Here is a 57,671-nt window from a genome sequence, read left to right as displayed (position 1 = left end):
CCGCCCGCTCGCCATCGGACTACCGCGGCGGCGGGGGCGGGGGCGTCAGGTCGTCCTGCGGCGGCGGCGGGGGTGGATACGGAGCGAGCGGCAAGCCGCGGGGCGGCTCCGGGGCGGGCGGCTCCGGGGCGGGCGGCTCCGGGGCGGGCGGCTCCGGGGCCGAGGGCGCGGGCGGTGCCGACGGGTACGGTGCCGGAGGGTACGGTGACGGAGGCGCGTATCCCTGTACTGGGGTGCCTGGCGCGCCAACGGTTCCTGAAAGCGGCTCTCGGCCAGAAAGCCGACGGTAGAAGATCGTCCACGCCGCCGAGGAGAACGCCGAGAACACAGCGGTTGGAAGCAAGAGCACCACGAAGAGCACGAATGAGATCACTCCGGCAATCACCCACGCCTGGCCAAGAGCCGCCATCGCGATGCCAAAACCGAACACGGTGGCGACCATCCCGACCACGACGCCGTACGCGATTCCCACGGCAAGCATGAGAAGCCACATAACCGCGACATCCTTGAAACGCGTGCGCAGGTCCGTCCACGCCTCGCCAATCGATCGGAACACCCCAGTTCCAGCGAGCACAGCGTGACGCGCGCCAAGCGTATCGAGCACGCCCGCTACGATGGAAACGATCACGAGCAGCAATCCGCCAAAGGCCAACCCGCCGCAGAGTCCGAACATCGCCTCAACGCGCGGCGTGCCCCCGCCGATCGCGGGCCCGATCACCGGAGCGAGCACCGCAATCAGCAGCACTATGCTCACCGCCACGATGGGCGCAAACAGCACGAACGATATCGCAAATACCCTGAGCCACGCGCTGAAACCCGCCGCCCACCCCTCCATGCCGCGCACCGGGCGCTCCTCGGCCGCCTCGTTGACCAGATGGATCAGCCCACCCTTGGCCGCGATGGAGATCATGAACAACGCGAATCCGATGAAGAGCAGAAACGCCGTCGCCGAGAGTATGAGCGGCAGGTTTTCCTGTGCCCAGGAGACCATCCGCTCCATGTCACGCTGCAGCGAGGGGCTGATCTCGCCTCCGCCTGCCGGGTAGTTGCCTCCACCACCGCCGCCCCACGACCCCGCCCCTCCCGCGAGAAGGCCAAAGAGCCACAAAATGCGGTAGCGCCACGTGATATTCCACGCACGTTTCAGAATGCCAATGTGGTCCACCGTGACTCCTGCCCCGCGCCCAAAGGCGCGTACGTCGGCTGAGCGCCAGTTGCCCGCGCCTCCGTCACTCTACCCGTTTGAGGTCGTACGTACGCACGCCGAGCCCCATTTTCTCGGCATACGCCATCGCGCGCGTGCCATCGATTCCGCTCAGCCGCGTAAAAGTGTCCTCGCCCGGCGCGTGGCCTTCGCCCCTGGTGCCGGGCAGCCCCGGTGCCGCGCGCACGAGATCGTATGCAGCCTGATCGATTGCGACAGGATCGATGCTGGCAAGCACCCCGATATCGGCGACGACCGGCGCATCCGAGAAGTGCCAGCAATCGCAGTCAGGGGTGACGTCTGTGATGAACGAGAGGTAGACGATCTTGCCTTCCTTGCCCGCTACGGCGCCGACGACGTGCTCGACGATCTTTTCCTGGATGGCCTGGGGCGTCGTCTTCCACTCGATCGCGATCGCGCCGAACGGGCACGCGGCCACGCACTCGCCGCACCCATAACACGCCTCGTGATCGACGAGAGCGACCCGGTCAGGCCCGATTACGATGGCGTCAACCGGGCACCACGTCACACATCGCCCGCACGCCGTGCACTTCTCGGCCGAGGGGTCAGGCGAGAAGTCCGCGTGCATACGCTGTTTCGCACTGCGGCACCCGAGCCCCATCCCCACGTTCTTGAGCGCGCCGCCAAAACCGGTGGCCTCGTGACCTTTGACGTGCGAGACGACAACCATCGCGTCAGCATGAACCGCCGCCGAACCGATCTTGACCGCCGAGAAGTGCGAACCCCCCTCAATAGGAACCTCGACCGCCTCCCGGCCATCGAGGCCGTCTGCGATGACGACCGGCGCCTCGACCGTCGCGAACGAGAATCCATTGTGGATGGCGCACGCAAGGTGGTCGACCGCGTTGGCCCGCTGACCGCGGTAGAGGGTGTTGGCGTCTGTGAGGAACGGTTTGCCGCCCGCAGCTTTCACCCGCGCGACAACCTCCCGGATGAAGATCGGCTGGACGAAGCCTGTATTTCCCGCCTCGCCGAAGTGAAGCTTGACCGCAACGAGATCATCTTGGGCGACCGCCTCACGCAGCCCCGCACGCTCGAGCAACGCTCCAGCTCGCGACACGAGGCTCTTCTTGGCGGTGGTGCGCACCGGCGTGAAGTACACGATCGCGCGCGCAGGCGCGCTCATCGATGCAGCCCTTCCCTCGAATCATGCTCGTCGAACGCGAGCGCGGCAGCACCCAAAATCCCAGCGTCCTTGCCCAGCTCGGCTTGAGCGAAGGTCACGTCGCGCCGTCCCGCCATGGCCTCGGCCGCCATGACCTCCTCGGCCCGGTTCATGACGAACGCGCACGTCTCCCCGATCGAGCCGCCAAAGACGATGAGTCTGGGATTGAGCACGTTCACGAGCCCGACAAGCGCCCTGCCGAGAACCTCGCCGACCTCGAGCATGATGGTGTGGGCGACGTCGTCACCGCTAAGCGCCGCCGCGATGACGTGCTCGGCCGTGACCGCAGACGCGTCACCGCCCGCTTCGCGCAAAATCGCGCCGCCGCTGAAGCGCTCGACCGCATCGCGGCCACGAGCCGCGATCGGGGCCCGTCCCACGTAGCTCTCGATGTGCCCGGACCCTCCGCACGGACACGGTGGCCCGTCCATTTGGACGACCATGTGCCCGACTTCGCCTCCCATCCCGCGCGATCCGCGGTACGGCGCTCCGTCCACGAAGAGTCCGCCACCCACACCGGTCCCGATAGTCAGCATGAGGAAGTCGCGCGCGCCCCTGGCCACGCCGTACCTGAACTCGCCAAACGCCGCGAGATTGCCATCGTTATCCAGCGTGACCTCGTGGCGGACTCGCGACATGACGAGCGAGCGGACGTCGACACCCGCAAGCGGCAGATTGGTGCAAAACTCGACCGACTGTCTAAGGAAGTCAATCTGCGCGGGCAGGCCTATACCGACACCGCAAATCTCACTGGGATGGATGCCCGCCGTCACCTCTTCGACAAGATCGATCACCGCATCGACAACAGCGAACGGGCCGCTGAGAGGCGTGAGCGCGCGGGCGTCTTTGATGACACGGCCCTTACGCTCGACCAGCCCAACCGCGATCTTGGTACCCCCAACATCAGCACCAACAGCGAACGACGCGCGCATGAACTTTGAGACCTCCTCGGCGTTGAACGTGACGGCGGCACGCGCAGTCTCCGGTGCCGCACCTCACCGATGATATCAGTAGTCCCACATGATGCCTTGCCGTTTGATGATGCCCAACGAGCGCATGCGCTCCATCATCGCGCCTTCGGTCACGCCGAACAGACGTGCAAGGTAACGGTAGTCGTTGAACCACTTGAACGCTTGGTCGCGTACCAAGTACTCGGGAAGTACGAGTTCCTCGGCCACGAGGTCGGCTTCCGCATGCTCGGCCTGCAGGTTGCGCGGGTATCTCGCATGCGGGTCAGCCAGCACGATCAGCACGTGCCCGAGCAGGTGCGCGAGCGTGCTGCGGCGATGCCCCTCCGGACGCGCCGTATTGAGCAGGATGACCGGCAGACCGTCTTCGTGGACTATGGCCCCCGAGAAAAACGCCGGCAGAGTGGCCGTGCGCAGGGGGATGCCTACGCTGTGGACGATCTCCTCGAGCGGCACCGGCGGCTCATCGATCTCCGCCCGCTGAAGGGCTTCAGCAGCGATCTGGCGGTAATATGAGTCGGAACGTAGGCCCACCCGGTCCTCCTGCGGCCATGCGTGCGCTACGCGGAGTATCGGCATCGTGCGGACACGCCCGTCCGCGGGTCGCGTGCATCTGCCGATACAGTAAGGGTAGCATTCGTGTGAGGACTCAACATCGGACGGAGCCGGCGTGACCGACAAAGAACGCCCACCGGCAGAAGAGATGGCCCGCGCACTCGCCGCCGCGGTCAACGCGGCACGCCTCTATCCACCCTCCAGCGACCTGCCCGGACAAGCGCTCGACCGCCTGCTCGAGGCAGGTCAGCGCGCGACTGCTGGTGGCGCCAATGTGCGCCTCATTGTCGATCCACACGCATTCCGTATTGGCGATACGCCTATTGCCGAGACGCACTCGCAATCCGTCACCGTCGCGGAGAGTTTGCATGCGCTCCAGGTCGGGCAGCTCATCATCGCTCCTGGCATGACGCGCGACGAAGCGGCCGCCCTCGTCGCGCTCATCTCGGCGGATCCCGCGTGGGTGCGCCAAGAAGGCGGGCCGCGCGCCGTGCTGACCGCGCGCGGCGCTGCCCGCGTGGCGGTGGTCGAAGTGAGCCTGAGAGTGTCGACCGAAGAAGGGCTGCCTGGAATTGACCTGACCAACGCGCCACTCGACGAAGTCGCCCGGGAGTCCCTGGGCGCGGCGAGGCGTTGGGCCGAGGCAGCCGCACGAGGGGACGCCACCGTCGACGAAGCCGCGCAAGCGGTGAGCGCGCTCGAGCACGCCACGCGCGAACTCGCCGTCAAGCGCATGACGCAGGCGCTGATGCGGCTCGACGACACCGAGCGAACCGAGTTGCTTCTTGCGGCGCTTCACCCCGGAAGCGGCGGGGCGCCGATGACCGGGATGCTCGACGTCATCGCGCGCATGAACCCTTCCGCGCTCGCACGACTGCTCAAACTCGCGTCGGGGTCCATGGGCGCGACGCCCGAACTGCTCGCCTCGCGAATCGACCTGCCTCCTGAGGTCATGCGCGAGCTCATGGCCTTACTCGCACCATCTCCTCGAACTGATGCCGAGTGTGGCGTGCCCTCAGTCATCGAGCCGGAGCGCATCGCCCGCGAGGCGTGCGTTACCGGAGACGAAGATCACGTCCAGCGCCTGATAGCGGAGGCCTCCGCGACCCGGGCCGGTCGCGGGCTGAGCGCCACAGTGGCTGTCCTGCGGTCGAGGCGCGAGATTGAGGGCGTACGCGCCGTGGGTGTGGCCTTGCCGCCCGCCGCGCGCGCCGGGTCGCTTACTACCGTCCGCGAAGCGCTCCGGCTACTCGACGAAGTCGCACATGACCCCGCGCTTGCGGACGCTGCGGCGCTCGCCCGCTCCGGGCTCGATGACGCCGAGCTGCTCGCGACAGTATGCGCCGCTGTCGACGACGACGCCGACGCCGCCATCGCGGGCGAGCTGCTGTCCGCCGCCGGCACAACCGGAGCCGGTGTCCTGCTCGTACACTTCGCGCGCGCTGATGAGCGTTCCCGCTCGCTGTTGCGACCGGTGTTGCGGCGAATGGAGGAACCTGTCCTTTCCGTAGCCGCACGCCGGCTCCGGTCCGACGATTCGCCGACCGCGATCGGGATCCTCTCAGCCCTGACGCTGTTGAACAGCCCTCAGGTCGTGACGGTGGTATCGAGCGCACTTGAGCACCTCGATGTCGCGGTGCGCCGGACGGCGGTCTCGGCCCTCGCGAGCAATCTGGCGCCGGACGCGCGCCGGGCACTCGCGCGTTCTCTCGGACACTGGGACCCGGAAACCAGGCGCTGGGCGATTCGTGAAGTGGGGCGCACGCACGCCGTCGAAGCGCTGCCCGCACTCATCCGCATCCTCGAAGACATCAACATCTTCGAGCGGAACCATGAGCTCAAGAAAGAGGTCATCAAGTGCTTGGAATCGCTCGGCTCGACCGACGCCTTGCCGATCCTCAAGCGCTGGTCCCGCAGACGATTCATACTCGGACGCAAAAGCAAGGAGTTGCGATTCCTCGCAACGCACGCAGTCGAACGCCTGTCCGCAACAACGCAGGAAATGGGGTCGATTACCGATGAGTGACGCTACAGACACCGGGGACGGCAAGCTCCAGAGCGCCTCCGAGATGGCGAACGAGATCGCATCCGCCGCCCGGGCCCCCTTCGCGGAACCCGCGCTTCTCGCAAAAGCCAAAGAGCTCGTGCGCGCGCTCGCCGTGTCACACACGAACGCAGGGCTCTATCCGACCACCCACCCGCTCGTAAGCCGATCACTCTCCGAGCTCGTTGGCGCGGTCCAGGCGCTTAGAGTCGCCGGCTTTGACAGCATCACCATCAACATCCACAAGCACACTCTGTTCGTCGAGAACCAGGTGTTTCCCGAGGAGAGCGTGACGTACCGCAAGACGATCACAGAGCTCCTCGCGTGCGGCATCTCAGCCGTGACCTTCGTGTCGACGTTTGCGCTGCGAGACGCGACCGCGCTCATCGACGCGCTCGCGGACGACTCGGTGGCCGACCTTGAAGCGGTCCAACGGTTATTCGAGCGTCGCGGGATCAGCGGTGTGGAGGTGGCGAAGACGACCATGCTCGAAGACGCCGGCCATGAGCGATCACGAGAGAACAAGATCGCGGCTCGGCAGACGTATGACGTCGGCGTCGAAACGATGCGTGATGTCGAGACTCAGACCAAGCTCGGGAAGGTCTTCGGCGTAGAGCCGCTGCAGCACCTCGTCAGCTCGATGCTCGACAAGCTATTCCGCGATCCAGCGGCGGTGCTCGGTCTCACAGCGATCAAAGGACATGACGACTACACGCTCAACCACTCGATCAACGTATGCATCCTCTCGCTCTCTCTCGGCGCCTCACTGGGCCTCGATAGCACTTCGCTGCGCTCACTCGGCCTCTCAGCGCTCCTGTACGATCTCGGCAAGGTGCGCATACCTGAGGACATCTTGAACAAGCAAGGCCCTCTCACGACGGACGAGTGGCACGTAGTGAAGAGCCACACCTCCGAAGGCGCCGACCTGCTCAAGCGGATTCAACTTGTTGACGAGATGCCGATGGTCGTCGCATACGAGCACCACCAGCGCCACGACCTCCAGGGGTATCCCGCGCCCCAGAATGGCCAGGAACAACACCTGTTCTCGAAGATCGTCGCTTTGTGCGACGCCTATGACGCCATGACCACGCGTCGGCCGTTCCGTCGCGAGATTCGTCCCGATAAGGCACTGGCGGTGCTCATGCAGGGTCGTGGCAAAGCATACGACGCCGCGCTCACCAAGTCCCTCGTCGCGATGCTCGGCATCTATCCGATGGGCGCGGTGGTGCAACTCGACGACGACTCCGTCGCAGTCGTATTCCGCGTCAACACCGATGATCTGCTACACCCGCGAGTGAAGGTACTCGCAGACCCGGCGGGACGTTGGAGCGAAGAACCTGAGGTGCTCGACTTGCGGCTCGTGGATCCGGAAACAGGAGGATTCGCGCGATCGATCGTCGATTGCGTCCCGGCTTCGGACGCGGGTATCGACGATGTCTGGCAGTACCTGTGACATCTACCCCGCAACCGGCGGCTCGACTGGAACCACGAACGTGAACGTAGATCCGCGCCCCACTTCGCTCTGTACGGTAAGCTCCCCGCCGAGCAGATGAGCGTACTCGCGCGAGATCTTGAGCCCAAGGCCTGTTCCCTGCGGTTTCCGTCCGTCTGGATGCTCCACCTGCGAGAACGCATCGAACACGCGCGGCAGGTCTCCTAACTTGATGCCCGGCCCCGTGTCCGTGATGATGAACGCGAGCATCGCGCCCCTGTGCTCGACCCGCACATCGATACGGCCGATCTCGGTGAACTTCACCGCGTTTCCTATGAGATTGAGCAGAACCTGACGCACCTTGCCGAGATCCGAGAAGAACGCGGGAAGCGTAGCGTCCAGATGGAGCTCCAGGTCTAGATTGCGCCCCTCGACCTGTGGCCTGAGGAGTTCGATGATCTCAGTCACGAGCGCACCTGGATCGATCTCCCCGGCATGGACATATTCTTTTCCAGCCTCCACCTTGGACAGGTCGAGGACGTCATTGATGAGCGCAAGCAAGTGACGGCCGGCCTTGTTGATCATCCCGATCTGGGTGTGCTGCTCGGCACTCAGTTCTCCGGCCATGCCCTGCAGCATCAAGCCCGAGAACCCGATGACGGAGTTCAACGGTGTTCGAAGCTCATGACTCATGTTAGCCAGGAAACGGCTTTTCGCCTGAGTCGCCTCCTCAAGACCGCTGTTGGCCGACGCCAGTTCACGGTTGAGCACACTGAGCGACCGCAGCGCGACTTTGAGCTCGTCGTTTGTTGCCGAGAGCTCCTCGTTTGACGCCGCTAGCTCCTCGTTCATCGCGTCGAGCTCTTCATTTACGGCCGCAAGTTCCCGTGTGCGCACCTCGATCACCTCTTCAAGGTGCGCCCTATACAGCTCCAGCTCTCTCTCAGCCGCCTTGCGCTCGGTGATGTCGATCGCGATTGCTAGGTACGACCGAATTCCCTCCGAGTCGACTAGCTGGAGATGTGTCTCGACGGGATACGTCGTGCCGTCCTTGCGCCGGTGTTCAGCCTCGAGCACGATCGTGTCTCGCCCGCTGATCACGTCCCGGCCAATCACCGTACTGCTGGACGGATCCTCGGCATCCCACACGATGAGGTCTGCGTGTGTCATCGACAGTAGCTCATCGCGCGTGTATCCGAGGTTCTCGACAGCACCGTCGTTGACAAAGGTGAACCGGAGGTCATCCGGACGAAACACGTATATCTCATTCACGCTGCGAGCAATCACCTCACGGAGCCATGCACGGTCCCGTTCGGCCTCGTAGCGCCCTTTGTACATGCGCGCGCTCCAGTGCCGCCATAGCAGCGCGGCGGTACCCGCGGAGCTTATCGCGAGAAAGCTCGTCACCACCACGATCAACAAGAGCCGGTCGTTGAGACGGGCGTACGCCTCTTCGATGTCCATCTTGACGATGAGGCGCCAGTCGGTGCCTTCTACCGGCCGAGCCGCTGCAAGCACCCGCTCACCCCGATAGTCGACACCCTCGAAGACTCCGTTGGGATCAGCGAGCGCCTGGACCGCCGGTGAGTTTTTCCGCTCTAGCGGGATACGCAGGTTGAGCGCAGCATCGGGGTCGAACCGAAGATCGTGCAAGATAACCATCTCGTCGCCATCCTGCATCGCCAGCTGTGTCTCGGCGCTCGCCCAGTGTGTGTCCCACTCGCCGAGGATTCCATCGAGATGAGTGCGCGTGCGAGAAGTCATCACGATATACGCGACAACGGTCCCCTGCATCCCGGATTCCGAACGCACCGCCTGAACCACGTGCATCTCCGGTTCACCTTGCGGATTCTCGCGATGGAAATCGGTCATCACGGATGAACCGGTCCGCTCCGCGCTGCCCGCCGCCACTGCCGCCATGTCATGGACCGCGTCGATTCGGTCGTCGGTGCTGATCAGCGCCTCCAGATCCGAACCGAGAAGCGTAACTGTATCGAACGATCCGTCCCTGCGATGCAGATCGAGCCGCTCTCGAACGGCGGCGGCGAGGGAAGGCTCGGGGCTGGCGAGGTACTTGCCGACGGCCGTGACGAACTGCGGGTCAGCCGCGAGAAGCGATGCGTCGGCGAGGCGCTCAGCGCGCCACTGATCGAGCTGGGCGGCCTTCAGCTCCGCTACCGACTCAAGCACGCGCGAAGCCTCAGCGCGATATGTGCGCGCCTGATCCTGGTAGAACAACAAGCCGCCGAGCAACGTGAGCAGCACGACGAACGAGAACAAAGCAAGAATCACCACGTGGCGGCGCGGCGTTTGTTGATTGCGGTAGGGGTGATGCCTCGTCACGATTCCATCCCTCTCGCAGATATGTTGGCACAAAAACCGAGGCAATATCCGCGATACCCTTCATGTACAGTGGCGCCGTCGATACCCGGCTGGGCGTAGTCGATGCTTCGTCACTCACAGACAAATGATTAAATATTTCCGATAGGCGGCACGCTAAACACCGCCCGATAGACGGCGAAGCCGCCATAAGGCGGCTTCGCGAAAGATCGCTGGTGGCCAGAGGCGGACTTGAACCGCCGACACGCGGATTTTCAGTCCGCTGCTCTACCATCTGAGCTACCTGGCCGGAAGCGTGCTGAAATATACTACCGAGGGCCACCTGGACGGTCAAGCGAACCGCTGACCGCCGTGGTGCTCTACCGTCCCTGCATCTGACGCAAATACGGGTACGGATTGACCGCGCCGCGCCCAGGCAGGTGGATCTCAAAGTGCAGGTGCGGAGCGCTCGCGCTCGCGTTGCCGCTGTAGCCTACGGTCCCGATAGTCTGCCCGGCGCTGACACGGCCCGAACTAATGATGATGCTGTCGAGATGCATGTAGTAAAACGTCCAACCGTTATCGGCCCGTAGCCGCAGGTACAGTCCGCTCTTCGACCCGTCACCCCTGCTCAGGGTTCCTGACAATGTCGCCACAACCGGTACACCCGTCGCCGCCATGATGTCGGTCCCCTTGTGCCGGCGACGTCCGCCGTCGCGCGAGGCGCCCCACGTGTCGCTGTAGTAGTTGGGGCCAGCCACCGGGAAGACCATTCCGTTGGGACCTGGCACTCCCGTGATGCCGCGCACTGGTAGCGGACGGGACACGCTCGCCGCAGCCCTCTGGCGGGCCGCTTCAGCCTTCCGCGCCTCTTCGCGCATCTCGGCCTGGAGACGATCGTACTCGGCCCGTTTGTCCTGCAGGCGCCGCTGCAAAGCATCACGTTCGCCCTTGAACTTCTCGGCTCTTTCGGATCGTTTGGCCTGCTCGGTCTCGAGGCGCTCGCGATCAACACGTAGCTGTGCGAGAAGCTCCTCAACACGCTGAATCGCTGTCGCGTCGTCATGCGCGATACGGCTCACATAATCGAAGCGATTCAGTAGATCACTGAAGTCGCGTGCGCCGAGCACGAATTCGATACCTCCGAGATCGTCGGCGCGGTACCACGCGGCGATACGGTTCTGCAGCACGTCCTGAGCATTGGCAAGTTCAGCCTCGTTCGCCGCGATCCTGCCAGTGGCTTCCTCGATTGCCTTCTCTGTCTCGTCGAGCGCCCAAAAGGCGTTATCGTACGCGGCGCCGGCCTTCTTGAACTCGTCGTTTATCTTGTTGAGTTCGCTGCGGAGCTGCTCAACTCGTTGCGCATCGGCGGCGGCGGAGGAAGGCGCAACAAAAACAACCGTCACGAGGAGCACTGCCGTGACGAACGTTGCCCATTTGATTTCTCGGAGTCCGGTCATTCTCACCCGGTTCAGTGTCGATCTCTCGGACGAAGTGGCCCCGTGCCGTCATCGGAACGTTTCACCTCGACCTGTAAGTTTAGCACGAGCGTACTCCAGCAACCTTACACGTCCTTCAAGCCGCCGCCAGAAGGAGTGCCCTGTGCGGGGAAGCTCTACCTACCGTAGCACCGATCTGACCTGGTCACATACTGAACCTGACACGGCCCCCGTGCCGCCAAAGACTAGAGCGGTCCGTACCGCGCTCGCGTTGGTGCTGAGCGCCTGGCTCGCGGGCGCCGAGAGCGCATCAGGCGCTGTAAGCAGGAGGACGCCTCCGCGGCGGCCCGCGGCGGCGGACCCGGAAAGCGCGTCAGGGAAGTTGCGGCCCGTCGCCACGCCCACGTACTCCCACGTCGCCCACGCGCGTTGGGAGACAGCGAACTGAGCAAGGTTGGCCGCCGTCTCGAAGCGGTTGTCGCCGCTTACCCGCGTGACGCCCGTCGCTCCCGCGTTGAGCGCATCGGCGGCGCTCGCTACGCTTGCGGACACCGCGCTTGTGCCTCCCACGACGGTGATGTCGAGCACGTCTTCGGTCTCGATGAACTGTGCCGCGAGCGGATGAAGCGCTCCCGGGGGAGTGAGCAAGACCGGCATCTTTTGCGAAAAGGCGTAAGGGCCCGCGGCAAGGGCGTCGGCAAACGCGTCGCCGCGCACGACAAACGCCGAGCTGACCGTGCCGCCGCGAGCCTCGACCACCCTGACCACCTCATCGGCGATCGCACGCCCGGTCTCATAGCGGTTCGCGCCGCCAAGGCGCGTGACGGTAAAGCCCCACCCGTTGCGGAGGTCATCTTCCGTGACTGCCGAGATCACGGACGTGCCACCTGCCAGATAGACCTTCGTCACGCCAAGCCGGTAAAGCTCATAGACGAGGTCCCAGTACTCTTGAGAATCGATGTCGTCACGCACGAGTAGCAGCGGAGCATCGAGCGCGCCTGCGAGCGCGGATGCGGCAAGCGCGTCGGGAAAACCAGCGCCTGTCGCGAGCACCGCGACATCAGATTCGACAAAAGTCGCCCGGCAGATCGCGAGCGATGTCGCGAACCGGCTCGACCCCGCGAGCCGATGGGCCGGAGGCGTCTTGACACTCCACTGAACCGTGTAGCCTCCTGCGCCTTCGTACGTTTCGACGACGAGATAGTACGTGCCGCCGCCTACGGGCGGGACTAAGAAATCGAATGAGATCGGCCAATCCCACGCCTCGGCGATCGGAGTCTTGCCGACGGTGTGCGTCACGCCAGGTCCGAAGAGGCGCGCATCGAAGAACACGGTGTCGCTGTGAATAAGGTCCACCGAGAAGAGCTGACCAGGGGTGAGATCTATCCGGTAGACGTCCCGCGTGTCGCCCGACGAGGTGAGTGAACCGGAAACGGGAGACGCGCCGAGAGCAACACCGGGTATGAAGTCGTCGACGGCACCGGCACCGATGGTGTACGCAAGCGAGTACGAACCCGTGCCGCCCCAGACCGCGATATAGTACCGGCCGGTCACCTCGGCATGAATGGTGAGGCGATACTTGTTCGTGTCCCACACCGGATTGAAATCGCCATAGTCATACACGGTTGTCGCGCCCGGCGCGAAACCCTCAAGGTAGCCGTCCTGGCCGCTTACCGCCGTGCCGGTCACCGTGCCCGCCCACACTTGACCTGCGGTAAGATCGACGTAGTACACGTCGACCCAGTTGGTATCGATGTTGAGTGTCCCCGATTGCGGAGACGCGCCGAGCGCGACACCAGGAATCTCGTCCGGGCCGAGAGCGACGAGGCCGGTCGCGAGTCCACTCTTGTGCGCGAGCACCCCGGCAGAAACCCTCCCTGCCAGCGCCTGCTTATCGACATCCGGCGACTTCGCCGACGCCCCCGCAGGAAGCATGGTCACGAACAGTGCGGTCGTCACAACCAGACGCGTTACACTCGCCACCGAGAATCCGCTTGCGTCGCGATAGCCCATCCCCAACTCCTCCTCTATCGGTCCAATCCTCACCCCGTGATGTACGCGTCTTAGTATCGACGCGTCTGCGCAAAGACACAAGACGCTCTCTCATTCACCGCACCAGTTGGATCCTCGCACCATCGCCGGTCAGCCGAGAGCGAGCCAGACAAGGTACGCCGAGCTGGCAATCAGCGAGACACCTCCAACACGCTGAAGCGTGACGGTCGCCTTACTGAATCCCTTGAGTCCTGCGAGCACCCCTGAGAACAACGCGATGAGCAGGAGCGGCGTCCCTCGTCCGAGCCCGTACAGGAAGAGCAACCCGGCACCCACACTCGGCTCCCCGCTGGCAGCCGCGAGCGTCGCGATGGCGATGAGCACCGGCGTCGTACACGGCGGGACCACGAGCCCGAACGCGAGCCCGAACACAGCCGCACCGAGCAGCCCTCGCCGCTCCGGCCGCTTAAGGAAGAGGCGGTTGACCCGGGTAAGATCGATGCGAATAACCCCGAGCATGTTAAGACCGAGCACCAGACAGACAACCGCGAGCACCCAGTACGCCCACGCTCCCACAAAGATCGCCCTGCCCAGAACAGCCGCCACGACTCCGATTCCCGCTGACGTCACCGCGACGCCCAAGATGAAGACGGATACGAGCGCCAACGAGCGAGCCGTGGTGGCCCGCGCACTTCCGCTCGTATCTTGCCCCGGGAGCGATCCGGTGATGTAGCCAAAGATTGCGGGGATCATCGGCAGGATGCACGGGCCAAACCCCGCTATCACGCCGCCGATAAGCGCCAACCCAAACGACAATGTCGTGACACCGGTCGCGTCAGCCCCGAGCTGCGAGGCAAGCTGATCAAGCATCGCCTCTACCCTTCGCCCCCGACGAGCGCATCAAGCTGCGAGCGCAACACATCCGGCGCTACTACACCCGAGTGCTGGCTAAGCACCTCTCCTCCAGGCGAGAGAAAAAACAGTGTGGGCACGAATTGGAAGGAGAAACGGGTGTACAGTGGGCTAGTCCGGGGGTCGTCGGTACGCGCTTCCACGTACGTAACCTCGGGATACTCGGGAAGAGCACCCGCGACCGCCTCCTGCGTCGCCACACACGATGGACACGCGCCAGAGTGGAACAGCACCACGACCGGGCCACCGGCCGCGATCGCCTCATCGAGTGCGGCCACGGGGTCGACGGTAGCGGATGCGCCGGCGGGTGCCTGTCCCCCGGCGAACGGAACATCAGCGGGCCGATCCATCAGACGCACGCCGATGATGACGGCGAACACGGCAAGGATCGCCACGCCAACAAACAACCGATTGCGGGCGAAAGGTGCAGGGGCGGGCGCACTCTCGGCCGCTTCTTCTGTCGCTGCGTCCCGTGTCTCTTCCGGCGCGTGGGGTGTCTCGAACTCGTCTTCCCGCTTCACATTCACTCCTTTACGGCGGCGAACCTGCCGCTATCTCGCTGCACTGCAATCCTGACAGATGCGACTGACAACCGCATCCTCACCGCCATGACCACGTATGGGTGTGCAAGCGCCGCGCCACTTCGCATAGAAGGCGAGCACGCCGACGTTCAGCCCGTGACAACCCCTCGTCCTGCTACGTTCGATTCACCGCCACGTGAGAACCGAGCGGTGGTCTCGCTCGTAGTCTTCGAAGGTGAGCGCGCGCGGGGCCGCGTGGTACGGAGTGTCCCACCGCTCCTCGGAAATATCCGGAAACGTGCCTGTGAGAAACGCGCGCGTAGTCGAATAATCCAGCATCGGATCTCGCATCGACATGCCAAACAAACACCGTGACGCAAACGGTCCAGCGAGCGATGCGGCTGGCGTGGTGAGCACCTCGTTTACCTGAGCGATAAGCACGTCGACGGAGGAGGCCGTGAACGAACGTAGCCGCGCGGTGAGATCGGCCGAGGTCTCGAACTTGCCAATCTCGTGCATGAACCATGCGAGGAGCTCCGAGCCTCGCCGCCCGCTCAGTCCGCCAAGAACTCCTCGGCGTGCGATCTCGGGTTTGAGCGCGGTGAGCAAGACGCGAAGCGCGAGTAGCTTAGCGCGCGAGTGGAGCAGGGCTTCTCGGCCGATGTAGGGCGAGAACAGCGCCACCCGCTCGATGCGATCCCCCGCGTGCTGCAGCGTGCGCAACGCGAGCAACCCGCCAAACGAGAAGCCAAAGAGCGAAAAGGTGTCGAAGCCGAGTTTGTCTGCCAGGTCGACGACGCTCTCGGCGATGAGCTCGCTTCGGTACGGGGAATCAAGCGGCGAGCTACCGCCGTGACCTGGAAGCTCGAAGAAGTGCGCCGAGTAGCTCTGACCGACGAATCGGATGAGCGCCTCCCAGTCCTCGATGAGCGAGATCGTGGCTGGCAACATGATGAGAGGCGGCCCGTCGCCCGCGATGCCTACTCGCAGTGTCGTGCGCGGGAGCTCGACGTGGCGGAGCTCTACTCCCCGCGCAACGGGGCGGGACGGGGCGCTGACGGGCACATGTGCTCCAAGGTAGCCATCGTGACGAGCGTGACACAAACGCCGCCGATTATGCCCGCGGTTGCCGTTCCACGCAAGGTGCGCCTTCTATCAAGCACGAAGACCGGCGCCTCTCGGCTACCGGTCTTCTCGAAATCGTGTGGCGGGAGTGACGGGGCTCGAACCCGCGACCTCTGGCTTGACAGGCCAGCGCTCTAACCGACTGAGCTACACCCCCGTAGGGCACGTCCGCCGGACGCGGACAGCAGACGAGATTCTACCGCGCGTGCCCACTGTTGTCCACACCTGGTAGCATCTCTGTTATGGGACACACCGCGACCTCCCCTGAAGGCCAGAGCACAACGTACGCTAGAGCGAATTCCCTGCGTGCGACGCTCGACGCGCACCTTGCCTCCCGCGATCGCACAGCGGTCATCACCGCCGCACTTCACGCGATCGACTCAGGCATCATCGGCGTGGCGGACACCTACACCCTCGTCCTCGCACCACTGCTCGCCGACACCGGCTCGGCTTGGCAACACGGCGCGACCCGCGTGTGGGAGGAGCACTACGCGAGCGCGGCGGTACGCACCATCATCGAAGCTCTCGCTCCCCGCGTTATCGAACTCGCAGCAAAGACGCCCGCGCGCGACATCACCGTGTTGCTCGCGTGCCCGCCAGGTGAGTACCACGACCTCGGCGTACGGATGCTCTTCGACCGCTTCCTGCTCGCCGGGTACCCTGCCCACTTCCTCGGCGCCGACACCCCGGTGCGCGAGATTAGCCACGCCGCCGAGACGCTCGGCGCCAACCTCGTCGTCCTCTCCGCATCGACGCACTACCACCGTGTTGCCCTACGCCAGGTCGTCGAAGATCTTGCCCGCGAGCTCGAGCCTGACGTACGCATCGCCGTGGGCGGCCCCGCGTTCGCCCGCGACACCGGCTGGACGACCTCGGATGCCGCCACGCTCCTCGACCCGGCGGCGTACGAGCTACCCGGACTGACTCCCGACAGGGGTGCGCCGTAGTGCTCTCGCTACGCATCGCCTTTCGCTTCCTTCGCTCAGCGCCTGTCCAGTCGCTGCTGATTGCGGCTGGTATCTCGGTGGGCATCGCCACACAGGTGTTCGTAGGCTCGCTCATCGTGAGCCTACAGGCAGGTCTTATCGAACAGACCGTCGGCTCGAGCGCGCACGTCACAATCAGGGCCGCCGAAAAGGGCGATCCCGTCCGCCTCACCGGCGACCTGCGAGCGTTGACCGCCGCCGATGCGCGTGTCGAACCGGGCGCCATCGCGGCGGTGCGCGAGGTCTCCGGCCTCTACTCCGACGGCGAGGACTCCGCGCCACTCACGCTCAAGGGCGGCGACCTCGCAGGCCTCGACGCGATCTACTCGCTTTCTGAGCGCGCCGTCGACGGCACGGTACGTCTCGGCGCTGGCGACATCGTGCTCGGTACCGACTTCGCCGAGAAGTACGGGCTCACCCCCGGCGACGCCGTCACGCTCACCTTCGCAGGCAACCGCTCGGCGCGCCTTACGCTTACCGCGATCGTCGATCTCGGCGCGGCGGCCGCCAACGAGCGCCAAGCGTTCGTGGGCGGTGAGCTTCCGCGCTCGCTGCTCGGCTGGCGTGCCGACGAGTACACAGCGATCGAGACGCAGATGCGCGAGCCATTCGCCTCGGCAGAGGTTGCCGCAGCATGGCGTAGCGTGTTGCGCAACGCCGAGATCATCGAGTGGCAAGCCGCGAACGCTGACCTGCTCACGGCGCTCCAGAGCCAGTCAGCTTCGTCGTACATGATCCAGGCGTTCGTACTTGTCGCAGTTGCGCTCGGCATCGCGTCCACTCTTGCGATCAGCGCCGTGCAGAAAACTCGGCAGATTGGCATCCTTAAAGCTATGGGCATGTCTGACGCGCGCGCTGGACGGATATTTCTGTGGCAAGCGACTCTACTTGGAGTGACCGGCACCGGTGGCGGACTCGCCCTTGGCTTCCTGCTCCTGTGGAGCTTCTCGTTCGTGCCGGTCGACTTCGCCATCGAGCCCGAGCCCGCCTTCATCGCGCTCTCGGCGGCCGTAGGCATCTCGGTGGCGCTCGCCTCGAGCATCATCCCCACACGCACGACCTCGCGCCTCGACCCGATCGAGGTGATCCAGGGTGGCTGAGTCCCCGCTGCTCGCCGTAGAAGGACTCGGCAAGATCTACGGCTCCGGCGATGCGGCTACTCACGCGCTCAAGGGCGTCTCCTTCGAGTTCGCCGAGGCGGAGTTCGCCGCGATCGTGGGACAATCCGGCTCGGGCAAGTCGACGCTCCTAAACCTCCTCGGCCTGCTCGACACGCCCACCTCAGGAAACGTGCGATACCGCGGACGCGACGCCGGGTCTCTCGGCAAGCCGGACCGTGCCGAGCTGCGCAACTCGCTCATCGGCTTCGTCTTCCAATTCCATCACCTGCTACCGGAGTTCAGCGTCTACGAGAACGTCGCGATGCCCGCACTGATCGCGGGCACGGTCGACGACACCACGCTGCGGAGCCGCGCCGAAGATACGCTCGGACTGCTCGGCCTGGAAGGCGTAGCCAACAAGAACGCCAACGCACTCTCTGGCGGACAGAAGCAGCGGGTGGCGATCGCGCGTGCACTCATGAACCGGCCTGCGCTCCTGCTTGCCGATGAGCCCACGGGCAACCTCGACACCGCAAACACCGACCTCGTCTACGACCTCTTCCGCGAGGTCAACAAGCAAACCGGCACCGCGTTTCTCATCGTCACCCACGACCGCAACGTCGCCCAGCGAACCGACCGCATCTTGGAGGTACGCGACGGCGAGCTTGTCGCCGACGAGTGCAACAGGTACCTCGGCTAGAGGGGCACGACCGATGGGATCGCGGGAGAGCCCGCTCCGAGCAACATCGGCACCGGGACCACGACGATCCTGTCGTCGACCACACGCACCTCGGTCCCGAGGTTGGCAATGATGCCCAACTTGAATCGGCCGTCGAGGTCGGTGCGAAGCGAGCGTAGCGCAGCGGTGTCCGCATAGCGGATCGTCGCGCGCGACTTCACCTCGATGCCTACGACGGCCTCGCCCCGTTCCAGCACGAGGTCGATCTCTGCACCTCCCGACGTGCGCCAGTAGTGTGGCGCGGCCGGTCGTGCGGCAAGAGAGTCGAGTGCAAGCACCTCGGCGATCACCCACGTCTCGAGCAGCGCGCCCTCCCTGCCGGAACCGACGGCTTCCAACCAGGAACGCACACCCATGATGTAGGCGGCCAGGCCGACATCGCACGCGAAGATCTTGGGTGAACGGACGAGCCGTTTCCCCACATTGGCGAAGTAGGGCGGGAGAAACCGGAGCTGGTACCCGGTTTCAAGCAGACCAAGGTAGCGTTTGATCGTCTTGTGTGTAACACCGACATCACTACCGAGTGAACTCATGTTGAGCACGTTGCCGGTTCGATGCATGACAAGCGCAAGCGCCCTATTGAAGTCGGGAAGGTTGTCGACTGAGCCGAGCTGCCGGAGATCCCGTTCGAGGAACGTGGTCCGGTACGCCTCGTACCAGGCGTAGCGCATCTCTCCGTCGAGCGGGATCACCCCGGGCATCGAACCGCTCACCGTCAAGCGCCTCACCGCGTCGAGCGCGCTATTGTCCGCTGGTCCGGCCTGCGCACTCACGGTCGCGGCGTACTCCTCGGCGGAACGCGCGTCAAACGCCGCCTTCACGGTCCGGGGTCGCTCAAGGCCGCCGAGCTCCGACCAGAGGAGCGGCCCGAGCTCAAGCCACGCCGAGCGGCCCGCGAGCGACTCGGTCACGTGTTTCATCTTGAGCAGATTTGCCGAACCTGTCAGGAGGAAGCGTCGACCCGGTTCCTCGTCCACGGCGAGCTTGACCTCGCGCAAGAGGTCGGGAACGAGCTGGACCTCATCGATCACAAGCAGTCCCTCGGTCAAGCCACGCACGAGGCCACGCGGGTCACGCGCCGCACGGTCCGCGACCGCGAGTTCATCAAGGGTGACGTATAGACCGTCAGCACCCTCCATGACCAGCCGGGCGAGCGTAGTCTTGCCCACCTGTCGCGCCCCGGTGATGACAACCACCGGGAACACGTCGAGCAGACGCGTGATTCGCTCCATAGCGTGTCGCGGATAGAAACTCATACCTTGCATTTTGGTACCTTGGCTCCCAAAATACAAGGTCTATGACGGCGAAGTCCAGATACCGTCGCTCGACCATCGTCGGGTCAGCGTGCCGATGACTACATCGCCCATGCTCGGTACGTATCCGGTCGGCCCCGCCCCGCCCAGTCCGCCGACCTACTCGCCTTCGAGCGGCGTGATGTAGGTGATGGAGTTCACGGCCACGGCGACGAAATCCTGCTTGTCGCCCACGCGGTAGTGCTGGCCGCGCTCGGTTACCTCTACATCAGAGAGCCGCAGGAACATGTCCGAGTAGGAGTTGATGTAGTCCGACAACCGCTGCCCGTCGCCGTTGAGCGGCTTGTGAACCCATCCCTTGAAGCTTCGCTGGTCTGTCTCGACGAGTACGCGGATCTTCTGAAATTGATGGTCCATCGAACTCCCCCATGTCTGTTGGCCGCTGTAGATACTTGAGTATCGGTATACCCACGCCGCTATGATACAGCGCTGGGGTATCATCCGTATACACGATGCGCGTTGGGCCGTGCTCTTGCGCCGAGCGGAGAACGCATGGCGACGCGACGAGAGGAGGCATCCGATGAGAGTGCTCGTGGATCACGACCTGTGCATAGGGTGCGGCGTGTGTGAGGAGACATGTCCCGAGGTGTTCCAGCTTCGTGATGACGGCCTGTCGCACGTGATCGAGGCGAATCCAGGCCACGAACTCTACGGTGCGATCAGGGATGCCGAGGACATGTGTCCTGTCGACGCAATCTCGATCACCGAAGGATGAGACGCGCGTGATCACGCCAGGACACCCTGAGGTGCTGACGCGGTCATGACGCCGACAGGTTTTCGCTTGCCGGAGGGGTACCGCATCCCCGAAGGCGACGACGAACTCCTCGCGGAGTGCACGGTCCACGTCTTTCGCTCGAGCGGTCCAGGCGGGCAATCGGTAAACACGACGGACTCGGCGGTCAGGCTCGTCCACCACCCTACCGGGATGCGGGTACAGTGCCAGCGGGAGCGCAGTCAACTACGCAACAAGATCGCCTGTCTCGGCAGACTGCGGGAGCGCCTGACCGAGGCCCAGGCGCTCGCTAACGCCCCACAACGAGTAGCTACCCGTCCGAGCGTGGCGGCAAAGACGCGGCGGCTCGCGTCGAAGACTCACCGGTCAAGCGTCAAGCGCATGCGGCGCGCCCCCGAAGAGGAGTGAGGCCGATGCCGGATCTCCAGGCCATCGGAAAGGCGCTCGCGTTGGCGGGGCTCGTGCTCGCCGTGATCGGCGTGGCCCTGTGGCTAGGTGGCCGCCTGGGGCTCGGAGCGCTTCCGGGAGATCTCCGGCTTTCCGGAGAGCGCTGGGGCTGCTTCGTGCCGATAGGCTCGATGATCGTGCTCAGTCTTGTACTGACCGTGGTAATCAACGTCATTCTCAGGATCCTCAACCGCTGATCATCGTGCGCGAGTACTCGCGGACTGCCCTCCCTGATGGCCGAGGCACCGAGACCGCCAAGATTTTGTTTGTACTTCTCTCAAGTCTTAGTATATGCTAACTCCTAATCGACCGAGCCGTTTTGGGAGAGTGCATCATGTCCCTCGCAGATGTGCCTATCGCCGCACCGTGTGTCCTGTCATCGACAGGGAGCCCTAGCCGTGTAAGCCGCTACACCGCGCTCGGCGTACAGCCGGGTGCCACAGCTCGAGTTCTCGCGAGATACCCCTGCTCGGCTCCGGCATTCGCCGAGGTGGAGCTTGAGGGCGTGCGGATCGTCACGTTGCCGCTTTCGGCCGCCGGCTCAGTTGAAGTGGAGCTGCTCAGCGAGAAGGAGGGCTCCCGATGACGGTCGCACTCATTGGCGGATTGGATCGTCTCGCGCCTCACTACACCGCGATTGCTGACGAACACGAGGGCCTCACCATCAAGGTGTTCAGCCGCTTCCGGCCCGGGCTAAGCGACCGCATCGCCTCCGCCGACGGAGTCATACTCTGCACGGACCTCGTTTCACACAAGGCCGCCCGCGAAGTTTACCGCCTCGCTCGCGCCAACGACGTCGAGCTCGTCTGCACCCACCGCTCGAGCGTCTCGGCAGTACGGAGATCAGTCGCTGAACTCGCTCGTGTGTGCAGGTGTGATCGGCCTTGCCCCGGGTGCCCCGGCGCATGCGGATGCGAAGGTGCGAGGAAGCGCCGCTAGTTTGCGGCGGGCGTCGTGTGCGACAACGCACTCATACGCGAGGCCCGTGGCTGCTGCTCCACGGGCCTCGCTGAGTTTCATGGTGGGCGATAGTTGATGCGCTTCGAACGGGCTAGCCGCTGTACCGGCTAGTGGACATGTAGCGGCCTACTGCCTGGGGTAGCCCATCAGCCCCTTGGTGGTCGGTCCTGATCCGCGCCAAGCAGCTTGGCCTCCTTCAGGTCAATCCGCGCGACGTGCCCGTGCTTCGCAAGCAGGTGTAGAAGATTGCCCCCATTGAGGAGGACCAGTGGTTTACCCGTAGCGAAGTCGTACGCATCAGGTCCGTACTCGGCGGTGGTTACCAAGATACCCTTGTTGGCTCCCTCATTCATCATGGTCCCGTACAGATCGCGGACGGCGCTAACGCTCACCGTGTTGGTGTACCTCTTGGCCTGTACAACGGTCTTGCCACCGTGCAGCGGGTCTGGGTCGAAAATGACTGCGTCGACTCCACCGTCTCTGCTGGCCTGCGTAACTCGCACTTCAGCGCCTCGTACAGCGAATTCTTTTTCAAATAGCTCCCGAATCAGGTGCTCAAAGTCCTCCCAATCCATCGCCGCGATGTTCTCCCCCTCCGAGAGCCGCGCCGCGACTTCGTAGGATGTTGTGAATCGTTTGTCTTCACGAGACATCGTTAGGAGAGGCGCCACCGGCGTGAGTGAGTGTATTCGCGACGCACTCACGCCGCGCAGCTTCTTGAAGCAGGCTTTTGGATCAACGTGCGCCAGGTCCATCTGCAGGAACTCAGTCCTCATCGCTCGGACGGACAGGACGCAGGAGTCCTCGGACTTCCCTGTGGAGGGGTCAACCGATTGGACCCATCCATTTATGTTGACAGCTTCTATTGCCTGTATCGTGTCGGACTCGAATAGCTCGTGAAGAGTCCTCAATACCGTCTGGTAAAGGACGCTCTCGTATATCTGTGATAGCTGACGCTCGGAAACGGTCTTCTCTCGAAACTCATCGCGCGAAGCAATGTAGGAGACCTCAACAACGGTCGGCAAGTCTTGAGGCGATGGCAGTTGGTAGTCGATAACGAGCATTCTGCTTGATGGTAGATACTCAAGCTCGTACTCCTGAGGAAAACAATCGGGGTATTCCGACGTGTCAAGGACCCGGCAGCAATAGCTTTCAATCGCGCGAGGGATGCCCGTCCGATAACGCTCCGCCCGCTCGTCAATCGCAATGTGCTCAGCGTGCTGCTGCGCACAGTACTGCTGCTTCTGTCGCTCCCATTCCTCTATTTCACGCGCATGCTGCTCGGCGTTAGCTCGTTCAGCCGCTGCACGAGCTTCGACTGCAGCTGCGTATGCGGCCTCCTGATCGCGGATGCTCTGCTCCCACTCGGCGTGTGCCGCTGCGAATGCAGCTGCCGCTGCGCCTTGTCGGGTCTGTCGTCTTGTGGCACTGAAGTAGTCAAGCACCCCGAACTTGGGGTTGAAAGCCTCTTGGGTCGGCTCAGGATGGGGCTGCGGCTTCACGGGTTCGGCCGGCGGTTTGGGGGATTCGGGCCGTGGGACGGGAAACGAAGAACGGTCCTTGAGAGCTTCCCAGTCGACGGTGCAATTGGCCTCGAGCGCCGTTTGCAGTATAGAGCCGAGTGCGTCGATCTCGGCCCTGGCCTCTGCAGTCCGTTCGAAGGCCGTCTGTCTGTTGTCCGCGACCTCTTGCGCCGCTAGTGCCCGCAGCAGTTTGCGCTCTTCGGCGTCAATCCGCCGCTGCCACATGCTGTCCCACTCAGCAGCCTTGGCGAGAGCCCGCGTCCACACAACCTGTTGGCTGTCGCCTTTGATTACCTGGTACTTGTGCAACTCACCATGCGCCACCTCAACAGCAAATCGCGGCAGGCCAGACTTGGTGTAGGTCTGTGTGAGTTGCCCGATTTCACTCATGTAACTCTCCGACTAGTTGTGAGAGCTCTCACGTTCCAAGTGCTTCAGCCATAGCGGGCGATAGTGGATGCGCGTCGATCTACAGATATGCGAAGGGCCTAGCGTGCAACACCTGTGTCCACGGGGACGACTGACGACGGCGATGTATCAACCACGGCTTCCTATCGTCGTGGGATTGAAGGGCTTGGCCGCAGCCTGAGCAGTACGAGTCTGAGTCCAACAACTGATGACCACACCCAGGACAGTAGTCGCGGGACTTAGTAGCAGTGCCCCTCGGCGGACCGTACGCAATGACTTCCACAGCTCTCGGCTTGGCAACCGCCTCGTAGACACCAGCCGTTCCTGCGACGAATACGATTACGTAAGTCCACCAGCCAAATGTCAGTCCAAAAGCCTCGAATAGGGGCACCAGCAGAAAGCGCGGGAGAGCCCAGGTACCCAGTGTCCCCAGAACGAGAGCAAGAACTGCGTCGCGCCGCTGCGGGTCGGATTCTTCGTGGTTCATGGTGTTCTCTCCGCTGGCCTTTCAACGATCAGCCCGCGGAACGCTCGGCTTCATTCCGTACATCGGCCTGATGGCGCGCGATTGAGATTATGAGCGCGAGACCTTCCCGGACCTCCTTCGGCATTTCGTACTCGAGCAGTCTCAGTGCCTCCTCATGAATTGCGCTTAGGGCACCAGACATAGGCAACTCTCTCACGTTGTCCCCCTCACTCGCCATCATCGTAGACCTCGCTAAACAGCTTACCTCAAGCTCTACGTGGCATGCATCCTGTCAGGGGCACATCTTGTCAGGCCCATCATGTAATGTCTGTGCCATGGCCATGCCAAAGTACAAGATACGAAAACCGCCCAAAGAGCGAGTCCTGATCGAGAGCCTCGCGCACGGAAACCTGCTCGCTGCCGCGCCAGGGTTCCGGGACTACGCTAAGTGGGCCCGAAAGCAACTAGAAGCGGGACTCACCGAAGAGCAGGTCCGCCAGCGCATCCGTTCCCGGCTGGAGTCTGACGGGCTCACCCTCAAGCGTCAGCTCTTCCCCGGCCTCTCGCGTAAGGTCCAGCGAGTGCGCCTCCGCCGCCTCCTGCTCGCTCTTGCCGACTACATCGCCAGCCGCGCTCCGGCGAACCGCCTCGGGCCGACCCTCGATCATTTCCTCGACAAGATCGGCTTCGACCAGTGGCTCGAAGACGCGATCTGGACGTACGCCTCGACAGGCGAGGCCGCACCGATGCTCGCCTCCTACGGCGGAACCGTCTACCGGGCCGACATCGGACCTGAAGGCGAGAAGAGCCCGCTCGTGCTCCTGATCGCCACGCCTGCCTCTGACGTGTCCGCGCTCATGGAATGGTTTGAAGAAGAGGCGCAGGCCGCGTTCCCCGATGCCGCCTTTGCCAAGCGAAGCGGCAAGGCGGCAGAAGGTGCGCGCTACTACCGCCTCAATCAGGAGGGTCAGACCTTCGAGCAGATCGCACACGACAACATCACTGAGCTCTATCCCGATCTGCTCGCATCCGACGATGACGAGGAGTTCGAGCACTACACCTGGCTTGCGACCAAAGAGACCGAACGGATCAAGAAGCTCGCGATCCGCACAGCACGACGCGGGGACATAATCTTCGACTACAAGTCCCCGAAGGGCTGACGCTGACTCTCTAACCTCGCTTCCAAGACCGAACGCAACCGTCTTGGAGGTGAGATCACATGGGCAGACACGAGGTGGGCGCGGAGCTTCGCGCCGAGCTCCAAGGGCGCGGATGCGCCCTGAGCGCACGCGAAGCACGCGCACTCTCGATCCTGCTCATCGATCTGATCGCTGACGGTCTGCTCGCGCCTGGCACAGAGGGTCTCGAATCCCCCGCCGCTTATAACATGGGGGATTCTGTTTACAGACCAGAGGATGAGAAGACGTGACGATCTCTCTCCTCTACTGCGGTGTGGACACGTTGGAAGCCACCTTTGCCGGTGAGCTCGAAGACAGATTCGTCGCCACACTCCAGGAGGCGAAGGACCGCGCGCAGCTTACCGACGAGGCGCAAAGCTACCGGATCGCAGATCACGAGCTCTTCGTCTCCCCCAAAGGGCTCGGGAAGTACCGCTTCGTGCTCTCAGATGCCGATATGCAGCTGCGCGTCTCGATTGCCCAGAAGGGCATCCCGCCTGTCTCGGTGCGCCTGTTCGCCGCATCACTTGCCACCTGCGGCCACGAGCCCCTCTACGAACGCGCAACGCGCCTGGCCGCCGCTCTCGGTGCGGACAAGCCCTACACGCTCTCCCGGATCGATCTGTGCCTCGATGTGCACGGCTGGGAGCCGGGTTGTGGCGATATCGAACGGATCGTCTGCCCGGCAAGCTTTCGCCAGAAGACCGAAGAGGGCGAAGGTATCTCCTACCAGATCGGCAAGGGTGATGTGGTGCTTCGCATCTACCGCAAAGACGCTGAGCTTGCGGCCAAGAAGAAGACCGCATATGCAAAAGTCTGGGAGCGCGTGGCGCACTACGATCCGTCGCGTGCTGTCTGGCGTTTCGAAGTGCAGCTTCGCGGAGATGTGCTCAACGAGCTCAATGCGCGCGCGGTCGCCACCGCCTTTGCCAAGCTTCCGCGGCTGTTTGCCTTCGGCATGACGTGGGCCGAGCTTCGCATCCCGACCGATGGCAACAAGACGCGCTGGCCGGTCGATCCGGTCTGGGCAACGCTGCGCGAGCTCTGGGGCGCGTCTGCTCCGGAACCCCGCGTGCGCTACGCCTCTCGCGCAGAACACGAAGAGCGGGTCATCGCCCGGCTCTATGGTGCGCTCGCCGCTCTCGGGGCATACTGCGATCAAGACGATCTGCTCTCTGTGATGGAGTACGCCTTGCCCCTCGCAGAGCTGCAACTCGCAGATCGCGGAATCGAGTTCGCCGAGCTCGTCGCTAAGGCCCGAGCTCGCCAGATCGCAGAGCAGGGGGTGCCGTTCTGATGGCTGCATGCGTCATCTACGCCCGCGTGAGCACGAAGGAGCAGCAGGCGGAGGGCTATTCCATTCCGGCGCAGACAAAGGCCATACGCGCCTTCTGTGAGGCCCAGGGGATTAGTCCTGTCGCCGAGTTCATCGAAGCCGAAAGCGCTGGCAAGGCGGGGCGCACCCGCTTCGCCGAAATGGTCTCCTACCTCAAAGCGCACCCGGACGTGCGTATCGTTGTCGCCCACAAGCTCGATCGGCTCTACCGCAACTTCCGCGATCAGATCACGCTCGAAGACCTCGGGGTCAAAGCGCGCTATGTCGTCGGTGACATTCCCGATACTCCGCAAGGCGAGCTCCTGCGTGACGTGAACCTCTCGGTCGCGAAGTTTTACCTCGGGAACCTGCGCGAAGAGGTCAAGAAGGGCATGGACGAAAAGGTGGCGCAAGGCGGCTGGCCTCACCGCGCGCCGACCGGCTACGTGAACGACCGCGAGACCCGTTCGATCATCCCCGATCCCGCGACCGCTCCGATGGTGCGCGCTGCCTTCGAGCGCTATGCGGCTGGCAACATCTCCCTTGCCGATCTCGCGCGCGATCTCAACGGACACGGCTACCGCTCACGATCAGGCAGACCGTTTACCGCCTCCATGCTCCATGTGCTTCTGAGAAACCCGATCTATTGCGGGGACGTCCGCTACAAAGGCCAGACCTATCCCGGAGCTCACGAGCCCTTGATAGCTCGTGAGCTCTTCGAGCGCGTGCAGCAGGTCTTCTCCCCTCGCCAGACCGGCCCCAAGCGCACCAAGCACACCTTTGCGCTTCGCGACTACCTCGTGTGCGGTGAGTGCGGCTGCAAGATCACCGCAGAGCGCCAGAAGGGCTACGTCTACTACCGCTGCACCAAGGGCAAGGGCAAGGAGGCATGCTCTCAGCGCAGCTACACACGCGAAGAGCTCCTGCTCGATCAGCTCGAAACGGTGCTTGCCGAGATCGAGATCACGCCTGAGATCGTAGACATGCTCGTGCGGGACTCCCGCGCCCTCGATGAGCACGAGATCGAGACGCACGACCAGCAGCGCTCAGAGCTCACGCGCAAGATCGCAGAGCTCGACTCCAAAGCTTCAAAGCTCCTGGACTCCTACCTCGACGGGATCGTTCTTGTCGATGCGTACCGTGTGAAGGCTGGCGAGATCGCAGAGACCCGGCGCACTCTCGAACGCCGCCTCTCGGCTCTCAAGTGCGGCACGACTGACAAGACCGCACAGGTAGAAGCGGTAGCCAGGGCTGCGATGGGCGCTCGCTCGCAGTTCGCGACCGCTGACACCGAGGGCAAGCGCCGCCTTCTTGCTGCCGTGGTTTTGAACGCAGAGCTCACCGACTGCGCCATCGGCTCCTACCAGCTAAAACGCCCCTTCGAGTATCTCCGCAGAGATCCCGAAGGGGCGTTTTGTCATCCATGGTGGGCGATGAGGGATTTGAACCCCCGGCTTCCTCCTTGTAAGGGAGGCACTCTCCCGCTGAGTTAATCGCCCGTTTTGCGGTGCGGGAGACATTCTAACACCGGGGTTGCGTGGAGTCGTTCACCCAGTCACTACGGCCGACGTCCGAGCCCTTCGCTCGCGTCATCGGGCAGCTCTGGGGTTTCCGGCCGCTCGGGGATGCCCGGCACTCCCGGCCTGTTGGGGATCTCAGGGCTCCCTGGTGTGGCCGGCTCCGAAGGCCGATCCGGGATCACGGGAGAATCGGGTGCCGACGGCGTCTCCGGGACTCCGTTCACAGCGCCACCAGAGGCAGTCCGGGCAACGGCTTGACCGAAGTCGCGCCCTTCAGCAGGGTCGCCACCAAATACCGTGCCGATGACCGCCTTTGCCGTATCCGAGGCTTCCTCCGGAAGCACCGGGGGGGTCGTCTCGCGACTGCCCGCAACCGTGCCGTCGTCCTGATAATCGGTTCCGTCGCCGATGCCTTCCTCAGGAGCGCGGTCCGGAGCGGGAACTTCGATACCGATTCCTCCGAAAGCGTCTGCGGCCCGCTGCTGAGCGGCGTCAGGCAGAGTACCGGTGGCTGCGGCACCCGTGGCCGCAACCGCAACGGCGAGACCACCAGCCACGATCTTGCCGAGCAACGTCGAAAGAAATGTGCTGATCATGGCGCGTCGCCTCCATCTCATCGTGAGGGGTCGCACTGTTCGGCGCCTCACCGTACGGGTACGGTCTGGAACGTCCTCGGCAAAGCGCAGCACCTCCGCTGCGAGAGTCGCGGGCAACTGCGAATCGGCCGGCTCGTCAGCCAGACCGGACCGCAGCAAAGTGACGAACGCCGATACCGCGTCCTCATCGCCAGGGTCACGGTTACCGGCAGCTAGCCGTTCCGCCCACTCGTCGTAGTATCGCTTCGAACGTTTCATCTCACTCCCGTTACCGACACGCTACGGCGAAAACGTACCGCCTTCGCCAAGAATTTTCTCAAGGCGCCTCAACGCCCGGCGCTGAAGAGCCCTGACCGCTCCCGGTGATTTACCGACGATACGCGCGATTTCGGTGACGCCGAAACAAGCGACGAATCGCAGGACGATAACCTCACGCTGGTCCTGCGGGAGCATGTCTAGCATCCGCAGGAGTTCCTCGTCGGCCATGCGCTCGATGGCTTCTGACTCCGCCGAGCGTACCTCCGTCGCGGCCTCATCGAGAACGATCGCTTCAACGCTATCGACGCGCTTGCGCCTGATGCGTCGCCGTTCGTCGACGATACGATGGTGAGCGATCATGAACACCCAGGAACGAAACGCCGCCTCGTCACCAGAGAAACGCGTTAGTCCTCTGGCTACTTGAAGCCATGTCTCACCCAACAGATCGTCGACATCCACACCGCCCTGTCGACGCACGTATCCACGCAGCGAGCCGTCAAGATCGCCAACGAGGCGCTCCCATGCCCACTCGGCACCATGCCTGGCAGCGATGAGGACCGACTCGAATGGACCACTTGTAGGCATGAACAGCTCCCGAAGCCCAACACACGTGATTGAATCATCGCATTCTCGAGCTGACGATCGCATAATAAGCATGAGGACGGCGGCACTCACGTGATCGCCGCCGCACCACGAGTCCGCAAGGAGCCGCCATGCACGCCGCGTACCGGTGCGTCCGTCCCGTTGTGTTACTGTGCGCCATTCTTGCCATCATGATGCTAGCGGGCGCGAGAGGAGCCGCCTCCGCAGCCGCCACCGAGGCCACTAGCTCGGCGAATCTCTCGGCTCCCAACGTTCCCGCGACGGTTTACGCAGATCGTCTCATTGGCGTGACCGGCAGCGTGGATAGGAAAGCGGCCATAGGCCCAATACGGCTGCTGTTCTACCAGAGGATTCACGGCGAGTGGGTGCTCCAGAAAACGGTAAGCGCGCGTTGGAGCGGATGGACAACGACCAGGACACGGTACGTGGCCGATGTGACGGTGCCATACGCGGGGGTGTGGCGCATCGGCGCGTCGTACAGCGGGAACGCCGAGTACCCCGCCGCGTACGAGTATCGGGACTTTGGCGTGGCCCCCGATCCAGGGGCGAACCTCTCGGCCCCAAATGTACCTGTGCCTGTGACGCGCAACTCGGTGTTTGGCGTGACCGGCAGCGTGGATAGGAAAGCGGCCATAGGCCCCATACGGCTGCTGTTCTACCAGAGGATTCACGGCGAGTGGGTGCTCCAGAAAACGGTAAGCGCACGATGGAGCGGATGGACGCCGACCAGGACACGGTACGTGGCCGATGTGACGGTGCCATACGCGGGGGTGTGGCGCATCGGCGCGTCATACAGCGGGAACGCCGAGTATCCCGCCGCGTACGAGTACCGGGATTTTTCAGTTGGCACACCGTGGCCGTGGCCTACGTGCATCGTAATCGACAAGTCCGACTTTCGTCTGTACTGGATCGTCGGTGGCAACCTTGTGAAGTCGTATCCGGTAGCGATCGGCAAGCCAAGCACCCAGACGCCGGTGGCGGTCTGGCGAATCGACTCTAAGTACTACACCGACCCAAACGGCATCTACGGCCCACGCAAGCTACGTATGTATCGGCGCACAGCAAACGGATTCACCTACACCGCCTACAACATCCACGGCACCAACAACCCCGCGAGCATCGGCACGATGGCTTCGAACGGGTGTGTCCGGATGTACAACCGTGACGTACTCGAACTCTTTCCGCAGGTCCCGCTCGGTACGATGGTGCTCACTCGCGAGTAACACACCGCGTGCGTCTCGCTCCCCGACATGCGTCTGGCACGTGGATGCATACTGGTGCCCCCAGGAGAATTCGAATCTCCGTCTCCGTCCCGAGAAGGACGGCGTCCTTGGCCGCTAGACGATGGGGGCGCCTCGCAGTGTATCAAAGTAGGCGCGGACCTCCTTATCGGCGCCGTCTTGGTGGGACGCGCGCCACTTCTCGACAAGCATGAGGATGTAGTCCACGTTGATCTCGACTGGCTTGAGGCAAACGTACTTCCGAAAACGCTATCACTCGCGGCTACTTGATACTGTTAATGGCTCACTGGTCCAGCCGCTCCCACGTCGCGTCACGCCCGCCCTTCGCACAGCGGACCCCACCCGCTTCTCGCAGAGCGCCCAGCACCCGCACAATTGTCGGACGGCTCGCGCCGGGACAGGCACGTTCGACGTCAGCGTAGCACGTAGCTCTTAACGTCCCGCCCATCCACGGAACTGCGGAGATCGTTCGCGATCCGCCAGATCGTCTTGTGGAACTCCGCGCGCTGCGCTTCGTTAGTGGTTGGGGCCATGCGGCGTCGATACGCATGAACGCATGACGCGACGAGCCGAAATGACAACTTGGGTATATTCGGAGGGCTGAGCTGGAACCTGGCAGGTGACCCGAGTGTCGTCACCTGAGAGTCACGTGCACCTGAACTACGGGGGGAGCTGCGAAGATGCCTCACGGCCGCAGGCGCCAATGTTCCAATGGGATAGCCACCGACGGGCCGCACCTCCGCATGGAGCGTCAGATGCGACGCGTCGCTCACGACCTGCACGATGGGCCTGTGCAGACCCTCACCGCCGCCCTTCTCGAACTACGCCGCGGCTCACGTCGGCTCGCCGACGACCCGGCGTGCGAGGAGTTCATGACCCACTCGATCGGCCTCATCCAGGCCGCCCTTGACGAGATACGTGGGATCATCGCGTATCATCGCCCGGCGGCATTGGACGAACCGGTGGTTGGCGACATGCTTCGCGTGTTTCTCGACGACGTTCGAACGCAACATCCCGAACCTCGGATCGAGTGCGTTTTCGAGGGCGACGAAAACGGCCGCTACCTCACCGATTCAGTGCGCATCGCCTTGTTCCGCATCGTCCAGGAAGCGGTGACAAACGCTCTCGTGCATGCTCATGCGTCAACGATCAGAGTCGTCGTGAGCTTTAGCGACGATGGGATACTCTGCTCGGTTGAGGATGACGGGTGCGGAATTCCGGATATCGATGGGCCAACGGAAGTCCCCCGGGGTCACGGGTTGGTGAGCATGCGCGATCGCGCCGAGCTGCTTGATGCCGAGTTCGCCATGAGGTCGACGCCAAACGAGGGCACGATCGTCTCGGTCAGGTTCCCCGCGTGACGGCTACCCCTACGACATCCGAAGCGATCCGCGTCTGCCTCGTCGAGGACCACCCCCTCATGCGGGAGGGACTGCGCAGGATTCTCGACGACCACGACGACATCAGGGTAGCCGTCGAGGCCGCGAACGGATCGGAAGCTTTGGAGCGCCTACGTGACGTGCGGGTCGATGTCGTGCTGCTCGACCTGCGGCTCCCTGACATTGACGGGCTTACGATCCTGCGAGCGCTCAACGAACGCGGGTGCCCGGCACGCGTGATAGTACTCACCAGCATGAACGACCCGTCGAAGGTGCGGACGGCGCTTCAGAACGGAGCTTCGGGCTACCTCACGAAGGACCGCGTCGACTCCGACGCTCTCGCGGAGGCGATCCGCAGCGTGCACGGAGGTCTTACCGCGGTCCACGCGGAGATGCTGTGCGAGGTGATGCAGCCCGCGTCGTGCGAAGCGAGCACCGCCTACCGCGTGACCCCGAGGGAGCGCGAGGTCTGGGTGTATGTGGCTCATGGCAGGTCGAACGCCGAAATCGCCGAGACCCTGTTCATTTCGGAGCGCACCGTCAAGTACCACGTAGGCAACCTCCTCAGCAAGACCGCCGCACGCACTCGCTCAGAACTCGCGACGGCTGCCTACCGGCTGCACCTCGTGCACCCGGACGACTAACCGCCGAGCCGGACCGCCTGGGCCTCGTCGGCACGTCCCGTATCCGTGCCGCACCCGCAGTCAGGTACCCCTGTACCCACGGCCAGGTAGTGGTCCGAAACGCGGGTACACATTCAGTCCCTAGAGACGATGTTGACACTCTTTCTCCCGCGTACGCTTGCCTTCCGGGCGATCCTGCGAGAGGGGCGTCGTGTCCATCCGAGTGTTGATTGCCGACGACAACGGGCACTATCTCGCCGCGCTCTCCCGCTTCCTGCATGAGGAAGGCGACATGGACATCGTGGGTGCTGTCTCAGATGGAGAGCGCGCCGTGAGCGCGTATGAGGAGTTGCGCCCTGACGTGGTCGTCATGGATGTATTCATGCCTAAGACCAACGGAATCCAGGCGACGCGGCAGATCCACCGCCGCCATCCGGCGTCGCGAGTGGTGGTGCTCACGGGCCATGAGTACCCATGGCTGCGCGGGGCCGCCTTTGAGGCGGGTGCGGCCGCGTTCGTCACGAAGCACACAGCCCCTGGCACCCTGCCCGCCGCGATCAGGGACGCCGCCAGCATGGACACGCCCCCCGGCAAGCACGGGACCAACAATGGGATAGAGCCGCGGTGATCGAGAAAGGAGGCGGGAGCGAGCGCCGACGGTGAAACGCCTTGAAACGGACAAGGCGATGGATGTATCGAAAGTCAAGAACGAAAGGAAGTGTCGCGCTATGAAACGCATAGGTGTGGTAAGCACCCTGCTGCTAGTGGCACTGTTGACGGTGGGCCTCGGTCTGGCCCGGTGGACCGACAGCGTGAACATCGACGGTACGGTCCACACGGGAAGCCTCAGTGCCGGGATAGACGACGTCATGTGCTCCGACAGCGAGATCACTGGCAAGAACTACAGCGAAATCACGGCTGTGGTCGATCCGGACGACCCTAAGACGCTCTGGGTCACGGTGCGTAACGGGTATCCGAGCATCACCTACACGTGCGAGTTCGCCCTGCTCAACACCGGAACGATCCCGCTTCATGTCGACGCGGTCACGGTCTCACAGCTTCCCGCGTACATGGATGTCGACGTTACGGGGCTCCCCGCGGAGACACAGGTACACCCCGGCGGGTCTGCGCCTGGGACGCTCACGGTCCACTTCGACAACGAAGCGGAAGAGCTCGCCACCTACACGTTCTCGGTCGAGGTGGATGTCGGCCAGTGGAACCTCCCGCCGGAGTAGTGGCAGCGTCAGACCTCGACCTGAGAGGACGGTGAGCCCGTGAAACGACTCTCGTCCGTCGTGATCGTACTGTTTGCCGGGTTGTCACTGCTCGGCGTCGGGCACGCCCGCTGGACCGATTCCGTCGCGATCGACGGCCGGATCGAGACCGGTGAGTTGAACTGGTCGTTCGTGTCCGTCTCGGTGATGGACACCACGCCGCCGCCGTGGTTCGGCGGCACAGCCACACCGGTGGACTGGACCTGCGGAGACGGGTTTAGAAACCCGTGGCCCGGACCCGGCACCAAGAACGTCGGATGGGGCGAGGCCATCCTCGTCGACACCGATAACGACGGCAGGAACGACACCGTCAGAGTGACGATGCATAACGTCTATCCGAGCTACTTCAACAGCGTAAACGTCTACCCTTACAACGACGGGACGATACCGCTCAAGTTCGACAGCGTCATCATCAACAACGAAACGGTCATCCGCAAGCCCCCGTACCCGGTCGTACCGCTCGACCTTAACGGGGACACCGTGGACGACATCGAGATCCTGTGGGGCGACAACCTCGGAGCACAGATCCATCCGGGCACCAATCCGCTCGAAATGAGTTTCTGGTTCCACGTGTTGTGCGGCGCGCCACAAGACGCCGAACTTGAGTTCGATATCCAACTCGACGCGGTGCAGTACAACATGTACGTTGCGCCGTGACATGTACCGGGCAACGCCTAGCCGCGCCCACGCCGTGCGAACGCACGGCGTGGGCGAAAGGCGGTTCGCTATGGATGCAGACACCAGATGGCGTTGCGCCATCGTAGTGGTGATGGCCGCGTGGCTCCTCCCGGGTCTCGCGTTGGCTCGCTGGGGAGACGGACTCATCGCCTCCGTGGGCTCCACGTCGGAGGTGATGAACACCGCTTTCGTCGACTGCTGGACCGACGATCCTCCCGATACCCTCGACCCAGGCTACCTCAAAGACGTCGCCTGGTCGGAAGCGCGCTGTGACCCTGATGAGCATGGCCGACGACATACAGTGGTTGCCGGAATTCACAACGCCTACCCGTCATACACGACACAGGTGGGCTTCACCCTTCGCAACGAAGGAACGGAACACGAGCAGATCCTTTCTGTGGATGTGAACGCGCCGTCCGAGCTGGACATCGAGGTGAGCCGCAGTCTCACCGGCTGGATCCTTGGCCCGGGCGGGAGCGTAGACGGGACCGTTGCGGTGCACGTGACCTGCGCGGCATCGCAAAGCGCGTTCTACCCGTTCACGGTCGCCCTCCAAATGGCACCGGCGCAAAACGGCACCATCGGTTTCTGGCGGGCGTGGGACAAGCACGGCACGTTCAGCCGCAACCAGATCGCGGCGTGGCTCCTGCGCATCAACGCGGACTCTCGCTGGCTCGGGCCGACCACCATCGACGGTATGGAGGCCACGCTGCGGGCAGCCGCTGGCGGGAGCGCTCAGGAGCGCTTCCTCGGCCACTACCTCGCCACGAGATTGAACCTCTGCGGCGGCCTCTTGATGGGGCCGGGGGTCCATGACGTCACCGGCGTTGACCCGGGCAACTACCTCGGCCTGCCAAATCCGGCCAATGCCACGCTCCACGAGATCATCAACGCGATAGAATCGAAACACGGTACCGGCCCGACGCGCTCGCAGTACCTGCTCATGAAGGATGTGTGCGACGCGCTGAACAACCGGGAGATCTAGATGTCTATCGCGCGTCTATGGACACTTGTCACCGCGGCGGTCGCGGGCATTTATGCTCTGATCCACTTCGTGTTGCCCGGCCGCATCGACGGCATGGTGCTCGCCTACGTGGTGACCCCCGCCCTGTGGTTACTCGTGGGATTAGTGGCGTTTCTCGCGGCCCGGCGAGCGGGGCTCGCGCTCGTGGAGCGCGACCACCGGCTCCTGCTCATTGCGCTGGTCGCTGCTCTGCTGCAGATCCTCTTGTTGGCACTCGGCGGCCTCGAATGGGGCTTTGGCAGGAGCCCCTATGCATCGACGCTCGCCGGCATGGCCACCAACGCCGCGCGCGTCTTCGCAGCACTGCTCGGCATGGAAGTCGCCCGAGTGTGCCTGGTGCGCTCAGCCGGTATGGCCAAGTTTCTCCCAGCGCTTGTAGGCTCCTCACTCGTCCTGACCCTCGCGCAGATTCAGCCAGCTGTGTACGCCCGTCTCGGATCGGCCGAGGGCGTCGCCACCCTCGGCGGGACGGTCCTGCTGCCGAGCTTCGCCGAGAACCTGCTCGCCGGTCTATTCGCCTTGCTCGGCGGGGTTCCCGCCGCGTTCGTCTACCGGGGCACCCTCGCCGCCGCGCACTGGTTCTCCCCGATACTCCCTGACCTGCCATGGGCGCCCGCCGCACTCATCGGCACCGTTGTCCCCGTGCTCATGATGCACATCGTCGCGGGCATCTACCGGGGCCGTCTCGCCGCAGGAGAGGCGCCCCAGGAGCGAGACGGATCCTGGTGGTCGACGGCCCGTACCACGTCGCTCGGACTGCTCATGGTGGTCGTGTTCTGGTTCATCGCGGGGGTCTTCGGACCCCGGCCGATACTGATCGCGAGCGGATCGATGCGGCCCGCCATCGAGGTTGGCGACATCGTCGTCCTTGCTCCCGTTGATGCGGACACGATCGAGATCGGCGACATCATCGCGTTTGACCACACGGGCACGGGGATTCCTCAGGTGCACCGCGTCATCGAGGTGCGGCAAGAGGGCGGAGAGATCCGTTTCGTGACGAAGGGCGACGCGAACGACCGCGCGGATCGGGAACCTGTGCCGCCCGAAGTAATCGAGGGAGAGATCCGGGTCGTGATCCCGAAGATCGGCTGGCTCGCGATCGGCGTGAGGAATGTGCTCGCTTCGCTGCCGTCCCTCTAGCGAAATACAGGCGGGCCGGGTCACACCGTAGGTTCCGCCTCCCGCGCAGGGCCGTGCGATACTTCCTAGAAGTGAACAATCGTCCGGCATCCCCTCAATCCCCGGGCGTATCGACAGCGCGGCTGAACGGGAGGCGGATCGATGAGCGGACCTGTGATCACGTGCGCGGGACTCGTGAAGAACTTCGGCAAGGTGCGCGCCCTCGACGGGCTTGACTTGAGCGTCGCACCAGGCGAAGTGCACGGGTTTCTCGGCCCCAACGGTGCCGGCAAGACGACCGCCATCCGCATCCTGTTGGGCCTGCTTCGCGCCGACGGGGGCAGGGCGACGCTGTTCGGCGGCGACCCGTGGAACGATGCCGTTGAGCTGCACCGCCGCGTCGCGTACGTGCCCGGCGAAGTCGCCTTGTGGCCGAACCTCACCGGGGGCGAGGCCATAGACATCATCGGTCGCACCCAGGGCGCTCTCGACGAGAAGCGACGAGCCGAGCTACTCGAGCGGTTCAATCTCGATCCCGCGAAGAAGGCCCGTACCTATTCGAAGGGCAACCGCCAGAAGGTCGCTATTGTCGCCGGCCTCTCCAGCAACGCCGAGTTGCTGCTGCTCGACGAGCCGACGTCGGGACTCGATCCGCTCATGGAGGCTACATTCCAGCACGTGATCCGAGAGATGAAAGCCGAGGGACGCACGGTGCTGCTCTCGAGTCACATCCTCGCCCAGGTCGAGGCGCTCGCCGATCGGGTAACGATCATCCGCCAAGGCAGGGCCGTCGAGAGCGGGAGCCTCGATGAGTTGCGGCACCTCACACGTACCTCGATCACCGTCGTGACCGAGCGGTCGGCCGACGCGCTTGCGAGCAGGCAGGGAGTCCACAGCATCGCTCGCGAGAACGGACGCCTCCACTTCGACGTCGACGCGGTGCATCTCGATTCGACGATCGCGTACCTTTCCGGCCTTGGCATCCGCTCCCTCATCAGCCGTCCGCCCACCCTTGAGCAGCTGTTCCTTCGTCACTACGACGCGGACACGGAGAGCGTTGACGAACCGGGAGTCGCACGATGAGCGGCTTCACCGGAACCTGGACGATGACCCGGCTGTTCCTGCGCCGCGACCGTGTGCGGATGCCAATATGGATCGTCTCGATCTCAGTCCTTGTCGTCACCTCGGTTGCGGCGTTCCCCGGCCTCTATGTGGAACAGGGAGCGATCGACGCCCGCAACGCTCTCATCATGGGCAACCCGTTCGGTATCGCGCTCACCGGCCCCGGGCACGGCCTCGACGAAGCAACGCCGGACAATCTTGGCCCCGTGGCTGTGAACGAGATGAGCGCGAGCACCATCATAGCCGTGGCCTTCATGGGCATCTTCCTTGTCATGCGCAACACGCGAGGCGAGGAGCAGGAAGGACGTCTCGAGCTGCTGCGCGCTGGCATCGTGGGGCGATATGCGGCGGTGACCGCCGCGTTCCTGCTCGCCTCGGCAGCCGCGCTCGTGCTCGGGATTCTGCTCGGCATCGGGTTTTCTGGGTGGTACGACATCGCCGGATCGTTCGCCTTCGGCCTCTCGATGGCGTCGGTGACCATCGTCTTTGCGGCGGTTGGCGTGCTCTGCGCACAGCTGACCGAGCATTCGCGTGCCGCGACTGGGTTGGCAACCACTACGTTCGCCGTGCTCTTCACCGTGCGCGCCATCGGGGACATCCGCGACAGCTGGGTGACCTGGCTCTCACCGGTCGGCTGGGCGCAGGAGATCCGGCCATTCGCCGACGAACGGTGGTGGACGCTCGGACTCTCGGGCGCACTCGCACTCACACTTGTGGCATGCGCGTTCTTCGTCATCGAAAGGCGCGACGTCGGCGCGGGCGTCCTTCCCACGCGCAAAGGCCGTCCGCGGGCGTCCGCGGCGCTCGTATCCCCGCTCGGTCTCGCCTTCCGCCTGCAGCGAGGAGCGCTCACGGCCTGGACGGTAGGTATGCTCGTCTTTGGAGCCACGTTGGGGAGCCTCGTGCTCGAAGGCGAGAGGATGCTCGAAGCGCTCGGCGACGCTTACGCGTTGTTCTTCGGGGACTTGGGAGACGCCACGCTCATGGAGACCTTCCTTGCGGGATACCTGGTCTTTGTGGCCGTGACCGCCGCAGGTCATGCGCTCCAGGCGGTCTCGCAGATCCGCTCCGAAGAAACCTCCGGACACGCCGAGACGCAGCTCGCCGGTTCGCTCTGCAAGGGACGTTGGGCCGCCAGTCACATCGGAGCGGCGCTGCTCGGCAACCTCCTCGTGCTCGCTGCCGCGGGGGTAGGCACCGGGGCCACGTACGCTCTGGCGATAGAAGACGCGAGCCAGTTCTGGCCGGTGCTGCTGGCGATGCTGGCGTACGCGCCGGCGGTATGGGTGCTCGTCGCGCTCGCCGTCGCACTGTTTGGGGTCGTCCCACGAGCATTCGCCGCCGTGTGGGCCGCCTTCGCCTGGGTCGTGGTCGCGGCAATGATCGGTCCGCTGCTCGGCCTCCCTGAATGGATGATGGACCTGGATCCGTTCGCCCACGTCCCGCGGATGCCTGCGGAGGAGTTTTCCGTCGCGCCTCTACTCGTCATGACAGGCATTTCAGCGGTGCTGTTTGTGGTGGGATTTTTTGGATTCCGGCGCAGAGGCCTCGACTTCGGCTAGTGCGGGCGAGTAAACTCACATCAGATGCTACTTACGTCGATGTAAGTTACAGGTGATGTGATGAAGCCCGTTGGATTCGTGAACCGCCACGACGAGCTCGCGGCCCTCAAGGAATGGTGGGCATCCGAGGGTGCGGGCCTCGCCATCGTCTGGGGCCGCCGGCGCGTCGGCAAGACGCTGCTGCTCCAGCGCTTCGCCGAAGACAAGCGCACGCTCTTCCATACCGCCGCAGGCAGGCCCGCGGTCGACGAACTCGGCCTGATCTCTCGCGAGGCCGCAAACCTCGGCCTCTCAGGGATCCGCGACCTTCTGGCACGCCCGTTCGCCGACTGGGACGATGCCTTGGATACGCTCGCATCGGCGGCGACGTCTGAGCCGCTGCTGCTCGTGCTCGATGAGTTCCCGGAACTCAAGTCGAGCACCCCGCATATCGAAGGCCTGATTCGCGCGTTCTGGGACCGTGCGGCGGGCGCAACGAAGCTGCGTATCTTGGTCTGCGGCTCGGCGGTGCGCACGATGCAGTCGATGCAGGAGGAGCGCTCCCCCCTCTACGGCCGCTTCGGCCTCGCGCTGCAGCTCCACCCGTTCAAGCCGAGCGACGCCGCCCTGATGCTTCCCGACCTGAAGCCCGCGGATCGCGCGCTCGTGTGGGGACTGCTCGGCGGGGTGCCGCTCTACCTGTCGTGGTGGGACCAGTCCGCCTCGATCGCTAAGAACATCGAGCGGCTCTTCTGCCGCCCGGGAGCGCCCCTGCTCACTGAGGGCCAACTGCTGCTCGCGACCGAGGCCGACCTGGGCGATGTGGGGGGGCGCGTTTTGCGCGCGATCGCGACGGGACGTACCAAGCACAACGAGATCTCCGACGCAATCGGGACCGAACCCGCCCGGACCCTGGACCGGCTGATTGAGCTCCGGTTGGTCGAGCGGCTAACCCCCGTGACCGAAGACGAACGTCGCACCAAGCGGCGCCTCTATCGCATCGCCGACAACTACCTCGCATTCTGGCTCGCACACGTCGAGCCGAATCGCTCCGAGATCGAGCGCGGACTCGGCGACGCGGTGGCCAAGACGCTTCTGGCCTCACTCGACGACGCGATGGGCCGACCTTGGGAAGAGTCCTTCCGTTGGCATCTGCGGTCGCTCGTCGGCTCAGCGCTTGCGGCAGACATGGTGGCCATCGGACCCTGGTGGAACCAGGACAGTTCGGTCGAGATCGACGCGGTCGGACTCAGCGGCCGCTCGCGCACGCCGACCCTCGTCGGTGAGGCGAAGTGGGCGCGAAGCGAAGATGCCAGCTCGCTCGTGCGCGGACTCGAGCGAAAGGCTGCGGCACTGCCCGGGCCAGCAAGTGACCTGGCGCTCGTGGTGTGCGCTCGCGAGGAGCTACGCAACGTACCGTCCGGGGTCATCTCAGTGACTGCCGAGAGCATCTTTGGATCCAAGGGCTAGCGACGAGTCATTCGAAACCTCAGGGACACCCTGGAGTCAGTCGACCTCTCCGAAGTCCATCGGCACGCCGCCTGCGTCGCGTCTTCGATATCGGACCGCATGTGCATGGCCGATGACGGAAAGGTTGAGAAGAGCCTTCGCGCTCGGTGAGAGCCTTGGCCAGCATTGGGCGACAAATAGGGCGACAACTCATTCGAAAGCCGATTGTAGCCCGATCTCGCACTCGAAATCGGGCTACTCAGGCCATTGGCCTGCGGTTTTCTGGTGCCCCCAGGGGAATTCGAATCCCCGTTGCCGCCTTGAAAGGGCGGAGTCCTTGGCCGCTAGACGATGGGGGCGATATGTTGCGCGCATGGCGCGCTGTTTACATGGTGGGCCGTATAGGGATCGAACCTATGACCTTGGGATTAAAAGTCCCCTGCTCTACCAACTGAGCTAACGGCCCTCGCAGGCACACGGGATCGGCCCGAGCGCAAGGCAAAGGGAAGTGTAGCGTGCGCCCCTTGACGGGTCAAACCGTGCCTTCGGCCAGGTCTTCTGCCGTGCCATCTGCCTGGTTTCGCAACACACCCATTCGCTCCCGCTTCCAACACGGCGACCGCTATACTTCAGGTGACCAGGGACGGCCAAGGAGACGGAATCGCAGTGGAAGAGTACATCGCGAGATACTCGGTGCCAGCACTCATCATCGCGGGCTCGCTCGTCGCAGGGTTTCTCGGAGACCGGATCGTAATCGCGCGGGTTCGTGCGGCGTCAGCGGCGCGAGGCTGGATCGGCGGGGAGATCACCGCGCAGGCGCTCCAGGGAACGCTTGTCCTGCTTGCGGGACTCGCCGGCGCGTGGGGCGCGCTCGCGTCGCTCTATCCCGCTCCCCGCATCGAGCGGATGGCGACCGTCGTGCTCACGGTAGCTGCGATTATGGTCGTCACGGTAGTTGCGGCGCGGCTTACCGCCGGCCTTATCCGCGCCTACACGTCGCGTGAAAACGCGATGCTCCCGCAAAGCACCATCTTCATCAACATCGCTCGCCTCGCGGTGGTGGCGGTGGGTTTGCTCATCGCCCTCAACGCAATGGGGGTCTCGATCACCCCGCTTCTAACGGCGCTCGGCGTTGGAGGCCTTGCCGTCGCACTCGCACTACAAGACACCCTTTCCAACCTCTTCAGCGGATTGCAGCTCATCGGATCGCGCCAGATCGCGGTTGGCCAGTACATCCGCCTTGAGAGCGGTGAGGAAGGGCGCGTCGAGGATCTCACCTGGCGCTACACCGCCATTCGCCAACTCTCAAACAACCTCGTCATCGTGCCCAACGCCACGCTCGCGCAGTCGCTCATCATCAACTTCGACCAGGACGAGCACGAGACGTCGGTTCTGGTACCCGCGGGCGTCTCTTACGCGAGCGACCTCGAACGCGTCGAACAGGTGACGATCGAAGTCGCTCGGGAGGTGATGGCACGCACGCAGGCGCCATTCGACGACTTCGACCCGTTCATCCGCTACAACGAACTAGGCGATGAGGCGATCGGCTTCAACGTGATCTTGAGGGCGCATGAGATCACTGATCAGCACGTGCTGCGTCACGAGTTCATCAAGGCCCTCAAGACGCGCTACGAGGCCGAGGGCATCGAGATCCACTTTCCCCAACGCGCGGTCAACATCAAGGGCGCATAAGAAGCTCAAACGCGGTCGAGAGACGTTCCGCGACCGGCCCGCCTCGTCCGCGGGCGCTGACCACACCTGCAAGCGCGTTGGTGAAGAACACCTCATCTGCTCCCTCAAGGTCGCGACTCGTGATCTCCGCCTCGCGCGCGGGAGCTCCAATCTCACCGGCGATGTCAAACACGACCTCGCGCGCCACACCAGCGACCGCGAACGACATTGGCGGGGTGAGCAACTCGCCGCCAACCACGATCCACACCGTCGCCGTGGCGCCGTCGATGACGCGGCCTTCCGGCGTGACGAGCACCGCCTGCGCGCCGGGTCCCGCGGCCTTCTGCGCGGCGTCCCATGCGGTGCGCTCGGCGGGCTTGGCGGAACCGGGCGGCAACACGGGAAGCTCGGCAGTGATTACCGTGACAAGCGCCAACTCCGGTCCGCCCGGCACGTCAAGCGAGGAAGGGGCGTCGGACAATTCGATTCCGACGGAGCCGTCAGGACACACCGTGATCCCGAGCCGACAACGCTCAATCGTGCCGAGAGGGGCGAGCGTCTCGGCCGCGCACGCACGCACCCGCGCGAGCACTGAGGGACCGCATCCGCCAGCAGCCAGGCGCGCGAGGTGGTACGAAAGCAGAGGGACGCGTCTGTCAACGACCCGGCACGTCTCGCGCAGAGAGACCGGCGGGGTACCGTCGCCGGTAAGCGGCGACGCCTTGAGCAGCGTCTCAAGGTACTCCTCGGCAGGGGAAGAATCGATGGTGATGCCCGCTCCCGTCCCCCACGAGACTGCCCCGTCCGAGCACACCGCGGTGCGAATGAGTACGGAAGAGTCGATCTCGCCTGGACGTGCGACCAGGAGCGCTCCGGTGTAGATGCCACGCGGCCCGGACTCCAGGTGCGAGGCTATTCGCATCGCGGCTCGCTTGGGCGCGCCGGTGACCGAGCCGCACGGAAACGTCGCCTCCAGGAGTTCAGGAATCGATACGCCGGTCCGCAGTACCCCGTGCACGCGGGAGACCATCTGGTGACAGTAGGGCGTGGGTACCACCTCAAAGAGCGGACTTACCGCGACACTACCGGGAACGCACACGCGCCCGAGGTCGTTTCGCTCCATGTCGACCACCATCACGTGCTCGGCCCGCTCTTTCACGCTCTGAGCAAGCTCTGAGGCCGCGGCGGCGTCGGAGACGAGGTCGGCGCCGCGCGGTCGCGTTCCCTTGATGGGCCATATCTCGGCCACCCGCTCGGACCCGGTTCGTCTCACGCGCACGAACCGCTCGGGAGAGACCGAAGCGACCGTCAGTGTGGGCGTCTCCAGGTATGCGGCCATCTCGGCAGAAGCGCGATCCAGCAGCGCGGCGTACGTCTCGGCGGGACTGAGCGCAGCGACGCCGATGAGTTCGTGGGTGAGGTTGAGCACATAGACATCGCCCGCCGCGATCGCCTCGCGCACCGCACGCACACCAGCGCGGTACGCGCGCGCGTCCGCCGAGAAGCTCGCGCCGAGCACGAGCGGGGCGCGCGGGGCGCGCGCACGTGTCGTGGCAGGCGCACTCACGCCGACATGGCGCGACTCGGGTACGCACGAGCACTCGCACGGGCACGACGGCTGGCGATAGCTGAGCACCGTCGCCCGGCCATCATAGGCGGCGAGCACAGCCACCAGGCCCGCTTCCCCGCGGCCCTCGAACGCGTCCTCAAGCGCGGAAGCGGCGTACGCAAGCGGGACGTCCTCCGTGACCGTCAGCGGGTTCGAAGCGCACACGTGCTCGCCGCCAAACCACCCCCGCTCCGATGAAGGATTGAGCCTGAGAGTCAATCGGCTCAGGAGCCGTCGGGCACCGTGTGGGAGACGCGGCATCGGCTCCACGCCAGCTTGAGCGCTAGTGGCGGAAGTGGCGGTGGCCGGTGAAAACCATCGCGACTCCCGCTGCGTCGGCCGCTGCGATGACCTCTTCGTCACGCACCGATCCGCCCGGCTGGATGACGGCTGTCGCTCCTGCGGCCGCAACGACCTGGAGCGAGTCAGAAAACGGCATGAACGCGTCGCTCGCGCACACCGCACCGCGGGCCCTCTCGCCCGCCTGCTCTACCGCGATGACAGCGGATTTCACACGGTTCATCTGCCCAGCACCCACACCTACTGTCACCGAGTCGCGCGCGAGCACGATTGCGTTCGACTTCACCGACTTGGCCACCTTCCACGCAAACAGGAGCTGCTCCATCTCTTCCGCAGTAGGCTTCCGCTTGGTCGGGACGGTGAAGGTGGCGGGGTCCTCGGTCACTTCGTCACCAAATTGAACGAGCATGCCACCCTCGACCGCGCGTGACTCATAGTGGCCACCCACTCTCCGCACCCCGCCAGTGCGCACGACACGCACGTTCGGCTTGGTGGCGAGTAATGCTACCGCTGCCGCCTCGAACTCCGGCGCGATCATGACCTCAACGAACTGCCCGTTTTCGAAGATACGCTGCACGAGCGCGGCGGTTACGGGGCAGTTGAACGCCATCACGCCGCCGAACGCGCTGACCGGGTCGGCGTCGTGCGCGGCCTGATACGCCGCGGTGATGTCATCGGCCACGGCGACACCGCATGGATTGGTGTGCTTGACGATCACGCACGCGGAGACGTCGAACTCGCGCACGGCGGTCCATGCGGCGTCGGTGTCGAGAATGTTGTTGTACGAGAGCTCCTTGCCCTGGAGCTGGTCGGCACGGGCGAGCGTGTGCTCCTTGCTGTCAGCGAATCGGTAAAAAGCCGCCAGCTGGTGCGGGTTCTCGCCGTACCTTAGGTCCTGGACTTTCTCGAGGCGCAAGCGCACTTCTCCAGGGAAACTTCCGTTCGCATCACCGCTGGAAAGGTACGTCCATATCGCATTGTCGTACGCGCTCGTCGTGCGGAACACCTCTGTCGCGAGCACGCGGCGGGTTTCGAGCGCGGTAGCGCCACCGCTCGCACGCATTTCGGCGATGATGGCTTCGTAGGTGGCCGGGTCCGTCACGACCGCAACGCTTGCGAAGTTCTTCGCCGCGGAGCGCAGCATACTCGGCCCGCCGATATCGATGTTCTCGATCGCATCCTCCTCGGTCACGCCGTCCCGCGCAACGGTCGCCTCAAACGCGTAGAGGTTGACGACGACCATGTCGATCATGCCGATGCCGTGCTCATCGGCCGCCGCCATGTGCTCCTTTACGTCCCGCCTCGCAAGCAGGCCCCCATGCACGCGCGGGTGCAACGTCTTGACGCGCCCGTCCATCATCTCGGGAAAGCCGGTGAGGTCATCGATAGGCCGGACATCGATGCCGGCCTCGGCGAGGACTCTCGCGGTACCTCCCGTTGAGACGATCTCGACCCCGAACTCGGCTACGAGCGCTCGGCAGAACTCAACGATGCCGGTCTTATCGGTCACAGAGACGAGCGCACGCTTGACTTGCACCTCATTCATCGAACATCTCCCACTCTCTTGGGAACCCCGGACACCGTTGCACTATACCGCTTCCCGCTCACGCGCAAGATGCGTAAGATGCGCGAAATGCGCGAAACCCCGATACCGGGAAGCTGGCCCATCGGCATCGGGGTCTCGCAAAGCGGCGCGCGGCACCGCACTATCGCTACTGCAGGATTTGCTCCCATGCGCCGCCCACTACGCGGTACGCCGAGATTATCTGCTGCTTGTTGTCCCCGTTCTCATCGAACTCGATCACGCCTGTCACCCCGTCGAAGCTCCCCGCGCGGATCGCTTCGGCCACTGCCGCACGGTCGGGGCTTGACTGCAGCACGGCATTCACGAAGATGACCGCCGCGTCATACGCGTAGGAGTCGTAAGCCTCGGGCACCATGCCGTACTCGGCCTGGTACGCCGCGAGGAAATCTTGACCGCGCGCCTGCTGCTCGAGAGGCAGACCGAGGCTGGTCGCGACGTCTCCCTCGGCGTTAGCGGCGCCGGCTATCTGGATGTACTCATCGGAAAAGATGATGTCGCCGCCTATGAGCGGCACCCCGAGACCAGTGTCGTTCATCTGCTTGGAGATGAGTGCGCCCTCCGTATGGGCACCGGCGTAGTAGACCGCCTGCGGCTCGATGCTACGGAGCCTCGTGATCAGGGCGCTGAAGTCGACTTCCTTGGTCTGGATCTGGTCACGTGAGACAACCGTGCCGCCGAGCTGCTCAAACTCCTTCACGAACTCCTCAGCGAGGCCCTGACCGTACGGGGTCGAGTCATCGATGACAGCCACCCGATCAAAGCCGAGTCCCTCGAGCACGAGGTTGCCCGCGTACGCGCCCTGCGCGTCATCGCGCGCGACGATACGATTGACCGTCATAAATCCCTGCGCCGTTATCTGCGGATTCGATGAGACGGTGACCATGGCCATGCCCGCGTCCTCGTAGACAGGCGACGCCGGAATCGTGCATCCGGAGTTGAAGTGTCCGATGACGCCAATCACGCTGCTGTCGCCCACGAGCAGGTTCGCCACGTTGACAGCTTGCTTGGGATCGCCCTGGTCGTCCTCGGCACGCAGCACGAACTCGTAGCCTGCGGCCATAACCTCCTCAGAGTTGTTGGCCTCCTTGAACGCAAGCTCGACCGCGCGCTTCATGCCCTGGCCGTACACTGCGTTGTCGCCGGTGAGCGGGGCGGCAAAGCCGATCTTGACCTGAGTACGCCCCTCAGGAGCCGCGTCTGGGGCTTCCGCCTTCTCTCCCTGGCCGCAACCAACGAGCGCGGTGCTCGCCAACATCAGTGCCACCAGCGCGAGCATCCCGGTGCGGGACGGTGTGCGATTCCTCATAGTGATTCCTTTCGCCTACCCAGTCGCCACACGACTGCTGGGCTGAATTCGATGGGCTTGAATATACCGCAACCCCGATCAACCGAGAAGCGAGCGGCCATGTGGTGCGATACGAGCTGTGCGCCCCTCGATCACGACTCTGCCCTCGGCGATCCACTGAAGCGCCTGCGGGTAGAGCCGGTGCTCGACGGCGTGAATCTTGTTCTCGAGCGAGGCGAGTGTGTCGTCCTCCGCCACGGTAACCGCCTCCTGCGCGATGATCGGTCCCTCGTCGAAGCGCTCGTTTGCGAAGTGCACGGTGACTCCGGTCACCTTGACCCCGTGTTCGAAAGCGTCACGGATGCCAGACGGACCGGGAAACGACGGGAGCAGCGCCGGGTGGACGTTGACGACCTTATCCGGAAACTCGTCGAGAACCTCTGCGCCAAGCAGACGCATGTAGCCGGCCATAGCGACAACATCCGTGTCGTGGGCGACGAGCACATCTCTGATGGCCGTGTTGTACTCGGAGAAAGTTCCGTAAATGGTGCGGTCGACCCACGCTGCCGGAATCCCGGCCTTGCGGGCGCGCTCAAGCCCGTACGCCTCCTCACGGTTGGAGATGACGACCGCTACTCGGGCGTCGAGGCGGCCTTGCACAGTCGCGTCGATGATAGCCTGGAGATTGGTGCCGCTCCCAGAGATCAACACTCCTATGCGCATGAGTTCAGGCTCGGACATGCGTCGCCTCCTAGCGGTAACGAACCGTGCCCGTGCCTTCGACTACTTCGCCAATCTCGTAGACGCGCTCACCGGAGGCCCGCAGCTGCGCCGCAGCCGCGGAAGCGTGCGCCGGATCGCAGACGACGGCAAAACCGATACCCATGTTAAACGTCCGGTACATCTCGTCCTCGTCGATACCAGCCGCCATGCCGATCGTCTCAAAAACTCGCGGCACCCGCCACGCTCCTCGCACCACAAGCGCGTCACACGTCTCGGGGAGTGTCCTGCCGAGGTTTTCGGTGATGCCGCCGCCGGTGATGTGCGCCATAGCCTTGACCGGTACCTCTTCGAGAAGAGCGCGCACCGGACGAACGTAGATCCGGGTCGGCTCCAGCAGTACCTCGGCGAGAGTAGCGCCTCCAAAGTCGACACGCGGGAGGGCGAGCTGCGCTTCGTGTCCTTCCACCAAGACAGCGCGAATGAGCGAGTAGCCGTTGGAGTGCACTCCGCTCGACGCGATCCCCAAAATGACGTCGCCCGGGACCACCTCGGAGCCGTCAATCATACTGGGCCGGTCGACAACGCCCACGCAAAAGCCGGCGAGGTCGTAGTCGCCGGGGGCCATGACGCCGGGGTGCTCGGCCATCTCGCCGCCCACGAGCGCGCACCCCGCCTGGCGGCATCCCTCGGCAATACCCGAGACGATCCGCGTGGTAAGCGACGCGTCGAGAGCGCCAATCGCAAGGTAGTCGAGGAAGAAGAGCGGCTCGGCGCCGCAGGTCAGAATGTCATTTACGCACATGGCAACGAGGTCGATGCCAACCGTATCATGGCGGTCGAGCAGCTGGGCCAGCTTGAGTTTGGTGCCCACTCCGTCAGTCCCGCTCACGAGGACCGGGTCACGCATTTCTTTTAGCGCGGCGGCACGGAACAACCCGCCAAAACCACCGATATCCCCGATGACTTCGGGGCGGTACGTCGAGCGTACCGCATCCCGGATGAGGCTCACCGCCCGCGCACCCTCAGCCGTGTCGACCCCGGCGTCGCGGTAGGTGGTGTGCCGCGTGTCATCACTCATCGTTCATCGGTCTCCTCAGTCGCCGTCAAGCTGACATTTTACCGTAGCATGACAGGCGATGAGCGTGTCGCAGAGTGGGCGACGTCACCCGTTCTGCCCGTACGTGCCATCTAATATCTGCCTTAAGACCGACTGGACCCACTCGGAGATCGCGACCGGTCCACCAAAGACGTCGATCCGGCCTATCTCATCGACGTAAAGACTAAGTGCGTCAATGGTCGCCTCCGGAAGGTGATCGGGACGCGTGAGCAACATGACGCCTCCGTCACGACCAACCGCCGCTCCACCCGCAACACCGTCAGCGAAGTCCACTCCGGTAGCGATGCCTACGGTGGAAAACTCGCCCCATCCCATCATGACGGCCATCTCAGCCGCGATCGCCGCGGTCTCAAAGCGAGTGGCGCCGGCAATCCGTTCCGTCTGCACGCCGAGGGCGTCGACCGCATCGTCTGAGACTGCCGAGGTACCGCCAACAACCCAGGCCTGCGACGCGCCAATCTCTCCGATCGCGTCGAGGACCGCCTGGCGCGGTTCCTCGTCAACGAGCAAGACGGGGATTCGAGCGCGGTACGCATACGGTGAGATAGCGAGTGCATCGGGGAACGTCCCGCCGCTCACGACAAACACTTCACCGCTGTAATCGCCTCCGAGGACGGCGGCCACTTCCTTCGCGATCAGTGCGGAAGTCTCGTACCGGTCGCGTCCAGCGAAGCGCTCTACCACGTAGTCCTCGGCGAGCGTCGCCTCCACGCCGGGACCCACAGCGTTCTCACCACCCACGATGATGACCCTGTTGGCTCCGAGGCGCTCAATCTCAGAAGCGACCGCCTTCGGCAACGCCTTTGCGGGCGTGAGCAGGATCGGCGCGTCAAAGACGCCGGCAAGGCTCGTAGCTCCCAGCGCGTCAGCGAACCCGGCGCCAGTGGCGAGCACCACCGTATCGGCACTCTCCCAGTTCGCCGAGGAGACCGCGACAGCGGTTTCAAAGCGGTTCATGCCCGCGTGTCGCACAACGCCTTCGCCGGGCGTGATCGCCACAGGCGCGGAAAGCTCGCTCGTATGCCCGACGACATCGACCGCCTGCACCTTGAACCAGTACTCCACCCCGGTCTGAAGGCCAGAGGCCAGATACTGCGGCCACGAAATGAGCTCTGTGTTCACCTTGACGTACTGTCCGCCCTCGGCGTCGGCCACATACACGTTCCAGCCCGCAACATCGGAGTCCTCTTCGTCGGAGGGCGGATCCACTTGCGCCGCCGAGAACCACCATGGCACCGTGCCATCCTCCCACGTACCGCCAAACGGATCGTCCCACATGAGCTTGACCCTGCTGCCCCACGCTGACGCCGAGAGGCCCGTTGGCACGGATGGCGGGTCGAGGTTCACGTAAATGGTTGCGTACATGACCGTGATGTTGCCGTTGGCGTCCCGATACTCAGCGGTCACGGTCTGCGGGCCGTCGATTGGCAGCAAGTAAAACCAGGCGGCATCCGCAAACGCCTGCCACGGCGCGTCCTCGTCGTACTCGCTGTTAAGGTGGAAACGCATCTCCGTCGCGCCGGTCATCACACTATCAGCGCGAACGTGCGGGTCAGCGGTGTGCGTGTCACCGCCATTAAGAAGGAACTCGCCAACCGGGGGAGCGGTATCAACGAACAGATCGTGGAACACTCCGTCCGACACGTTGCCCGACGAATCGTACGCCCACGCACCATAGTACGCGTGCGTCTCGACGGGATTCACGGTGAGATCCCAGTCAGTCGCCCACGCACCCTTACCGTCAAACACGGTCGTCGCGAGCGGATCGTTGGGACCTGCGGGCGGGGCATCAGTGCGGCGGAGCACCTGTATGCCGGCGTAGGTGATGGGAGGAGGCGGCGTCCACGTGAGCGCTACTGTGCCATCCCGCACTTGCGCCTCAAACCCGCCGAGGGTCTCGGGAGCGGTCGTGTCCTCGGCAACAACCAAGGCGTGAGCGCCCGCAGACCAGTTCGAGTTGTCGTCGCGAGCATACGCCGCATAATGATAGGTTTGCCCGTGAGCCAGGCCGGCATCGCCAAAAGACTCACCGATCCCCTCGTAGACCACAGTCGCCTGAGGGTCGTTGGGACCGCTCGGCGCACCAGCAGTGCTCCTCACGATCCGGGTAAGCGCGAAATCCGCCTCGGTGGGATTGTCCCACTCAAGGTGTGCGTCACCGTCGGTTCCAGCGTTCGCCACAAAAGCCGCCGGTGCCCCAGGCGCCTCCGTGTCGGTGGTGATACGGAAGCCCTTCGTGGTGGACCACGAGGAGGGAACGCCGTCTGCCACCGCACGCACCCGCACGCGAGCCAGATCGGTGTCGACCGCGGGAATCGGCCAGCCGATATCCGTCGAGCCGGGCCCCGCCTGCCCAATTGAGGTGAAATCGTATTCGAACACCCTCACTTCATCGAGCGCGAACAGGTTCTCAGCGCCAGCACCTTGGTCGTTGAAGAAGTACCATTGGATGCGGTTGTCGCCCGTTCTGAGTTCCGCGGTCACCCTCGTCCATGGAATCGGCTCGAACGTGTACCAGGCGACCCGGTCGTTCACTATGAGCGCCGCGCCCGTGTAGTACGCCGCCGTGTCGTGGCGTGCCCAAAACTCCACCACGCCCGGCCCGCCTACCGTCACGGTTGTCACCAACGATCCTTCACCCCACTGGTTCGCGGCAAGCGCGCCAGACCGCGCGGAGTAGTCACCGCTATACACAACCGCGGGATTACTTGTGATCTCCCAGGGAACATCCCCCGCCGTATCGAACCCGGACAGGTTCCCCGATTCAAAATCGAAGTGCGCCACTTCCACCGGAAGACCTTGCTCCACTTCGAACTCGGCATCCGGGTCACCGCCCCTGGCCGGAGTCCAGCGGACCACCCCATCCGTCCCGCCGTACAAGAGATCGCCCGTGACGGGCTTGGTGACCCTCGGTCTCCCTGGATACGTCCGGTGCGCCGCATCGACGTTGATACGGCCACCGTAGGCAACCTGCCCTTCAAACTGGGACAGACGGTCCACCGTGTTTTCTATCCGCGCCTTGATCTCCTCGGCATCTGCGCCGGGAAAGCTGCTCTTGAGCAGCGCAAGGGCGCCAGTGACGTGTGGTGCCGCCATCGAAGTGCCGGAAAGCTCACCATAACCTCCTGCGCTGAGCATCGGCCTGGCGGAAGGATCGGTAGGGACGATGATGTCCAGCCCGGCAGGCCAGGGCCTCTCGTAGGGTGTGCGGTACTGCTCAGGAATCTGTCCTTCGAGCCCAGCGTATGGGGTCCCAGAGACTCCCCTGACTGAGTAACCCCACGTCCAATAGTCCATCGTGGTCGCCTTGAAATACTTGTCGAACCAATCTGTGTCCGCGCCCCAATAGACCATGTCGACCGCGAGCTCACCGCTCGCCATGACCATGCGGCCTCCGTTGTCGAGGTACTCGCCGATTACGGTGCGCTCTGGAGCTGATAAGGTTGGGTTGTCATACCAGCCCCATGCGGTGGCCCCAGTGAACCAGACGACTACCCTGTTGCGTAACGCACTGTGAGACGGTGTTCCTTGCGATTCGGTCCTCCATGTCGACACGTTGGTGAACCCAGCGCCAGCCAAGGTGTCGAGGTAGACTTGAAGCCGCTCATCAGGCGTCTCACCGGTCATCGCGGGCATACTGTCGTCGACAACGAGTATCGGCGTGGACGACAACGCGCCAACCTGCGTGATCGACCTCGTGATGATCGCGTCCCGGGTTGCGCCGGGCTCGAGCGCCTCGACCGCGAGCGCGAGATAGGTCATGCGATACGGCGGACTGTTGATGTAGATCGCGCACGTGTCCCACGGGAGCGTCGAGTTCACGTCGACGCCGGGTGCTGCGACCTCCACCGTGGCCGCTCCAAAGTTCGACCACGGGGCGATCTCGTCTTCGTGGCCGGTCGCCGCGACCGTCACTACGTTAGTGCTCTCAGATGATGCCGGGTAGTTGGATTCGGGCAGCGCATCGACGTCCTCGCCCCAGTTGCCTGCGGCGGCCACAAAGAGAACGCCGTGATCTGCCGCGTACTGAATGGCGTCTTCGAGGATCTGCGAGTAACCCCCACCCCATGACGCGTTGATGATATCGGCGCCATTGTCGACCGCGTACACGATCGCCTCTGCGCCGTCGAAATCCCATCCGCCCCCGGGGCCGAGGAACTTCACCGGCATGATCGTCACGTTCCAATTGACGCCGGCGATGCCCACCCCATTGTCGCCAACCGCTCCGATCGTGCCAGCGACATGTGTCCCGTGTTGGTCGCCGTCGACCGGATCGTACGGCGTCGAGTCGCGATTGTAGAAATCGTAGCCAAAGTTGTCGTCGATGAACCCGTTGCGGTCGTCATCGCGACCGTTGTTGGGAATCTCACCGCGGTTAACCCACCGGTTGGCCCGAAGATCAGCGTGTGCGTGGTTGACGCCCGTGTCGATGACAGCCACCACCACGTCCCTCGACCCGGTTCCGTACGTCGCCCACGCCTCCGGCGCGTCGATGTCCGCATCGGGTATCCCACCGGTCTGTCCGGTGTTGTGAAGTCCCCACAAAGTGTCAAACCGCGGGTCGTTGGGGGTCCGCCCGGTGAGTGGCTGATACGCTTGCGCCACCTCGACCCGGGCCGTAAGGCGAGCGCTACGGAGCTGCTCCGCTAGTCTCGCCGCGCTTACTCCCTGCCTTGTTGGCTCGACGAGTGCCCAACCGAGGCGCTCGGACGTCCGAACCACACGAAATCCGAGCTGTTTACCGGCGGCGTCGATCTGCGCGTCGGGGATTCCTGGGCGCCAGTCGACTACCACTCGGCGTGCCTGCGCCGGACGCAACTGGGTACGCACGTCGCCACCTGTCACGTCGGCGGCCTTTGCGTACGGAGCATCCGGACGGAGCCCCGGCGCCGGGTTGGGCGAGCCGCTCGCTCCGGCACCCCCTGTCGGCAGAAGCGTCGCGATCAAGAGCGTCGCGACGATGGCGCGGAGCGTCTTGCCCCTCGAAGACAGGAAACTCGACATGCTGCCCCTCCTCACTGGCACCGAAAACTACACTACCGCTCGCTTGGTGCGGCAGATCCACTATAGCCCTTCGACGTCACTGACACGCGGCAAGTTCGCAAGTCGGCACTCACCCGCCGAGAAACCCTCCAAGCGATGCGAACGCTGCGCTGGCCGCCGCCGCTATCGCCCCGCCGGCTAGCCACCCGGTACCGTGCGTGACGCGCGCGCCCGCGAACGCTCCTGCCCACGCGGGCAACGCGTAGCCCAGCGCCAGTCCGACGAGTCCCCAGAGCGCAAGCGGTGCTACCGTGGCGGCGAGGAGATCGCCACCGGCCGCGACATCGTTCGCGCTCTCAACCGCCGTGGCGATCGCGGCGGCCACGCGCACGCCGTCACCAGCCGTCCACGCTACGAGCACCACCGCTGCCGCCCACCACCAGCGCCGCTTCGCCCCAAGCGCACCCGCAAGGGCCGCGCCTCCAAAAGCCGTGACGGGATTGAACGTAAGGCCGAGCAAGGCGCCGAGTCCGAGATCGGCAAGAGCGGGCACCTACTCGGCCCGCCCGCACGGCTCGAACGAGAGTTTCCCTCGCCGGATGAGTTCTGGGATCTCAAGCGGGTAGTCGCCATTGAAGCACGCGAGACACAGCGCGTCCCCGGCACATCCGGTGGCGGTGACCATGTCGTCGAGCGAGAGGTACGAAAGAGAATCCGCGCCGATGTACTCGGCCACCTCAGTGAGCGACATCGAGGCGGCGATGAGCTGCTCTTGCGAATCGGTGTCAATGCCAAAAAAGCACGGCCACCGAACCGGCGGCGAGGTGATGCGCATGTGGATCTCGACAGCTCCGGCGTCACGCAACAACTGGACGAGCTTGCGCGACGTATTGCCGCGCACGATCGAGTCGTCGACCACTACCAGCCGCTTGCCGCTGATGACGTGCCGGAGCGGATTGAGCTTGAGGCGGATCCCTTGCTGGCGGATCGACTGCGTTGGCGAGATGAACGTGCGCCCCACGTAACGGTTCTTGATGAGCCCCTCACCAAACGGCAGGCCGCTTGCCTCGGCGAATCCTACCGCCGCCGGAACACCTGAATCGGGAACGCCGATGACGAGGTCGGCATCCGCGGGGGCAGAACGCGCCAGCGCCGCGCCCATCTGGCGGCGCGCCTCGTAGACGGTGCAGTCGTTGAGCACGCTGTCGGGGCGAGCAAAGTACACGAACTCAAAGACGCACATGCTCGGCTTCTGGGCGGGAACAGCACGCTCGGCCTCAAGACCGGTCGCAGAAACCTTCACCATCTCTCCGGGCGCCACGTCGCGCACATACTCGGCGCCCACGATGTCGAGCCCGCAAGTCTCACTCGAGACGACCCAGTTGCCGGAAGCAGTCTGGCCGAGCGCGAGCGGCCGCACACCGTGCGGGTCGCGGAACGCATAAAGCGCGCTCTCCGTGATGAGCACTACCGAGTACGCGCCCTTGATGAGGCGCATCGCCTCACGAATGCCTGCCCGGATGGTGTTGTTTTCCTGCGTGTAGTGGCCCACGAGCGTCGCGATGACCTCGGAATCGGTGGTTGAGCGAAAGCGGATGCCGTTGCCCTTGAGGTTCTCGCGCAACTCGTGCGTATTCACGAGATTGCCGTTGTGCGCGAGCGCGACCACCTGATGGCCGATGGCCGAGAGGTGCGGCTGCGCGTTCTCCCACGACGTGCTCATGCCGGTGGTCGAGTACCGCGTGTGGCCGAGAGCAACGCTGCCGGTGAGCGAGTCGAGATCCGGCTCGCGAAACACCGTGCTCACGAGGCCGAGGTTCTTGGTGACTGTGACGGTCTCGCCGTCACCCACGGCTATCCCCGCCGACTCCTGTCCGCGGTGTTGTAGCGCGTGAAGGCCAAAGTACGTGAGCCGCGCGACGTCCTCACCTGGAGCGTAGACGCCAAATACGCCACATGCCTCCTCCGGGTGATCGGGACGGTCCGCAAGGATCCAGTCGTCGCAGTGAGTTTCGCTGGCGCAGGAGAAATTCATTCGAGTGGGATCCAAACGGAGTCGGTGCGATGCGAACGCGCGTAGGATAGCACGATTCAGGGGGCCGTGGGCACGCTGTGCGACCAGGAAACTCGGCCTCGTCCGAGCCGATCACGATCACCGTCGACAACAGCAAGACAGGCAGGTCCACGAAGTCGCGATGAGGTCACTCAGCCGGTGAGAAGTGCGAGGCCCCGGGAATCCCGGGGCCTCGTCCGTTCGTGGTAGCCGAGCTTCGGCTGCGGGCGTATCCGTCGCTTACACTACTCGATCATGTTGTCCGTGCACTCGACCTGACCCCAGACCACGGCGTGGGCAGCGACGTAGATGTCGCCCTTGAACCCGCACTGCGTCCAGGTCCACGTGCTCTCCCACGTGGATGAATCAACAGGATCGAACCCGTACGAATCGCCATACGGGAACTGGCCGGGTGCGTTCGTGTAGACGGAGGTGCGGCCGCGCTTCACCTTGGGCAGCACGTCGTTGCCGACCCACAGGTGGGCCTCACCGATCGCGTAGCCCTCATCGACCTCATAGGTCACGGTAACGCAACCATCCTCGTAGTCGACGTAGACCTTACCGATCACGGTGCCGTTGCTCAGGATGTTCGCCCCAGCGCCGGCGTAGAGATCCCACTCATAGCTGCCCTCAGAAAGCGGCCCGTTCGTCCAACCCCAGAAGCGGTTGTTCACATAGTCCCAGTTGGGCTTCGCGTAGTCGTCACCGTAGGCCCAAGCAGTCTCGTCGGCCCAGCAGAGCTCCTGCATCTGATACATGCCAGCATCGATCGTCAGGTCGCTTGCGCCCGCCGCAAGCGTCACACAGTCGGTGATGCCTGTGGCAGGATTGGCGTTGCTGTCGATCGTGTCGTCCGTGCCCGCGTACTGCATGGTGAAGAACCAGTCGCCGTCAGGCAGGACGAACTGCACCTTGTAGTCGCCAGCCTTCAAGCTGTCGAACAGGAAGTAGCCGTTTGCATCTGTCAGCATCGTGTCGATGATCGCGACCGGCGCACAGAGTTCGTCGACCGACCACAGGTTCACCGTCACGCCCTCGATGCCCGGCTCGCCC

The 57,671-nt window shown here is 64.0% G+C and carries 51 protein-coding genes, 6 tRNA genes and 2 pseudogenes (1 of these 59 running past the window's edge); 28 read left to right on the top strand and 31 right to left on the bottom strand.

The genetic code is table 11. The features are described from left to right. From rsmI to KGZ40_02495, 5 genes are all read right to left on the bottom strand, one after another. Positions 1-15: the beginning of a 16S rRNA (cytidine(1402)-2'-O)-methyltransferase gene (gene rsmI, locus KGZ40_02515; GenBank protein MBS3956389.1), read on the bottom strand. Its footprint begins 819 nt before the window's first position; the window shows 15 of its 834 coding nt (coding positions 1-15); the start codon lies at positions 13-15; the stop codon falls past the left edge of the window. Positions 16-19: 4 nt separating this feature from the next. Beyond that, a complete protein-coding gene (locus tag KGZ40_02510; protein ID MBS3956388.1) occupies positions 20-1,165 on the bottom strand; it encodes a hypothetical protein in 1,146 nt (381 codons plus the stop codon). Between the two features lie 64 nt (positions 1,166-1,229). Further along, a complete protein-coding gene (locus KGZ40_02505) occupies positions 1,230-2,351 on the bottom strand; it encodes a DUF362 domain-containing protein (protein MBS3956387.1) in 1,122 nt (373 codons plus the stop codon). Continuing rightward, positions 2,348-3,322: an ROK family protein gene (locus KGZ40_02500; protein MBS3956386.1), complete on the bottom strand. Its 975-nt coding sequence runs from the start codon at positions 3,320-3,322 to the stop codon at positions 2,348-2,350. The genes KGZ40_02505 and KGZ40_02500 overlap by 4 nt, the downstream gene beginning before the upstream one ends. 75 nt (positions 3,323-3,397) lie before the next feature. After that, positions 3,398-3,892, bottom strand: coding sequence for an ImmA/IrrE family metallo-endopeptidase (locus KGZ40_02495; protein MBS3956385.1), 495 nt, complete (start codon positions 3,890-3,892; stop codon positions 3,398-3,400). Positions 3,893-4,028: 136 nt separating this feature from the next. Here KGZ40_02495 and KGZ40_02490 point away from each other — a divergent pair, with 136 nt between their 5' ends. Next, positions 4,029-5,939 (top strand): HEAT repeat domain-containing protein, encoded by a 1,911-nt coding sequence (locus tag KGZ40_02490; protein ID MBS3956384.1) that lies wholly within the window; start codon positions 4,029-4,031, stop codon positions 5,937-5,939. Further along, entirely contained in the window at positions 5,932-7,410 is a 1,479-nt protein-coding gene (locus tag KGZ40_02485) for an HD-GYP domain-containing protein (protein MBS3956383.1), read from the top strand. The genes KGZ40_02490 and KGZ40_02485 overlap by 8 nt, the downstream gene beginning before the upstream one ends. Before the next feature lie 3 nt (positions 7,411-7,413). On the opposite strand, the gene KGZ40_02480 is transcribed toward KGZ40_02485, so the two are convergent. The 8 genes from KGZ40_02480 to KGZ40_02445 all read right to left on the bottom strand — a co-directional run bounded on the left by KGZ40_02480 (position 7,414) and on the right by KGZ40_02445 (position 15,854). Continuing rightward, the gene (locus KGZ40_02480) at positions 7,414-9,732 is read right to left on the bottom strand and encodes a PAS domain S-box protein (protein MBS3956382.1); all 2,319 of its coding nucleotides are present in this window, start codon (positions 9,730-9,732) and stop codon (positions 7,414-7,416) included. Positions 9,733-9,942: 210 nt separating this feature from the next. Then, positions 9,943-10,018 (bottom strand) — tRNA-Phe (locus KGZ40_02475). A 70-nt stretch (positions 10,019-10,088) separates the two neighbouring features. Continuing rightward, positions 10,089-11,168: a peptidoglycan DD-metalloendopeptidase family protein gene (locus tag KGZ40_02470; GenBank protein ID MBS3956381.1), complete on the bottom strand. Its 1,080-nt coding sequence runs from the start codon at positions 11,166-11,168 to the stop codon at positions 10,089-10,091. Positions 11,169-11,327: 159 nt separating this feature from the next. Continuing rightward, complete coding sequence (locus KGZ40_02465) at positions 11,328-13,160, bottom strand: cell wall-binding repeat-containing protein (protein ID MBS3956380.1); 1,833 nt, start codon at positions 13,158-13,160, stop codon at positions 11,328-11,330. A 129-nt stretch (positions 13,161-13,289) separates the two neighbouring features. Then, on the bottom strand, positions 13,290-14,009 hold the full coding sequence (locus KGZ40_02460; protein MBS3956379.1) for a sulfite exporter TauE/SafE family protein: 720 nt from the start codon (positions 14,007-14,009) through the stop codon (positions 13,290-13,292). A 5-nt stretch (positions 14,010-14,014) separates the two neighbouring features. Next, a complete protein-coding gene (locus tag KGZ40_02455) occupies positions 14,015-14,572 on the bottom strand; it encodes a thioredoxin family protein (protein MBS3956378.1) in 558 nt (185 codons plus the stop codon). A 186-nt stretch (positions 14,573-14,758) separates the two neighbouring features. Continuing rightward, a complete protein-coding gene (locus KGZ40_02450) occupies positions 14,759-15,637 on the bottom strand; it encodes an alpha/beta hydrolase (GenBank protein MBS3956377.1) in 879 nt (292 codons plus the stop codon). Positions 15,638-15,777: 140 nt separating this feature from the next. Further along, positions 15,778-15,854 (bottom strand) — tRNA-Asp (locus KGZ40_02445). 85 nt (positions 15,855-15,939) lie between these two features. On the opposite strand from KGZ40_02445, the gene KGZ40_02440 reads away from it, so the two are divergent. From KGZ40_02440 to KGZ40_02430, 3 genes are read left to right on the top strand one after another with little or no spacing between them, the layout of a single operon-like run. Continuing rightward, complete coding sequence (locus KGZ40_02440; GenBank protein ID MBS3956376.1) at positions 15,940-16,644, top strand: cobalamin-dependent protein; 705 nt, start codon at positions 15,940-15,942, stop codon at positions 16,642-16,644. After that, positions 16,644-17,783: an ABC transporter permease gene (locus KGZ40_02435; protein ID MBS3956375.1), complete on the top strand. Its 1,140-nt coding sequence runs from the start codon at positions 16,644-16,646 to the stop codon at positions 17,781-17,783. Before KGZ40_02440 ends, KGZ40_02435 begins: the two co-directional genes overlap by 1 nt. Beyond that, positions 17,776-18,483: an ABC transporter ATP-binding protein gene (locus KGZ40_02430; protein MBS3956374.1), complete on the top strand. Its 708-nt coding sequence runs from the start codon at positions 17,776-17,778 to the stop codon at positions 18,481-18,483. The genes KGZ40_02435 and KGZ40_02430 overlap by 8 nt, the downstream gene beginning before the upstream one ends. On the opposite strand, the gene KGZ40_02425 is transcribed toward KGZ40_02430, so the two are convergent. Together KGZ40_02425 and KGZ40_02420 are read right to left on the bottom strand one after the other, a co-directional pair. Next, positions 18,480-19,787, bottom strand: a complete 1,308-nt coding sequence (locus tag KGZ40_02425; protein MBS3956373.1) for an ATP-binding protein — start codon at positions 19,785-19,787, stop codon at positions 18,480-18,482. The two genes, KGZ40_02430 and KGZ40_02425, sit on opposite strands and share 4 nt — an antisense overlap. A 147-nt stretch (positions 19,788-19,934) precedes the next feature. Next, positions 19,935-20,192 carry a hypothetical protein gene (locus tag KGZ40_02420; GenBank protein ID MBS3956372.1) on the bottom strand — a complete coding sequence of 86 codons (258 nt, stop codon included), beginning with the start codon at positions 20,190-20,192 and terminating at the stop codon, positions 19,935-19,937. 163 nt (positions 20,193-20,355) lie between these two features. Between KGZ40_02420 and KGZ40_02415 the strand changes: the two genes are divergently transcribed. The 5 genes from KGZ40_02415 to KGZ40_02395 all read left to right on the top strand — a co-directional run bounded on the left by KGZ40_02415 (position 20,356) and on the right by KGZ40_02395 (position 21,954). Then, on the top strand, positions 20,356-20,550 hold the full coding sequence (locus tag KGZ40_02415; protein MBS3956371.1) for a ferredoxin: 195 nt from the start codon (positions 20,356-20,358) through the stop codon (positions 20,548-20,550). A 45-nt stretch (positions 20,551-20,595) separates the two neighbouring features. Beyond that, complete coding sequence (locus KGZ40_02410) at positions 20,596-20,976, top strand: peptide chain release factor-like protein (protein ID MBS3956370.1); 381 nt, start codon at positions 20,596-20,598, stop codon at positions 20,974-20,976. Positions 20,977-20,981: 5 nt separating this feature from the next. Next, positions 20,982-21,212, top strand: coding sequence for a DUF2905 family protein (locus tag KGZ40_02405; protein ID MBS3956369.1), 231 nt, complete (start codon positions 20,982-20,984; stop codon positions 21,210-21,212). Positions 21,213-21,349: 137 nt separating this feature from the next. After that, positions 21,350-21,601, top strand: coding sequence for a hypothetical protein (locus KGZ40_02400; GenBank protein ID MBS3956368.1), 252 nt, complete (start codon positions 21,350-21,352; stop codon positions 21,599-21,601). Then, positions 21,598-21,954: a DUF2325 domain-containing protein gene (locus KGZ40_02395; protein ID MBS3956367.1), complete on the top strand. Its 357-nt coding sequence runs from the start codon at positions 21,598-21,600 to the stop codon at positions 21,952-21,954. Before KGZ40_02400 ends, KGZ40_02395 begins: the two co-directional genes overlap by 4 nt. Before the next feature lie 167 nt (positions 21,955-22,121). Here the strand turns inward: KGZ40_02395 and KGZ40_02390 are convergent, their stop codons facing one another. Further along, complete coding sequence (locus tag KGZ40_02390; protein ID MBS3956366.1) at positions 22,122-23,888, bottom strand: restriction endonuclease; 1,767 nt, start codon at positions 23,886-23,888, stop codon at positions 22,122-22,124. 819 nt (positions 23,889-24,707) lie between these two features. Between KGZ40_02390 and KGZ40_02385 the strand changes: the two genes are divergently transcribed. From KGZ40_02385 to KGZ40_02365, 5 genes and pseudogenes are all read left to right on the top strand, one after another. Next, positions 24,708-25,532 (top strand): hypothetical protein, encoded by an 825-nt coding sequence (locus KGZ40_02385; protein ID MBS3956365.1) that lies wholly within the window; start codon positions 24,708-24,710, stop codon positions 25,530-25,532. A 59-nt stretch (positions 25,533-25,591) separates the two neighbouring features. After that, the gene (locus tag KGZ40_02380; protein ID MBS3956364.1) at positions 25,592-25,801 is read left to right on the top strand and encodes a hypothetical protein; all 210 of its coding nucleotides are present in this window, start codon (positions 25,592-25,594) and stop codon (positions 25,799-25,801) included. Continuing rightward, the gene (locus tag KGZ40_02375; GenBank protein MBS3956363.1) at positions 25,798-26,847 is read left to right on the top strand and encodes a hypothetical protein; all 1,050 of its coding nucleotides are present in this window, start codon (positions 25,798-25,800) and stop codon (positions 26,845-26,847) included. Before KGZ40_02380 ends, KGZ40_02375 begins: the two co-directional genes overlap by 4 nt. Next, positions 26,847-27,287: pseudogene (locus tag KGZ40_02370) on the top strand (recombinase family protein). Before KGZ40_02375 ends, KGZ40_02370 begins: the two are co-directional and overlap by 1 nt. 201 nt (positions 27,288-27,488) lie before the next feature. Continuing rightward, a pseudogene (locus KGZ40_02365) lies at positions 27,489-27,797 on the top strand (recombinase zinc beta ribbon domain-containing protein). A gap of 492 nt (positions 27,798-28,289) precedes the next feature. Here KGZ40_02365 and KGZ40_02360 read toward each other — a convergent pair. Next, positions 28,290-28,364: transfer RNA gene (locus KGZ40_02360), tRNA-Val, on the bottom strand. A gap of 126 nt (positions 28,365-28,490) precedes the next feature. Between KGZ40_02360 and KGZ40_02355 the strand changes: the two genes are divergently transcribed. Continuing rightward, complete coding sequence (locus KGZ40_02355; protein MBS3956362.1) at positions 28,491-28,643, top strand: hypothetical protein; 153 nt, start codon at positions 28,491-28,493, stop codon at positions 28,641-28,643. Between the two features lie 617 nt (positions 28,644-29,260). On the opposite strand, the gene KGZ40_02350 is transcribed toward KGZ40_02355, so the two are convergent. Continuing rightward, a complete protein-coding gene (locus tag KGZ40_02350) occupies positions 29,261-29,824 on the bottom strand; it encodes a sigma-70 family RNA polymerase sigma factor (protein ID MBS3956361.1) in 564 nt (187 codons plus the stop codon). Between the two features lie 128 nt (positions 29,825-29,952). Here KGZ40_02350 and KGZ40_02345 point away from each other — a divergent pair, with 128 nt between their 5' ends. Beyond that, positions 29,953-31,065 carry a L,D-transpeptidase gene (locus KGZ40_02345; protein MBS3956360.1) on the top strand — a complete coding sequence of 371 codons (1,113 nt, stop codon included), beginning with the start codon at positions 29,953-29,955 and terminating at the stop codon, positions 31,063-31,065. A gap of 52 nt (positions 31,066-31,117) precedes the next feature. Here KGZ40_02345 and KGZ40_02340 read toward each other — a convergent pair. After that, positions 31,118-31,194: transfer RNA gene (locus KGZ40_02340), tRNA-Arg, on the bottom strand. Then, entirely contained in the window at positions 31,180-31,290 is a 111-nt protein-coding gene (locus KGZ40_02335) for a hypothetical protein (GenBank protein MBS3956359.1), read from the bottom strand. Before KGZ40_02335 ends, KGZ40_02340 begins: the two co-directional genes overlap by 15 nt. Before the next feature lie 548 nt (positions 31,291-31,838). Here KGZ40_02335 and KGZ40_02330 point away from each other — a divergent pair. From KGZ40_02330 to KGZ40_02285, 10 genes are all read left to right on the top strand, one after another. Continuing rightward, positions 31,839-32,444, top strand: a complete 606-nt coding sequence (locus KGZ40_02330; protein ID MBS3956358.1) for a sensor histidine kinase — start codon at positions 31,839-31,841, stop codon at positions 32,442-32,444. Continuing rightward, positions 32,441-33,106 (top strand): response regulator transcription factor, encoded by a 666-nt coding sequence (locus KGZ40_02325; protein MBS3956357.1) that lies wholly within the window; start codon positions 32,441-32,443, stop codon positions 33,104-33,106. Before KGZ40_02330 ends, KGZ40_02325 begins: the two co-directional genes overlap by 4 nt. Before the next feature lie 190 nt (positions 33,107-33,296). Next, positions 33,297-33,713 carry a response regulator transcription factor gene (locus KGZ40_02320; GenBank protein ID MBS3956356.1) on the top strand — a complete coding sequence of 139 codons (417 nt, stop codon included), beginning with the start codon at positions 33,297-33,299 and terminating at the stop codon, positions 33,711-33,713. 100 nt (positions 33,714-33,813) lie between these two features. After that, positions 33,814-34,320, top strand: coding sequence for a hypothetical protein (locus tag KGZ40_02315; protein ID MBS3956355.1), 507 nt, complete (start codon positions 33,814-33,816; stop codon positions 34,318-34,320). Between the two features lie 39 nt (positions 34,321-34,359). Further along, on the top strand, positions 34,360-35,016 hold the full coding sequence (locus tag KGZ40_02310; protein ID MBS3956354.1) for a hypothetical protein: 657 nt from the start codon (positions 34,360-34,362) through the stop codon (positions 35,014-35,016). A 70-nt stretch (positions 35,017-35,086) separates the two neighbouring features. Then, positions 35,087-36,022 (top strand): hypothetical protein, encoded by a 936-nt coding sequence (locus KGZ40_02305; protein MBS3956353.1) that lies wholly within the window; start codon positions 35,087-35,089, stop codon positions 36,020-36,022. After that, positions 36,023-37,201: a signal peptidase I gene (locus KGZ40_02300; GenBank protein MBS3956352.1), complete on the top strand. Its 1,179-nt coding sequence runs from the start codon at positions 36,023-36,025 to the stop codon at positions 37,199-37,201. Positions 37,202-37,342: 141 nt separating this feature from the next. Further along, the gene (locus KGZ40_02295; protein ID MBS3956351.1) at positions 37,343-38,263 is read left to right on the top strand and encodes an ABC transporter ATP-binding protein; all 921 of its coding nucleotides are present in this window, start codon (positions 37,343-37,345) and stop codon (positions 38,261-38,263) included. Further along, positions 38,260-39,864, top strand: coding sequence for a hypothetical protein (locus KGZ40_02290; GenBank protein MBS3956350.1), 1,605 nt, complete (start codon positions 38,260-38,262; stop codon positions 39,862-39,864). Before KGZ40_02295 ends, KGZ40_02290 begins: the two co-directional genes overlap by 4 nt. 60 nt (positions 39,865-39,924) lie before the next feature. Continuing rightward, positions 39,925-41,313, top strand: a complete 1,389-nt coding sequence (locus tag KGZ40_02285) for an ATP-binding protein (GenBank protein ID MBS3956349.1) — start codon at positions 39,925-39,927, stop codon at positions 41,311-41,313. Positions 41,314-41,575: 262 nt separating this feature from the next. Here the strand turns inward: KGZ40_02285 and KGZ40_02280 are convergent. Both KGZ40_02280 and KGZ40_02275 read right to left on the bottom strand, forming a co-directional pair. After that, positions 41,576-41,651, bottom strand: a tRNA-Glu gene (locus KGZ40_02280). Positions 41,652-41,682: 31 nt separating this feature from the next. Beyond that, positions 41,683-41,758 (bottom strand) — tRNA-Lys (locus tag KGZ40_02275). Positions 41,759-41,958: 200 nt separating this feature from the next. Between KGZ40_02275 and KGZ40_02270 the strand changes: the two genes are divergently transcribed. Continuing rightward, complete coding sequence (locus KGZ40_02270) at positions 41,959-42,984, top strand: mechanosensitive ion channel family protein (GenBank protein MBS3956348.1); 1,026 nt, start codon at positions 41,959-41,961, stop codon at positions 42,982-42,984. Here the strand turns inward: KGZ40_02270 and KGZ40_02265 are convergent. The 9 genes from KGZ40_02265 to KGZ40_02225 form a co-directional block, all read right to left on the bottom strand. After that, the gene (locus KGZ40_02265) at positions 42,971-44,833 is read right to left on the bottom strand and encodes a bifunctional anthranilate synthase component I family protein/class IV aminotransferase (protein ID MBS3956347.1); all 1,863 of its coding nucleotides are present in this window, start codon (positions 44,831-44,833) and stop codon (positions 42,971-42,973) included. The two genes, KGZ40_02270 and KGZ40_02265, sit on opposite strands and share 14 nt — an antisense overlap. A 22-nt stretch (positions 44,834-44,855) precedes the next feature. After that, the gene (purH, locus tag KGZ40_02260; protein MBS3956346.1) at positions 44,856-46,418 is read right to left on the bottom strand and encodes a bifunctional phosphoribosylaminoimidazolecarboxamide formyltransferase/IMP cyclohydrolase; all 1,563 of its coding nucleotides are present in this window, start codon (positions 46,416-46,418) and stop codon (positions 44,856-44,858) included. 166 nt (positions 46,419-46,584) lie between these two features. Then, positions 46,585-47,763 (bottom strand): branched-chain amino acid ABC transporter substrate-binding protein, encoded by a 1,179-nt coding sequence (locus KGZ40_02255; GenBank protein ID MBS3956345.1) that lies wholly within the window; start codon positions 47,761-47,763, stop codon positions 46,585-46,587. A gap of 78 nt (positions 47,764-47,841) precedes the next feature. Beyond that, on the bottom strand, positions 47,842-48,483 hold the full coding sequence (locus KGZ40_02250) for a phosphoribosylglycinamide formyltransferase (GenBank protein ID MBS3956344.1): 642 nt from the start codon (positions 48,481-48,483) through the stop codon (positions 47,842-47,844). A 10-nt stretch (positions 48,484-48,493) separates the two neighbouring features. Beyond that, on the bottom strand, positions 48,494-49,543 hold the full coding sequence (locus KGZ40_02245; GenBank protein MBS3956343.1) for a phosphoribosylformylglycinamidine cyclo-ligase: 1,050 nt from the start codon (positions 49,541-49,543) through the stop codon (positions 48,494-48,496). Positions 49,544-49,627: 84 nt separating this feature from the next. Next, positions 49,628-54,586: a S8 family serine peptidase gene (locus KGZ40_02240; GenBank protein MBS3956342.1), complete on the bottom strand. Its 4,959-nt coding sequence runs from the start codon at positions 54,584-54,586 to the stop codon at positions 49,628-49,630. 109 nt (positions 54,587-54,695) lie between these two features. After that, positions 54,696-55,118, bottom strand: a complete 423-nt coding sequence (locus KGZ40_02235) for a hypothetical protein (GenBank protein MBS3956341.1) — start codon at positions 55,116-55,118, stop codon at positions 54,696-54,698. After that, positions 55,119-56,600: an amidophosphoribosyltransferase gene (locus KGZ40_02230; GenBank protein MBS3956340.1), complete on the bottom strand. Its 1,482-nt coding sequence runs from the start codon at positions 56,598-56,600 to the stop codon at positions 55,119-55,121. A gap of 263 nt (positions 56,601-56,863) precedes the next feature. After that, positions 56,864-57,671 (bottom strand): hypothetical protein (locus KGZ40_02225; GenBank protein ID MBS3956339.1); only part of this gene is annotated, 808 nt, incomplete at its 5' end.

The sequence above is a fragment of the Clostridiales bacterium genome (genome assembly GCA_018333995.1).
In the GTDB taxonomy this organism is placed as follows: Bacteria; Actinomycetota; Coriobacteriia; order Anaerosomatales; family SLCP01; genus JAGXSG01.
Note: the sequence above shows the minus strand (reverse complement) of the source record. Positions and strands in the feature narration are given on the sequence as shown.

Excerpts from the sequence above, each read along its gene's own strand:
- KGZ40_02505 (MBS3956387.1), bottom strand. The coding sequence starts at position 2,351 with ATGAGCGCGCCTGCGCGCGCGATCGTGTACTTCACGCCGGTGCGCACC.
- KGZ40_02500 (MBS3956386.1), bottom strand. The coding sequence starts at position 3,322 with ATGCGCGCGTCGTTCGCTGTTGGTGCTGATGTTGGGGGTACCAAGATC.
- KGZ40_02485 (MBS3956383.1), top strand. The coding sequence starts at position 5,932 with ATGAGTGACGCTACAGACACCGGGGACGGCAAGCTCCAGAGCGCCTCC.
- KGZ40_02470 (MBS3956381.1), bottom strand. The coding sequence starts at position 11,168 with ATGACCGGACTCCGAGAAATCAAATGGGCAACGTTCGTCACGGCAGTG.
- KGZ40_02465 (MBS3956380.1), bottom strand. The coding sequence starts at position 13,160 with ATGGGCTATCGCGACGCAAGCGGATTCTCGGTGGCGAGTGTAACGCGT.
- KGZ40_02460 (MBS3956379.1), bottom strand. The coding sequence starts at position 14,009 with ATGCTTGATCAGCTTGCCTCGCAGCTCGGGGCTGACGCGACCGGTGTC.
- KGZ40_02440 (MBS3956376.1), top strand. The coding sequence starts at position 15,940 with ATGGGACACACCGCGACCTCCCCTGAAGGCCAGAGCACAACGTACGCT.
- KGZ40_02425 (MBS3956373.1), bottom strand. The coding sequence starts at position 19,787 with ATGCAAGGTATGAGTTTCTATCCGCGACACGCTATGGAGCGAATCACG.
- KGZ40_02420 (MBS3956372.1), bottom strand. The coding sequence starts at position 20,192 with ATGGACCATCAATTTCAGAAGATCCGCGTACTCGTCGAGACAGACCAG.
- KGZ40_02415 (MBS3956371.1), top strand. The coding sequence starts at position 20,356 with ATGAGAGTGCTCGTGGATCACGACCTGTGCATAGGGTGCGGCGTGTGT.
- KGZ40_02410 (MBS3956370.1), top strand. The coding sequence starts at position 20,596 with ATGACGCCGACAGGTTTTCGCTTGCCGGAGGGGTACCGCATCCCCGAA.
- KGZ40_02405 (MBS3956369.1), top strand. The coding sequence starts at position 20,982 with ATGCCGGATCTCCAGGCCATCGGAAAGGCGCTCGCGTTGGCGGGGCTC.
- KGZ40_02400 (MBS3956368.1), top strand. The coding sequence starts at position 21,350 with ATGTCCCTCGCAGATGTGCCTATCGCCGCACCGTGTGTCCTGTCATCG.
- KGZ40_02395 (MBS3956367.1), top strand. The coding sequence starts at position 21,598 with ATGACGGTCGCACTCATTGGCGGATTGGATCGTCTCGCGCCTCACTAC.
- KGZ40_02390 (MBS3956366.1), bottom strand. The coding sequence starts at position 23,888 with ATGAGTGAAATCGGGCAACTCACACAGACCTACACCAAGTCTGGCCTG.
- KGZ40_02385 (MBS3956365.1), top strand. The coding sequence starts at position 24,708 with ATGGCCATGCCAAAGTACAAGATACGAAAACCGCCCAAAGAGCGAGTC.
- KGZ40_02380 (MBS3956364.1), top strand. The coding sequence starts at position 25,592 with ATGGGCAGACACGAGGTGGGCGCGGAGCTTCGCGCCGAGCTCCAAGGG.
- KGZ40_02355 (MBS3956362.1), top strand. The coding sequence starts at position 28,491 with ATGCCCGGCACTCCCGGCCTGTTGGGGATCTCAGGGCTCCCTGGTGTG.
- KGZ40_02350 (MBS3956361.1), bottom strand. The coding sequence starts at position 29,824 with ATGCCTACAAGTGGTCCATTCGAGTCGGTCCTCATCGCTGCCAGGCAT.
- KGZ40_02345 (MBS3956360.1), top strand. The coding sequence starts at position 29,953 with ATGCACGCCGCGTACCGGTGCGTCCGTCCCGTTGTGTTACTGTGCGCC.
- KGZ40_02330 (MBS3956358.1), top strand. The coding sequence starts at position 31,839 with ATGCGACGCGTCGCTCACGACCTGCACGATGGGCCTGTGCAGACCCTC.
- KGZ40_02315 (MBS3956355.1), top strand. The coding sequence starts at position 33,814 with ATGAAACGCATAGGTGTGGTAAGCACCCTGCTGCTAGTGGCACTGTTG.
- KGZ40_02305 (MBS3956353.1), top strand. The coding sequence starts at position 35,087 with ATGGATGCAGACACCAGATGGCGTTGCGCCATCGTAGTGGTGATGGCC.
- KGZ40_02300 (MBS3956352.1), top strand. The coding sequence starts at position 36,023 with ATGTCTATCGCGCGTCTATGGACACTTGTCACCGCGGCGGTCGCGGGC.
- KGZ40_02295 (MBS3956351.1), top strand. The coding sequence starts at position 37,343 with ATGAGCGGACCTGTGATCACGTGCGCGGGACTCGTGAAGAACTTCGGC.
- KGZ40_02290 (MBS3956350.1), top strand. The coding sequence starts at position 38,260 with ATGAGCGGCTTCACCGGAACCTGGACGATGACCCGGCTGTTCCTGCGC.
- KGZ40_02285 (MBS3956349.1), top strand. The coding sequence starts at position 39,925 with ATGAAGCCCGTTGGATTCGTGAACCGCCACGACGAGCTCGCGGCCCTC.
- KGZ40_02265 (MBS3956347.1), bottom strand. The coding sequence starts at position 44,833 with ATGCCGCGTCTCCCACACGGTGCCCGACGGCTCCTGAGCCGATTGACT.
- purH (MBS3956346.1), bottom strand. The coding sequence starts at position 46,418 with ATGAATGAGGTGCAAGTCAAGCGTGCGCTCGTCTCTGTGACCGATAAG.
- KGZ40_02255 (MBS3956345.1), bottom strand. The coding sequence starts at position 47,763 with ATGAGGAATCGCACACCGTCCCGCACCGGGATGCTCGCGCTGGTGGCA.
- KGZ40_02250 (MBS3956344.1), bottom strand. The coding sequence starts at position 48,483 with ATGTCCGAGCCTGAACTCATGCGCATAGGAGTGTTGATCTCTGGGAGC.
- KGZ40_02245 (MBS3956343.1), bottom strand. The coding sequence starts at position 49,543 with ATGAGTGATGACACGCGGCACACCACCTACCGCGACGCCGGGGTCGAC.
- KGZ40_02240 (MBS3956342.1), bottom strand. The coding sequence starts at position 54,586 with ATGTCGAGTTTCCTGTCTTCGAGGGGCAAGACGCTCCGCGCCATCGTC.
- KGZ40_02230 (MBS3956340.1), bottom strand. The coding sequence starts at position 56,600 with ATGAATTTCTCCTGCGCCAGCGAAACTCACTGCGACGACTGGATCCTT.